Source organism: Bacteroides sp. 1001302B_160321_D4 (assembly GCF_015667765.1).
GTDB lineage: Bacteria > Bacteroidota > Bacteroidia > Bacteroidales > Bacteroidaceae > Bacteroides > Bacteroides xylanisolvens.
Window position 1 is genome coordinate 1 of record NZ_JADPLO010000023.1, and the last position, 57671, is coordinate 57671.

The window sequence follows — 57671 nt, forward strand, 5'->3', positions numbered from 1 at the left end:
TATTAAAATAATTCAAATCGCAATCAATGAAGCAATCTGGAGTAATCCAGCATATTTTTTTCTTATTCATATAAAACAGGGGATAGGTAAGTACTTACTATACAAAAAATTATTTTGCAATATTTATCGGCATAAATCACTCATACTTATTTAAATGCTTCAGAAAGAGCATAAACAAATGCCTTAAAAGAGATATTATATTTACAACGCCTAAACACCCATATAAATACTAATAGTTTAGAATTCTTAAGCGCATTTGACAAGTTATGTCCCAGTTTTTTTTGGAAATAGACATCAAGCTTTCTTACTAACTCTCTATAATATAAAATATCTTCTTGATTATTGGGAACTTGACACAAGAATTTCTTATACCATTCATATTCCTTTAGAATTGCTTCTAGCTTCAGCTCTACATTCCCCGTAGAACTGATTGTATACGGATTACGCCTATATTGAAATACAATACTTTGTGTATTAGCTACCCCATTCTTTGAAGCACCTATAAAAGCGGAAATATCATCAGCTCCCCAAGCTAAAGGTAGAAAATAAAACCCTCCCTGTTTGCGAAGCCATGCTGCCTCAAAGCAGAAATCCCCTATAAACTGTTGATTATAAACATGCCATCTATGCCAAATGAGCGAAATGACAGATTCATATTCACATCTATGAACTGTTTTTTGATAGGCTGTAGAATTCTCATCAATGATCTCCGTCCAACCATGAAGCAGTCCGATACCTGGATATTTTGCTATTAACCTGACATACTCTTCCAAACAATTAGGAAGGAACTTATCATCATCTCCCATACATATAGCATAATCCCCAGTGGCATAACCAAGACAAATATTCCAATTATCTACCACATTAGCTGCTCCACAGTTCTTTTCATTCCGATAATACTTGATGCGAGGGTCGGAATATAACGATACAATGGAATATAGATCTTCCGGTGACGCATCATCAACGATGATGAGTTCGAAACATTCATAAGTTTGTCGCAGTATGCTGTCTATACATTCCTGCAAATATGCTTTTTTATATGCGGGGATTAGAATACTAAACTTCATAAGTCATACTCTTTTCTTTTAAAATTCTTAAGCATCCACCTATTAATAACAATGTAGGAAATACACTATTTAATTCTCCTGTCATATTTGAGAATGTTAAATACACAATCAACAATGAGAAGTATAAAGAATACGCATATTTATCATATCTTCTCAATTTAAAAGCCCAGAACAACAATGTTCCATAAAAGACACACCAGAACAATACACCGACTATTCCTCTCTCTAGAAGTAAATTCATCAACACACTTTCCAGCCCGAGTAGATCTTTATCAATCAATGTTTTAATACCCTCTTCTCCAAAACCTAAATCAATAGAAAAAAAATCTTTTCCTCTACCAAATAATAGATGATCTTTTATATGATAAAGAACTGCGGTAAACTGAACGATACGCATTCCAATACTACTACCTCCTACTTCATTACCGTAGGCAATAGTAGATGTGTCAAAGGCTTTGACAAAAAGACTAGTATATTTATCAATATTAGGAATAAATGGAAGCGAAAGGAATATAACGATTAAAACGACCAAAGCTTTCCCCAACCATTTTTTTAAAGAAAAAGCATTACAAACAAATAATAGCAATCCTACGATATAGCATAAAACAACGGTTCTACAACCACATAATACAATACCAAATAAACAACAAAATTGAGCTATATAGAATTGCTTCTTTAATATGATTTTATTCAAATATCCATATAAAAAGAATAAAGACATTAAGATACATATATACCCATAATTAAATGGATTTTGAAACATTGCCTGTACCCTAAAACGATCAGCTTCCACAAATTTTCTACCTAAATCACCCAAAGTCCCCCCCTCTATACCTTGGTAATTTATATCAATCCATATAGCATATTTTGTAATTAGATTAATAATACCAAAAACGGTAAGAATGAGTAACGCAACATAAGCTGCTCTAAAAGACGGTTTGAATTGCCTGGGACTAGAAATAGCAATAAATGCATAACAGATAACAAAATATTTTGCCAGTAATTCAACGATTATTAATCTCAAAATCTGAACAAAACTTTGATAATGAGCACTATTAAATGCTAGCACAAATGTAGCCAGTATCATCATCAATACCAATGGGAATACTTTTTTCATCTTTAATAGTTTTATTCGTCTTTTGATACGAGGTAATTCTGAACCAATAAAGCACATTGACAAAAAGAACTTGGCACCACCAAAAGGAATAAATCTAATTATTGCAGCATCTAAACAAATTACAGAGAAGAAGAATATAGCAATCTTATATTCAAGCTTCAACTTGAACATTAATATGCCTAAGGACAGGACAAATAATTGAATAAATATCAACATTATGATTTAGTAACCTTCGTAAATAATAATGGCACAATTGTACCTATAATAAGATAGAGAATAAACCATCCCGTCCGCGAGTATTCCTCAATTACAGGGAACTCAGCTAATCGTTTAATGGGGAGATGATAATAAAATATAATGAATAAACTTACAAGCTTAAATGACAGAAAATGCCAAGTTAAAATTGTCAATGTATTATTGCCTATGTAAATCATGCATTGACTGAATATATTTTTTCTTGAGTTTATAGTCCCACTTAAATAAAACACAGCTAATAATCCAGCAATTGCCGAAATATAATAAGGTATCACTTGCCAACTATCAAATTTCAGAAGTGTTGCTTGCCAAAAGCTTTCTCCCAATGTAACCACAACGATTCCTATTAGGAAAATCCAATAACTCTGATGAATACAAAAACCACCTTTTTGGTAATAATATCCGGAAATAAAAAATAGTGCAGCAAAAAGTTCTCTTCCACCAATGCCTAAATAGGGTATATGAAGATGAAATACTGATGTAAGAATAGTAATACATAGCAACGCTACCCCCCCCCCCCCATTTAACATTTTTAACATTACGAATAATAAAGAAAGCAATCAATGATCCCCAAAACAAAGACTTGAGAAACCAATAGCCACCAAGAAGTTGTTCTGTGTCAGACATCCTTGTAACAATAGACACTGCTTTTTTAAGCATCTCTTGCCAAGTGTAAAGATGTTGTACAATTCCTCGAAATCCAAATTCGTCATTGTAAATGTTGAGATAGAAAAATAAATTATGCAAGACGAGAAATATCAAGCCCCATTTCACAAATGGTTTATATAACCCTTTGAACCTCTTTATGACAAAATCAGAAGGTATTTCAAGATATTTATCTTTAAAACAATATCCGGCAAAGAAAAAGAATAGTGGCATATGAAACATATTTATCCAATAGTTACCGTATTCCGAAAAACGCGTATGGGCTAAAACCATCAAAATAATGGCTATCCCTTTAGCTATTGAAACAGAATTGTCTTTCATTTCTTTAATTTCAGTATTGAGTATAGCATTTTTTTATCTTCTTTATTTAAAAACCTAAAGCAAACAATACTGTATATGATTGTAAAAAGGATGCCTTTTAGAAAAAAGGAAGAAACAATCTTTCCATCTAAGTTAATAAGGAGGTCAATCAGTACAGTCGCACCAACACCTATCATGACAAATGGGAAAAATGAATACAGAAATACTCTACCTGATTGAATGTTCATTTTCTTAGGCCAATAATATAGATAGTAAAATGACAATTGAACAATTATATAAATAGCAAATGCTATCACAACACCTCCTATCTCAAAATATGGTATCAAGAACCAAGCTACTATCAAACCGATAATGGAAGATATGGATGTATTGTAGGTTATCGCTCTGATATCTGAACCTGATAATATTAAACTTGAAATAGCTTGATTATGTACCCCCAATGTGCAAAGTAGCCAAATATTAAACCATGGAATTAAATATAAGAAGCTTTCTCCGACATACATAGTTATCACTTCACTCCCCACTGTCATCATGCCAAATGTGCAAAAACAAAGCACAATCGAAATATACTTTGTTCCATCATAGGCTACTTTATAGTAGGCTTCAGCATTCCCTTGAGCAACTATTTTTGAAGTAGAAGGCAATAACACTCCCATAAAGATTCCCCCAAACATCGAAACTATTCCTATAATTCCATTTAGTACACGATAGTCTGCCACCGAATCCAAACTTCCTTGCATTCCCAAAAAGACAGGACGTAGATTGTAAAATGAGAATTGAAAAATACTAAATGAGAATATATTTAAGCAATAGGGTAATATTTCTTTGAATGTTTCTTTATCAAATTTAGGTATGAAAGAGATAGTCGGTATCTCTTTTAATATCTTATTGACAGACAGGGGCAATATGGCAAACATCGAAAAGGTGGTAAGTGCGAAATACCAGAAGATATTCAATTTTGCATATATTGTTATAAACAGAACAATCACCTGCAAAACCTTGGGTAGCAAAGTCCTTTTCTGTATCCATGCTACATTCTCTGTTGCCTTTATCAGTTGATCAAAACAAGAAGAATACCAACTAATTATCGCACTGATAATCAATACATAAAAGAGAGTCTTTAAGATCTCATCCTGATCAGCATTGAGATGAAATATTTCTTTCGAAAATAAAGATATACCCAGCAATATGACTCCATTAAAAATACCAATAATTCCATAAAAGGCTAAACTCGTTTGAAAAAGTTTACTCGCCTTCTGAAAATTTTTCTTAACCAACCATACTGAAAAGAATCTAATATTGGTTGAGTTGAATCCCATGTCCATCAGTTGCATATAAACATTGACAGACATAGCTAGCCCAATGATTCCATATTCTGTTTTCCCGAAGTAATGAATCAGTATAGGAACAGATATAAATCCATAAACTGAATTTACTAGATTTACAATCAAGCTCCATAATACTCCACTGGTAATCTTACTCGCGCTACCCATGCTTCCTTAACTTCCTAAATCTTTTTATGGTTCCCACGAGTTCCCGTACAGCCTTTATTTTATTAGCCTTCATTGCCGCATGCAAATAACCTAATCCGGTATAACTTAGCAAACCTTGTGTCATGAATTGAATAGCCATGATTCTCCAGCCTACCAAATGTCGTCTATCAAACTGATATTTTTGAATATCATTTACTTTTTGGATATCTAAAGGCTCTATATCAATATAGCCCAATCGTTTTGCTTCCGCAAACAATTGCCGTCCTTTATCTGTGCGTACAAAACAAAAGTTTTTTCCATCTCCTTCTGTAAAATCCGGATAACCATCTTTGGTGTTCCATGAATCTCCCGAAGATATATCGGCTAACATACCTATGCCATCAGGGCAGATTTTACATCTGAAACCTAATTCTCTTCCCAATATTTTTCCCCAACTGTCGTTATATGTCATTCGGTCAGATTCTCCATTTGTATAAGTAGCTTTGAAATATCCCGGCCAGCCATCTCCGCGATAGCGCAATGATAAAGGCTCTTCATCTCTATGGAACGTAGAAAGTGCTTTCCTGGTCGCATGATAACTGGGCATACCGGCACAAAAAATGGCTAAATAGTAAGCTATCTTTTGCTTATATTCAGGATGGATTTTAGTGAAATTTTGCATAGCGGCTATATCACAAGGTTTTCCAATAAACGCATAAGTTTTTTCGGCTTCCAGCAATTCGATAATATTGTTAAATATTGCTGCTGGAGCATATCTGGATGCGTTTCTAGACAGTATATCTTCTTTTGTTGTACTCGCATATAGCCTGTTGTACAAGTAAGTTCCCTCCTCTACGCCAACATGAAGCACTGCGTCCACTTTCTTTGTTTCTAACAAAGAAATGGCTAGTGCAGATGTTACACCTCCTGAAGATGATGATTTTCTTATTTCAGAATCTGATGCCCAAGCATTTGCTACGATCTTAACATTTCCCCAAATGGATTGATTAGTAACTTGTGAATGAACAACGATACCTGGACATATTTTCGTAATAACTTTATGGTCTATTCGATGCTGATCTCTGAATATAGGTTCGTAAAAGCCTTCTTGATTGATTACCATCTTACAATTTTCCTTATCTAGTGCTTCACATAAACCACATCCAAGACATAAGCTATTCTTTATAATATCATGTACTGTATTCATTCCTTTTTTAACCCTTTCATTTACGTATCTCAAAAAAAATTGTTAAGTCATTCATTAACATATTCTTTTTTTCATACACGATATGATTCATTCTATCATCTATAAGTTCTTTCAATTGTAATCTCGAATGAAAAGATTCTCTTATAGTACTTATAATTTCTGCATGGTCTGATTCTCTCATATCACAAATATATGGATAATCCAAGGTGTCAATAAACAGCCCATTAAACTTTCTGCTGTAAGCCATTGGAACCACTGGAACTCCAGATGAGAAAGCTCCGATTGTGGCATGCATCCGGGCACCGACAAAGAAATCCATTCCGGCAATATAAGACTTAATTTCTACAGGACCAAGAGCTAAAGGAGCAAGTTTCAGCTTAGAATTATTATATTGTCTCCATAAGTCGTAGCTGACTCCATAATCATTTTCAATAGTTCTTTCTGCTCCGACAACGTGAGGTATTAAATGTACTTGCACATTCTCAATTCCTAAAAAATAATCAATAATTTCAGTAACCAAGTTTATATAATTACATTTTAACTCGAACTGGTTATTACGAGTATATCCGCCATGCCAAAGCAATGCGGAAATATTGATTCCAACATGTATAAAAGATGTATCTTGCTCTATCTTGTGGTATGGCAGGAAAAATGCTACATCGATGTATTCTTTAACAGACTTCAGAGAAGGTATCTTACCAACCACATAATCATAACTTTGTTTGTCACGCGCCATACAGTATAAAGCATTTGAGATACTTTTTATAGCACGATGCTCCACCTTATAATTTTTAAATGGTCCTATCGTTTGAGGTAATATACAATAAGGTATATGCAAAAAATGGGCAATTCGATGTATTCGGTCAATGCTATTGAATCGCGTAAATCCGTAAATATCACTAAATGAATCGCCTTGACCAATATCCAAAATATAATCGGCTTTGAAAAAAATATTTAAATCACTACCTTTGACTATATTTTTAATAATTGTTCCTATCGTATTCTTTAAAGATATGCCGATGGGATATCTACAATCTTTAAACTCTATTTTATGATCACCTATTAATATCTCATGTGTTTTTCGATCATCATATTGACTATCTGACAAATATAATTCGTAAGATAGTCCGGCTTTCTTCATGATTTCATCAATCATACAGGCTATAGTAATAGTTAATGCTACACATCCTCTATTCCCATTTTTAATTGGAGCATTTCCCAAGATTATTTTCATAGATATAATATCATTTATTATACATCTCTTCATAATACTTTTCGTATTCTCCAGATGTTATATTATCCATCCATTCCTGATTATCCAAGTACCATCTCACTGTCTCTTCTATTCCTTCTTCGAACTGTAAGCTAGGTTCCCAACCCAATTCGCTTTTCAGTTTAGTTGAATCTATGGCATAACGCAAATCATGTCCTTTGCGATCGGTCACATAAGTAATCAGATCTAAAGAATATCCTTCCGGATACCCAAGCAACTTATCCACCGTTTTGATTATTACCTTAATTATATCAATGTTTTTCCATTCATTGAAACCTCCAATATTGTAAGTGCTCGAAATCTTACCGTGATGGAAAATAACATCGATAGCTTGTGCATGATCTACTACATACAACCAGTCACGAACATTCTCTCCTTTGCCATATACAGGCAACGGTTTACGATGACGAATGTTATTGATAAATAGCGGAATCAATTTCTCGGGAAACTGATAAGGACCGTAATTATTGGAGCAGTTGGTCACCACAGTGGGCATTCCATAAGTGTCGTGAAATGCACGGACAAAATGATCACTACCGGCCTTCGACGCTGAATAAGGACTATGTGGATTATACTTAGTCGTTTCCTTAAAGAATTCATCACCGTAGACCTCATGCGCCGAGATGTCTGAATCGATTCCTTCGGGATGAGTTAATTCCAATGCACCATAAACTTCATCTGTTGAGATATGGTAGAAGCGTTTTCCACCATAACCTTCCGACAAGGATTCCCAATATATCTTTGCAGCCTGAAGCAAGGTAAGAGTACCCATTACGTTGGTTTGAGCAAAGGTGAACGGATCTTTAATACTTCTGTCCACATGGCTTTCCGCTGCCAGGTGAATAACTCCATCAATATGATACTGCTTGAAGATTTCCAACATTTTATCAAAGTCACAGATATCAGCCTTTACAAAGGTATAATTAGGTTGATTCTCGATATCTTTCAGGTTAGCCAGATTACCGGCATAAGTCAGTTTATCCAGATTGATAATATGATATTCAGGATATTTATTGACGAACAAACGTACAACGTGCGATCCGATGAAGCCTGCTCCACCTGTAATCAGTATATTTCGTGCAAAATTCATGTCTATTTTAATAATCAGATTGTTGTTTCAATTCATGTATACATTTCTGCAGAGAGTCTTTCCAATAAGGAACTGTGATTCCAAAAGTAGATTTTACCTTTGTTTTATCCAGTACAGAGAAATGAGGACGTTTTACCTTACTGGGAAATTCATCACTGTGACAAGGTTGAATATCACACACATTGCCACTCAAGTCACAGATTTCCTTCGCAAAGTCATACCATGAACACACACCTTCATTACTGAAATGGTAGATGCCTTCTTTATAGAGTTGATTCTCCTCAATCACTTGATAGATAACAGCTGCCAAATCTCCGGCATAAGTGGGAGTACCAACCTGATCAAAGACTACTTTCAGGGTATCTTTATCAGATGTGAGCTGTCGCATTGTTTTTACGAAGTTCTTCCCATAAGGGGAATAAAGCCAGGCGGTACGAAAGATAAGATAATGACAGCCGGTTTCCTGTATGCTATGCTCACCAGCCAGCTTCGTTTTACCATACACACCCAAAGGATTAGTTTCCCAATCTTCCCGACAAGGGACATTTCTGTCTCCCTGAAAAACATAATCAGTAGAGACATGTATTAAGGTAGCATCAGTTTCTTTAGCTACAACAGCCAGATTCTCCACTGCTTTATTATTCAATAAATCAGCAGTCGCGAAATCGTCTTCCGCCTTGTCTACATTGGTATAGGCAGCACAATTAACGATGACATGAATTTGGTTGTCATTGACCATTTTACGGATAGAATCACGACTGGTTATATCCAACTCTGCCACATCGGTAAAAATATATTGGTTGGAGCTGGTTGACGATACACGGCGCATCTCATTACCAAGCTGACCGTTAGCTCCTGTCACTAGAATATTCATTGAGCTTAATACAGATTTTCGTTATAATCAAATAGCCAGCTGGCTTCTTCCAGACATTCGTGATGTTGGTCTTTCCCGGAAAGGATTATTTTATCAGCAGGAACCTTCCAGTCGATTTTCAATGCGGGATCATCCCAAGCCAGGGCACCTTCGCATTGGGGAGCATAGAAGTTGTCACATTTATACTGAAAGATAACCTCTTCCGTCAGGACAACAAAGCCATGGGCAAATCCACGCGGAATAAAGAACTGACGGTGGTTTTCTTCAGTCAATTCCACTGCTACATGCTCTCCAAATGTTGGTGAGCCTTTACGGATATCGACAGCCACATCAAGGACAGAGCCTTTAATGACACGTACCAGTTTACTCTGGGCATAAGGTGGTTTCTGAAAATGAAGACCACGTAAAACACCATAGCTGGATTTACTTTCATTATCTTGGACAAAATCTACCTTACGGACCTTTTCTGCAAATTCACGTTGAGAAAAGGATTCGAAAAAGTAACCACGGTCATCTTTAAAAAGGCGGGGTTCAATGATGACAACGCCTTCCATAGTAGTTTTAATTATTTCCACTGTGATTAGTGTTCGTTAGTTATTTAAATTACCGAAAAGGAATATGGTATTATTCCAGTCCCAGTTCATTTATTACTTTTAAAAGGTACTGGCCATATTGGTTCTTTAGCATAGGCTTGGCCAGTTCACGCATTTTATCCGCTGTTATCCAGCCATGACGTAGGGCAATACCTTCAAGACACGCTACTTTCAATCCCTGACGTTTTTCAATCACTTCAATAAAAGTACTAGCTTCGGAAAGAGAATCGTGCGTGCCGGTATCAAGCCAAGCAAAACCACGGCCTAATAATTGAACCTTTAATTGGTGGTCATTGAGAAATTCCTGATTAACGGTAGTAATTTCTAACTCTCCACGGGGAGAAGGTTGTATATGTTTGGCTACATCCACCACTTTATTGGGGTAGAAATAGAGTCCCACTACAGCATAATTGGATTTTGGGTTTTCTGGCTTTTCTTCAATACTCAAAACATTTCCATCCTTGTCAAAGTCAGCAACTCCATAACGTTCGGGATCAGCAACCCAATAACCGAATACGGTTGCTTTCTGTTCCTCCTCGACTGTACGAACTGCTTCCTGTAACATACGAGTAAAGCTTTGACCATAGAAAATATTATCACCTAATACCAGGCAGACGGAATCATTCCCGATAAAATCTTCACCAATAATAAAGGCTTGTGCCAGACCGTCCGGAGAAGGTTGTTCGGCATATTCAAACCGTACTCCGTAGTCGGAGCCATCACCCAAAAGACGCTTGAAGCCCGGAAGATCATAAGGAGTGGAAATAATCAGGATCTCACGGATTCCAGCCAACATAAGGACTGAAATCGGATAATAAATCATAGGCTTGTCAAAGACAGGAAGCAACTGCTTACTCACTCCTTTGGTGATAGGATACAGACGAGTGCCTGAACCACCAGCTAAAACGATTCCTTTCATAAAAGCTTATTTCAATTTTAGAAAATAAGTAAACTGTTTTGAGATGGACACAAAGTAGCTTTTATTCTGTGTCTATTTAAATGGTTCCACATATCCAACCGGCATATCCGCACAAGCACACCCCAGCATATTCAACCGGACAGCAATCTTACTTCTGCCATCTATCATGACAAGTTCTCCTACAAGCCCTGTCAAAGGACCTTTAATGACACGCACTTTCTCACCACGTGCCAAAGGAGCACTATTCATACAAATTGCCTCTTCGGAATAGTCGAGCATAAAACGGAAACGAGCCATTTGTTCATCAGGAATGATAGTTGGACTGCTCTCACCGCGCATTACCATATACCGACTAACAGTGGAAAAGGAAAGAACCTCTTTACGTTCTTTGGGATCAGCGTGTACAAAAACCATCATAGGAAGCAATACGGATTCAACCACTTTACGGCGGTCACTCCATTGATGTACTTCTTGCTGGACTGGTACAAAATTTTCAATCCCCATTTTATCTAAACGCTCGGCTACTTTCTTTTCATGATGCATACGGACCAGAGCGACATACCAGCGTTTAGAGTGTGCTACGCCTTCCCCTGTCCCAATACTAGGCCCAGCACTTAAAGTTTCTTTCGTTAGAATCATACTTTTTTACCCCTTACTTTTCCGTTACTTCTTAGGTAACGGATAAGGTACTCATTCACAGAAAAACAGATGAAAACCCCAAAACATGGACAGGAACTGCCTACAAAGATGTTTTTCTAACCTACGCGAAGGGAAAAGCATCTCTAAAACAGAGTACAGGAATTTCAGGCATGATCAAACAGAATCATCATGTCCTGATATATTTTTGTTGCATATTTCAACAATTCAGAAAAAAAAGAAGATTTTACTTGTTTACTATTTGTATTTTTGCATATCTTTGCACCGAATAATTATCCGTTACCTAAGAAGTAACAGACATACTTATCCACTGATTTATAACACTTTATCGTCTATTATCCACCTAAACGATAGTTTCTAATGTAAGATAAATTCCCTTTATTTACCTCTGTACGTTCTTTGAGTTCAAAACCTTTTAAATAGATTTGTGTCGTTTTTATAGATTTATGCCCCAATGATTCACTGATCATTTCAATTGGCACTCCACGATACTTCGCTGTCGTTGCCCAAGAATGGCGCAGTGTATAAGAAGAAACCGGAGATTTCAACCGTAAAACTCTCGCCAAATCTTTCAAACGATTATTAAAATTCCGAAGAGCAGACTGATATTCACGATATGCCCTTTCATCTTTGCGTTTTTTGTTACTACAAAGTATATCAAACAGATAATCCGGACAATCGGGAATGGGTTCCTGATTACTCCAGAGTTGATTTATCATTCCCCTGGCGGTATCCAATACTTCGACGCTCATGGGAGTTTTCGTCTTGATTCGATTATAGCGCAACACGCTCTGATCTAAAGCTGATTTTTCCAAATGTGCCAAATCAGCAAATGACATTCCACAAAACTGAAACATCAGGGCGGCAATAATTTGTGTACGACGTAAACGTTCCGATTTGGGATCTTCATACAAAAGCTTATGTAATTCACCGGCAGACAAAGCTTTCTTTTGCCGGACATCCACACCTGTATAGACATCATGAAACAATCGAGGAACATAAGGGGCACTCCCCGCTTCCACTCCCCGATTGTAAATACTACGAAGCATACGCATATACGTAGAAATCGTATTGGGCTTCAAACCACACTCATAAAGATACTGACCATAACGTCGTAAACGTTCCTTGGTAACTTGCTTGAACGACACATTCAATGTACCACAATACCTCCCGAAAGAATAAAGGGCGTTCTTATAAACGTGCGCCGTAGAATAACGCCCTTCCTTTCGTAAACGATTGATGTAGTTCTCACCACATCGACTAAATCCATTTTTATTCATCATTTGCATCACTAGTTATTTTATATATATACTATTTGGCAAGCGACAAAAGAACAAATCTTTTTGCAGGTTCAATTTCACTTTCCAGATATTATTTTCAAATTAACATTCATTAATATTGCAAAAATTAACTAATTATGAGAAGCGAAAAATCTAAAAAAGGAAGTAAAAACAACAAAGCAAAGAGAAATGTTCAAACAGTGGAAAAAGCCCCAGGAAGACAGTCAAAGGAAGAAATCATCAGTGAAGAAGAGCTGGAAAACAGAATAGCAATCAGTGGAGATATCCGCCTTTATCTCACCATGCATTTGAGAATCTTTATCGATGGATATTTCCACCATCCTAAGAAAAAAAAGCTGATAAATCTGGCCCAATATATCTATGACCAAAAAGTATTATACATTCACAAGCATGGCGGCTATAAGTTAATGGAACTTAGCAGTATACATGCTGAATTGGCGGCATTGAAAAAGTCTGTGGAAGAAGAATATATGAAAGAGAAAAAGGAAAAAAGAGAACAGGCTGAAAAGCTTAAAAGCAAGTACTAAGAAAAAATAATGGGACAAGTGAAATATAAGGCCTACCTTCGCCGCCGTTTTCAACCGGTCGGAAAACAACAAGAATTTCTCTCAAAAAATAGTGACGGTATGCTGTTGTCATAGCGTCACTATAATGAAAGGATAGTAACGCTATGACAACAGCATACCGTCACTATCCGACAGGGAATATTTACGTTTAAATAAAAACTTAATTTTTCAATCAAAAAACAGAAGAAAATGAGACAAAAGATCAAGAAAGGCAAGTTGGAAGCTTGCAAATTAGTATGGAAAAAACGTATTACTGCCGAAAAGGGGATTTCAGATAAATGTGCGGATAGAATTGTACAGGAGTGCATTAAACTAATAGAACACATGTTGTATGGAAATGCAATGATAGCTTTTCATAAGCAGGATGGTACGTTCTGCCTGGAAAGAGGAACACTGGTGGGATATGAAAAATTCTTTCATAGAGAATTTAATATCACAGCACAACAAGAGTCTATTATCTATTGGAGTGAAGAACAAAAAGGATGGAGAAGATTCATGATCGGAAATCTGATGGAATGGAAAGCTATTGTATAGTTTATAATAAAAAATACTGAATAATGAATATGATTAATAAAGGGATACCTTACTTCCCGACACCGGCAAACTTTTTTGACGAAGAAGTGATGGAATTATTAGAAGCTAAATTCGGAGTGTTAGCTTCTTACATGGTCATGCGGTTACTTTGCAAAATCTATAAAGAGGGATATTACATCTCTTGGGGGAAAGAACAAAATCTAATTTTCGTCCGCAAAGTAGGTGGCGGGATCAAAGAGGACATGATGGAAAAGATTGTCGATCTGTTATTGGAAAAAGGATTTTTCCATAAAGAAACCTACGAGAAACACGGTATACTCACTTCGGAACAGATTCAAAGAGTGTGGTTCGAAGCTACGACACGAAGAAAAATAGATTTCTCACAACTACCTTATTTATTAGAGACCAAACAGAGAAAAAGGATACACAAGGATGAGTTGAACAAGGAAAATGCTAACATTTTTCCAACTCAAGAGGAGGTGAGTTCAGAAAATGCAGACATTTCTCGACAAACTAAACTAAAGGAAACTAAACTAAATACTGAAGAAGAAGAAATAAGCGATGCTTCGTTTGAAATTCCGGGGTATGCATACAATCAGGCCACACACAACATGAACGGACTGATAGAAAGTCTGGAACGCCACAAAGTGACTAATTTGAAGGAGAGGCAGACAATTCTCCGGTTATCAGACTATGGCAGGAAAGGCACCCAAGTATGGAAACTACTCTCCAATACGGCCTGGAGCAAAATCGGAGCACCGGGGAAATATATCATTGCAGCACTGGCCAGCGGACGGAAATAAACCGACTGATTAAAAGCTGATAAAAAAGGTACGAAAAATCTGTGCTTTTCACAAATTCTTCGTACCTTTACGCTCCGGTAAAACAAGTTCTATCCACATAAAAGATAACAAAATGGAAAACAGAAGTTTAGTAACCATTGCCGAACATTCTAAAGAAAAAATCCTCTACATGCTCGAAATGGCGAAGCAGTTTGAAATGAACCCCAATCGCCGGTTATTACAAGGAAAGGTAGTAGCAACCCTGTTCTTCGAACCTTCCACCCGTACCCGCTTGAGTTTTGAAACAGCTGCCAACCGTCTCGGTGCACGAGTAATCGGATTCTCTGACCCCAAGGCCACCAGCTCTTCCAAAGGGGAAACACTTAAAGACACGATCATGATGGTGAGTAACTATGCAGATATTATCGTCATGCGACATTATCTCGAAGGAGCTGCACGGTATGCCAGCGAAGTAGCCCCGGTGCCCATTGTCAATGCAGGTGACGGAGCTAACCAGCACCCGTCACAGACGATGCTCGATCTTTACTCTATCTACAAGACGCAAGGAACGCTGGAAAATCTGAATATTTTCCTGGTGGGTGACTTGAAATACGGCCGCACCGTACATTCCTTGCTGATGGCAATGCGACACTTTAATCCGACTTTCCATTTTATCGCTCCCGAAGAATTGAAAATGCCGGAAGAATACAAACTTTACTGCAAAACGCACCAAATAAAATACGTTGAACATACAGACTTTTCCGAAGAGATTATCGCCGACGCCGATATTCTGTATATGACCCGTGTACAACGCGAACGTTTCACCGACCTGATGGAATATGAACGGGTGAAGAATGTATATATTCTCCGTAACAAAATGTTGGAAAACACACGTCCGAACCTGCGTATCCTGCACCCGCTTCCCCGTGTCAACGAAATTGCTTACGATGTGGATGACAACCCGAAAGCATATTATTTCCAACAGGCACAAAACGGTCTGTATGCCCGCGAAGCAATCCTTTGCGATGTATTAGGTATCACATTAGAGGACGTTAAAAACGATATTTTATTATGAGCGAAAATAAACAAGCATTGCAAGTAGCTGCCCTGAAAAACGGAACAGTGATTGACCATATCCCATCTGAAAAGCTCTTCACCGTAGTGCAACTGCTCGGCGTAGAACAAATGACAAGCAATATCACGATCGGATTCAACCTCGACAGCAAAAAACTAGGCAAAAAAGGGATCATCAAAATTGCAGATAAATTCTTTTGTGACGAAGAAATCAACCGTATTTCGGTAGTAGCACCGCACGTCAAACTGAACATTATCCGCGATTACGAGGTAGTAGAAAAGAAAGAGGTAAAAATGCCGGATGAGCTTCGTGGCATCGTGAAATGTGCCAATCCGAAATGTATTACCAACAATGAACCGATGAGCACCATCTTTCATGTGATAGATAAGGATTATTGCATCGTGAAATGCCATTATTGCGAAAAAGAACAGAAACGAGAAGAGATAACAATCCTCTAACTTCAGCTCACCACAGATTACACGGATTCACACAGATTTTTATTTTATGGAATAATAATATCTATATCTGTGTTAATCTGTGTAATCTGTGGTGAAAAAAATGACAACTATGAAACAGGACTGGAAACCAGGAACGATGATTTATCCGCTGCCGGCTGTACTAGTCAGTTGCGGAAAAGAGGAAAGCGAATATAATATGTTCACAGTAGCATGGACGGGTACGATTTGCACGAATCCGCCCATGTGTTATATATCCGTACGTCCGGAACGCCATTCATACGATATAATCAAAAAGAACATGGAGTTTGTCATCAACCTGACAACCAAAGACATGGCTTTTGCCACCGACTGGTGCGGAGTTCGTTCGGGACGTGATTATCATAAATTCGAAGAGATGAAACTGACACCCGGACAGTGTACGGTAGTCAGTGCCCCGCTGATTGAAGAATCACCTCTTTGCATTGAATGTCGTGTAAAAGAAATCATCTCTCTTGGTTCACATGATATGTTTATTGCCGACGTGGTAAATGTGCGTGCCGACGAACGGAACCTGAACCCCGAAACCGGAAAGCTGGAACTGGCGGAAGCTAATCCGCTGGTATATGTGCACGGAGGATATTACAATTTGGGAGAGAAAATCGGTAAGTTCGGTTGGAGTGTAGAAAAGAAAAAATCATAAAAGGAACAATACTGTCATGGATATGCTGCGTAAATTCATTCTTCTTGGTTTATTAGTTGCAGCCGGCAGCCCGGTTGTCGGACAGAATTATAACGCAGACAGAGTAGACCGTCCCAACACAAAAAAAATAAATATCGGTATCAAAGCGGGCTTCAACTCTTCCATGTTCATGGTGTCTGAACTGAAAATTAAAGATGTAACTATCGATGAGGTGCAGAATAACTACAAGATAGGTTATTTTGGTGCTCTCTTCATGCGCATCAATATGAAAAAACATTTCATCCAGCCTGAAGTGTCGTATAATGTAAGCAAATGTGAGATTACTTTCGACAAACTCGGTTCCCAGCATCCTGCCATCGAGCCTGATTACGCTTCGGTGCAATCGGTGTTGCACAGTGTCGATTTTCCCGTTCTATATGGATATAACGTAGTGAAAAAAGGACCATACGGAATGTCTATCTTCGCAGGTCCCAAGCTTCGCTACCTATGGGGAAAGCACAATGAAATCACTTTTAAGAATTTCGACCAAAAGGGTATTCACGAAAAGTTGTATCCGTTCAATGTCAGCGCAGTGATTGGCGTAGGTGTCAACATCTCACGTATCTTCTTCGATTTCCGCTACGAACAAGGTATAGGAAACATCTCCAAGTCTATCATTTATGACAATATCAACTCCGACGGCAGTACGGGTGTGAGCAACATTATTTTCCGTCGCCGTGACAGCGCGTTAAGTTTTTCATTGGGATTCATTCTTTAAGAATAAAATATCATTAAATCCCGCTTTTTACTAACATTTTTCTTGCTGTTCCTTCATTCTTTATTTATTTTCATTAACTTTGTGCGCTTAAAATAGGTATCTCGAATTAGAAATTTAATCTTACTTATAAAAGAATGAAAAGAGACGACATCATTTTCGACATCATCGAAAAAGAGCATCAACGTCAGTTGAAAGGAATCGAGCTGATTGCATCAGAAAACTTTGTGAGTGACCAGGTAATGCAGGCAATGGGTTCTTGCCTGACTAACAAGTACGCAGAAGGTTATCCCGGCAAACGTTACTACGGAGGTTGCGAAGTAGTAGACCAAAGCGAACAAATCGCTATCGACCGCCTGAAAGAAATTTTCGGCGCTGAATGGGCAAACGTACAGCCACACTCGGGAGCACAAGCTAATGCTGCTGTTTTCCTTGCTGTTCTGAATCCGGGCGACAAATTCATGGGATTAAATCTGGCACACGGCGGACACCTGTCTCACGGTTCATTAGTGAACACTTCCGGTATCATCTATACTCCTTGCGAATATAACTTGAATCAGGAAACAGGACGCGTTGATTACGACCAGATGGAAGAAGTCGCTCTTCGTGAGAAACCAAAAATGATTATCGGTGGTGGTTCTGCATACTCTCGTGAATGGGATTACAAACGTATGCGTGAAATCGCTGACAAAGTAGGCGCTATCCTGATGATCGACATGGCTCATCCTGCTGGTCTGATCGCTGCCGGAGTGCTCGAAAATCCGGTTAAATATGCACATATCGTCACTTCTACTACACATAAAACACTTCGCGGACCTCGTGGTGGTGTCATCATGATGGGTAAAGACTTCCCCAATCCATGGGGTAAGAAAACTCCGAAAGGTGAGATCAAGATGATGTCTCAATTACTGGATTCTGCCGTTTTCCCGGGTATCCAAGGCGGACCGTTGGAACATGTAATTGCTGCTAAAGCAGTTGCTTTCGGTGAAATCCTGCAACCTGAATTTAAGGAATATGCTAAACAAGTACAGAAAAATGCTGCCGTACTTGCACAGGCTTTGATCGACCGTGGCTTTACCATCGTTTCCGGTGGTACAGACAACCACTCTATGTTGGTCGACCTGCGTAGCAAATATCCTGATCTGACAGGTAAAGTGGCAGAAAAAGCATTGGTTTCTGCTGATATTACCGTTAACAAGAACATGGTTCCGTTCGACAGCCGTTCGGCTTTCCAGACTTCCGGTATCCGTTTAGGTACTCCTGCTATCACAACTCGTGGTGCAAAAGAAGACTTGATGCTCGAAATTGCAGAAATGATCGAGACTGTATTGTCTAACGTAGAAAATGAGGAAGTTATTGCACAAGTACGTGCACGCGTCAATGAGACAATGAAAAAATATCCTCTTTTCGCTTACTAAAACACAATTTTAAAGCTAGTAATTGTAAACTGTTATTAGCTTAATTCCCATTTAAGGTCTGCTCTTTACGAAAGGAGCAGGCCTTTTTTTTATTTATTAACGGTCCCGTTCGAACCATCTTTTCGGAATTTCGTTTTTCTTACTATAAAAGAAATATATGATGTCATATATCACCCACAACAAGTACGAATTCAACCGTCCAGTGTGCATGAAGAGAAAAGAGAAGCACACTGGACTCTATATACAGTCATCCCCGTCTTTCCACATTCATTTTATAGGGAAAGACGGGGATTTATTTTTACCGGCATAGCGCCAGAACAAGTGTTCTTTAAGTGTATATCAGCTCAATCCTTCTATTTCTCCATCCACAATATCGATATGCAATGCTTGCGGTTCTTTAGGTAATCCCGGCATACGAAGAATTTCTCCGGCAATGGCTACAATCATTTCAGCTCCGTTATTGATTACAATATCTTTAATATGGAACTCGAAGTTGTTCACCGCACCATAAATCTTAGGGTCGGCAGAGAATGAATACTGTGTTTTAGCAATACAAACCGGGTAATGAGTGATGCCCATTTTCTCGATCAGTTTGATACGGTTGCGTGCAATACTGCTGTAAGTAATTACACTGGCTCCGTAAATATTAGTAGCCACCTTTTCAATCTTCTGCTGTATATTATCTTCTTCCTTATATGTATAACGCAAAGGTTCGGACGGATTATTTTCGATTGTATCTACCACCAGGCGGGCCATGTCTACTGCCCCCTCTCCTCCTTCACTGAACGCATTGTTGATAGCAAAACCGACTCCCAACAGTTCGCAATGCTCACGCAGCAATTCCATTTCTTCATCGGTGTCAGACGCAAACTTATTGAAAGCTACGATAACCGTCTGACCGAATGAACGAAGATTACGAACATGTTTGTCCAGATTACGCAATCCTTCTTTCAGTCCTTCCATATTCGGTTCTTTGATACGGTCGAGACTGACACCTCCGTGCATCTTCAATCCTTGTGCCGTAGCGACAATCACCGTGAGACGCGGTTGGAGTCCACTCTTGCGGCACTTGATATTGTAGAACTTCTCCGCACCAAGATCAGCACCAAATCCGGCTTCTGTGATTACATAATCGCCGAAAGACATTGCCAATTTAGTGGCCAGAATAGAGTTACAACCATGCGCAATATTAGCGAACGGACCGCCGTGTACAAAAGCAGCGGTTCCTTCGGTAGTTTGCACCAGATTAGGATGGATGGCATCTTTCAGCAACACAGTGATAGCTCCTGCCACTCCCAGATCTTTTACAGTAAAAGGCTGGTCATCATAAGTGAAGCCCAACAGGATGTTTTCGATACGACGACGCAAATCACTCACATCTTTGGAAAGGCAAAGGATCGCCATAATCTCCGAAGCTGGAGTTATATCGAAACCGGACTCTTGGGTAATCCCGTTGGATTTAGGTCCAAGACCGACAACGATGCTGCGCAACGAACGGTCATTCACATCAAGCACTCTCCGCCAAAGAATTTCTTTCAATCCGAAACCTTTTGCCTGGTTCTGATAAAGATAATTGTCGAGCAATGCCGAAATCATGTTATGGGCAGAGGTGATGGCGTGAAAATCCCCCGTAAAATGAAGGTTAATCTTATCCATCGGAAGCACTTGTGCATATCCTCCACCGGCCGCTCCTCCCTTCATTCCGAAACAAGGACCGAGAGACGGTTCGCGAAGAGCGACAATCGCATTCTTTCCAATTTTATTCAGTCCCAAAGCAAGACCGATAGATACGGTAGTTTTGCCAATGCCCGCTTTGGTTGCCGTGATAGCAGTGACCAGGATGAGATTGCTTTTCTTCACTTTCTCTTCATCAATCAGTTGTTCAGGGATCTTTGCGATGTAGCGGCCATAATTCTCCACTTCCTCGCGAGGAATTCCGACACCTTCGGCAACTTGCTTAATCTTCTTCAGCTCAATGCTGCGAGCAATTTCTATGTCTGATTTCATACAGAATATGATTAGTTTTATTTTTGAAAGAACAAAAGTATAACAAAAAAGCGAAATAGAGAAATTTAAAGTTCATCGGATATTTATATATCTATTTATCATAAACACTATAAACTCTTTTCACGCAATAACTGTTGTAAATGACATAACCTAAAACAACAACTTAATTATGGAATGGATTATTAATCAACTAAGGGTACACCCTGAACTTGCTATTTTCCTGACGCTCTTTGCCGGATTCTGGCTGGGCAGACTCAAAATAGGGAAATTCTCATTGGGGACAGTCACCAGTGTTCTGCTGGTCGGAGTGTTGGTCGGGCAACTGAATATCACTGTGGATGGCCCGATGAAAGCTGTGTTCTTTCTGCTTTTCCTGTTTGCCGTCGGCTATAAGGTAGGTCCGCAGTTTTTCCGCGGATTGAAAAAGGATGGGCTGCCACAGGTGGGATTCGCTGTACTGATGTGTATTGTCAGCCTGGTAGCACCGTGGATACTCGCCAAAATCATGGGATACCATGTAGGGGAAGCTGCCGGACTTTTGGCAGGCTCACAGACCATATCCGCCGTGATCGGCGTAGCAAGCGATACAATCAACCAATTGGGAATCAGCGACGCACAAAAAGCAACATTCATCAATGCGATTCCAGTAGCTTACGCTGTAACATATATCTTCGGTACAGCCGGTTCTGCATGGATTCTGGCTTCCCTCGGCCCTAAAATGCTGGGCGGACTGGATAAGGTGAAAGCCGACTGCAAAGAACTGGAGGCTCAAATGGGAACATCGGAAGCTGATGAACCCGGATTTTCCCCGGCTCTTCGTCCGGTGGTATTCCGTGCCTATAAAATCACCAATGAATGGTTCGGCAAAGGAAAGAAAGTCAGTGAACTCGAAACATATTTATGCAAGAATGATAAACGGCTGTTTGTAGAGCGGATTCGTCAAAGAGGAGTGGTGAAAGATGTTGATCCGAACCTGATTCTTCGCAAAAATGACGAAGTGGTACTAAGCGGACGCCGTGAGTTTGTAATCGGAGAAGAAGACTGGATCGGTCCGGAAGTGATCGACGCACAATTATTGGATTTTCCGGCGGAAACTCTTCCCGTAATGGTGACTCACCGGACGTTTGCCGGGGAAACGGTTGTCAAAATCCGGGCACAGAAATTTATGCACGGAGTCAGTATCCGTAACATCAAGCGTGCCGGAATCAATGTTCCGGTATTATCCAAAACAGTTGTGGATTCGGGAGATATTCTCGAGCTCACCGGTCTTAAACATGAAGTGGAAGGCGCTGCCAAACAAATGGGTTACATTGACCGTCCGACCAATCAGACGGATATGATTTTCGTCGGCCTGGGCATTTTGCTCGGTGGTCTTTTCGGTGCACTGGCTATCCATCTGGGAGGTGTTCCTATCAGTCTTTCTACCAGTGGCGGCGCATTGATTGCCGGACTTCTGTTCGGTTGGTTACGCAGCAAGCATCCTACTTTCGGAGGTATCCCCGAACCCTCTTTATGGGTATTGAATAATGTAGGGCTGAATATGTTTATCGCAGTGGTCGGCATTGCTGCAGGCCCCAGTTTTATAGCCGGATTCAAGGAAGTCGGAGTCAGTCTGTTTATTGTCGGTGCACTGGCAACTGCCATCCCTCTTCTCGCAGGATTGCTGATGGCGAGATACCTGTTCAAATTCCACCCTGCCCTTTCATTGGGATGCACGGCAGGAGCACGTACCACAACAGCGGCACTGGGAGCTATTCAGGATGCAGTGGAAAGTGATACACCTGCATTAGGGTATACAGTGACGTATGCAGTCGGCAATACGCTACTGATTATCTGGGGAGTCGTCATCGTGTTGCTTATGTAAAACTATATAAATAAATATCATTATGGAAAAGAAAACAAATAACCCTGCCATTACGAAAAGTTATGCCAAGAAAATGGAAACGATCAGCCCGTTCGAGCTGAAAAACAAACTGATCGATATGGCAGATGAAAGTATCAAGAAAATAGCACATACCATGCTGAATGCGGGAAGAGGTAATCCGAACTGGATTGCTACCGAACCACGCGAAGCATTTTTTCTGTTGGGACAATTCGGACTTTGCGAATGTCGCCATGCGTTTTCACTGGAAGAAGGAATAGCAGGTATTCCGCAAAAGGCTGGAATAGCCGCCCGTTTCGAGGCTTTCCTGAAAGAGAATGAAAAAGCTCCGGGGGCTAATCTGCTGAAAGAGGGCTACAATTATATGTTGATGGAGCATGCTGCCGATCCGGATACGCTGATTCACGAATGGGCGGAATCGGTCATCGGCGACCAGTATCCTGTGCCCGACCGTATTTTACATTTTACAGAGTTAATCGTGCAGGATTACTTGGCACAAGAGATGTGTGACCGCCGTCCACCGAAAGGGACTTTTGACCTTTTCGCCACCGAAGGAGGTACGGCAGCCATGTGTTATCTGTTCGATTCTTTGCAAGAGAATTTCCTGTTGAATCAGGGAGATGCCATTGCTTTGATGATTCCCGTGTTCACTCCTTATATAGAAATCCCGGAATTGCGACGCTATCAGTTTGACGTTACCGAAATTTCCGCCGACCAGATGACTCCTGACGGATTGCACACCTGGCAGTATAAGGATGAAGATATAGACAAGTTGAAAGACCCGCGGATCAAAGCGTTATTTATCACCAATCCGAGTAATCCGCCCAGTTACGCACTTAGCAGGGAGACTACCGAACGTATCATCAACATTGTGAAGAATGACAATCCGAACCTGATGATTATTACGGATGATGTGTATGGAACGTTTATCCCTCATTTCCGTTCATTGATGGCAGAATTGCCACACAATACGCTTTGCGTTTATTCGTTCTCCAAATATTTCGGAGCTACGGGATGGAGAACCGCAGTGATTGCTTTACACGAAGACAACATCTACGACAAAATGATTGCCCGCCTGTCGGAGGAGCAGAAATCAATATTGAACAAACGTTATTCCAGTCTTAGCCTGCAACCGGAAAAGATGAAATTTATCGACCGCATGGTGGCTGACAGCCGGCAGATTGCGCTGAATCATACCGCAGGGCTTTCTCTGCCCCAACAAATGCAAATGAGTTTGTTTGCCATCTTCTCGCTTCTGGATAAAGAAGACAGTTATAAAACCAAGATGCAGGAAATTATTCATCGCCGCCTGCATGCGTTGTGGGATAACACAGGGTTCACACTGGTAGAGGATCCGCTGCGTGCCGGGTATTATTCGGAGATTGATATGCTGGTATGGGCGAAGAAATTCTACGGAGATGACTTCGTTGCTTATCTGCAAAAGACATACAATCCGCTGGATGTGGTTTTCCGTCTGGCAAACGAAACTTCACTCGTACTGTTGAATGGCGGTGGCTTTGCCGGACCGAAATGGAGCGTGCGTGTGTCACTAGCTAATCTGAATGAAGCCGATTATGTGAAAATCGGGCAAAGCATCAAGTGTGTGTTGGAAGAATATGCCCAAACATGGAAAGCATCAAAATAATTAACTGATTAGACGATTTACGATCGTATGATTGAGGATAGTAACCTCAATCGTACATTGTAAATCGCCTAATCGTAAATAACTGAAAAGATAGTTTTTTTCTAAGAAAACATAACGGAAGCGAATAGTCAGGTTGAAAATCTCTATCTTTGTGGTAAATCAACCTTTACGAAGATGAAAAAACTGATTCTATTTCTTTCGCTGATATTATCGGTCGGTTTTGCATCCGCACAGTCGGAAATTCCTTCCGATAGTATTCGTCGTGCTCCATCCACCAATATTAAAGAGTTTGGTGGCTTTCTGCTGGATATGGGGTTAATGAATGTAGCGACTCCCGAACTTCCCAAGTTTAATTTAGAGATGCCTAATATGACGAAAGATTATAATCAGCTCTTTCGTTTAAATACAGACGTTACTTATTCGCAAGGATTCACTGACTCTTTTTCTTCGTCTTCTTTCTCTGGTTTTTCTGGCTTTGGCTACGGATATGGTTGGGGATTGTCCTCTTCTCCACAGTTTATACAGATGGGGTCTTTCAAACTGAAAAACGGAATGAGAATCAATACCTACGGAGATTATGATAAGGATGGCTGGCGGGTGCCTAACCGCAGCGCTATGCCTTGGGAAAGAAATAATTTCCGGGGAGCATTCGAACTGAAATCGGCAAATGGTAATTTCGGAATACGAATCGAAGTACAACAAGGACGAAACGCGCCTTATTAAATAAGGTACTTCAATATACAACCCCGGAAGTCTGAAATAAAACCAAGTAGTCCTATAGATTAGATCAGACAGTCCGGAATTAAATTAAGTAAGTTCGGCACAGAATTAGGAAAGCTCGAAGGCCTTATCTGCCGCACTTATTGCGTTGGCAATACGATCACACCATGAATCAAATTCCGGATCGGGTATTTGTGATTCCGGATGGGAAAGCATATAGTGTACGGCTTGTCGTAATCCGTCTGCCATGGAAGTATTGCATATAAAATCAGGAACCAACCGCTTTATCTTCGAGTTATCAAAGACTACCGTAGCTGCTTTATCTCCTAACAGTTCACCTCTGAAATCATAATGATCGCTATGCTTGGCAAGGAAATCGGAGGCTACGTGTAATGCATTCAGAGGTTTACCCAACGCGTCGGCAATGGTTTGATAAATCTGATTCCAGGTCATGCTTTCATCGATAGTGATATGAAAAGCGTTCCCAATGGCATGAGGGTTCGCCATCAGTCCTACATAACCTTTGGCAAAATCTTTAGAGTGAGTCAATGTCCACAAAGAAGAACCGTCGCCGGGGATAATAACAGGTTTACCTTCAAGGATTCGTTTTAGGATCTGCCAGTTTCCCTTATCGCCATGTACAGATACGGGAGGTTTTGTTCCGTTGTAGGTATGGCTGGGACGAACGATTGTAACGGGGAAACCGTTTGTGCGATAGGCTGCCATCAGCACTTCTTCCGCTTCTATCTTGTTACGGGAATACTGCCAATAGGGATTGACCAAAGGGGTGCTTTCGGTTATGCGGTAATCGGCCAATGGCTTTTGGTAGGCAGAGGCACTGCTGATAAAGATATATTGCCGCGTTTTATTCTGGAACAGGCGGATATCACGCTTCACGTCTTCTGCCGTATATCCGATGAACTGCGCAACCACATCGTAATGTTCGGACACGATGGCTTTTGCCACAGCTTCTTCATCATTAATATCCGCAATGATACTGTGAATTCCCTCCGGCATCTTTTTCGAACCACGATTTAGGAGAGTAATCTCCCACCCTTTTTGTTGCGCCAATGCCACTACATCTGTACTAATCGTACCTGTTCCTCCAATAAATAATGCTTTCATAAAACCTGTTTTTTATATTCTCCGGAACAAATATATCAATTCCATCACTTACTTCCAGCAATCATTGCCATTTATTTTTCTGCCCGAAAGTTTATGTAGTATACAGATTACTGATTCTTATACCCATATTACTGATTTGCTGAATGAAATTAAAAAGATACCTTCAAATGTTTTATCTTTGTATCAGATTAATAACAGAAGCATATGGATGAAATAACAAAAATTGAAACCGTCGATCAGTATGACCAATTGTTTGGACTGGAAACATTGCACCCTTTGGTGAATGTAATCGACTTCTCAAAAGCCACCAGGTCAGTTGAATATATCCGTATGAATATCGGATTCTACTGCTTGTTCCTGAAGGATGCAAAATGTGGCGACCTCACTTATGGACGTAAGAATTACGATTATCAGGAAGGAACGGTTGTTTGTATGGCACCGGGACAAGTGAGCGGAATAGACAACCGCAACAGGCCTGCTCCCCGCACCAAGTCAATCGGCGTTTTGTTTCATCCCGATTTAATCCGCGGAACTTCATTAGGACAGCATATCAAGAACTATACTTTTTTCTCTTACGAGGTAAATGAAGCATTGCATCTTTCAGACCAGGAAAGAGAAATCGTAACTGATTGCATACATAAAATCAGGATCGAGCTGGAACACCCTATCGACAAACACAGCAAGCAACTCATCGTGCGAAACATCGAACTGCTGCTGGATTACTGTATGCGTTTCTACGAACGGCAGTTTATTACACGTAATCAGGCGAACAAAGATATTATCGTAAAATTCGAGCAATTGCTGGACGAATACTTCCAGAATCAGGTGGCAATAACCGAAGGACTGCCATCCGTGAAATATTTTGCAGACAAGGCATGTCTCTCTCCTAATTATTTCGGAGACTTGATAAAGAAGGAAACAGGAAAAACTGCACAGGAATATATCCAGTGCCGGATTATCGAACTGGCAAAAGAAAGAATACTGGAAGGTGTTCAAACTGTCAGCCAGGTGGCTTATGAACTGGGATTTCAATATCCACAACACTTCAGCCGATTGTTTAAAAAGCATGTCGGTTGCACCCCGAACGAATATAAACAAAGAAACTAAGCATTTTTTAGCTACAGGAGTCTCAACATCATGGGAGATAAAGTACTCAAAATAGGAACCGTGCATCAATGCAATTGTTGTCTGGGAAGCAAAACACTACATCCACTAGTGAGTGTCATTGATCTCTCAAAGGCTGACTTGTCGCCTCATACGGACATCAAGTTCGACTTTTATACGATTCTATTGAGTGAGTGTAAATGTGAGGCCTATGTGTATGGTCACCAGTATTATGATTTCTCGGACGGTACTTTGATCTGCCTGACTCCCGGAGAGTCTATCAGCATGAAAGAAAAGAATAAAAGATTTCCTTCCAAAGGATGGATATTGGCTTTTCATCCCGATCTGATTTGTGGTACTCCGCTCGGGCTTAATATAGATAACTATACTTTCTTCTCTTATCAGCCTGAAGAGGCACTGCATATATCATTGCGCGAGAAACAGATCATTCTGGAATTTATGGACAGAATCAACCAGGAACTCGAACGTTGTATTGATCGCCACAGCAAAAAAATAGTTTCCAAATATATAGAGCTATTGCTGGATTACTGTGTACGTTTCTACGAACGCCAATTCATTACACGTAACGAAGTGAATAAAAAGATTATCAAGCAATTTGATAAAATCATAAATAACCATTTCGAAACGAAGCCGGTACCGGGTGTCGATGTGCTTTCAAATGAGTATTGCGCTAACGTGCTTCATTTATCTCCTGAATATTTCAACGACTTGCTGAAGCACGAAACGGGGAAATCTTTTAAAGAATACATCGAGTTCAAACGTTTCGAGATTGCCAAAGACTGGTTGCTGAATACTGATAAAACAGTTAATCAGATAACACGAGAACTGGGTTTCCAGAATCCGCAGTATTTCAGCCGGCTATTCAAGAAAGTTACCGGTTGCTCTCCGAATGATTTCAGAGTACCTAACTAGAAATGAAATCTAAAAGGATTGGAGGACGATAAAGCAACAAAAAAGTCTTAATAAAATTTGAATTGAAATATCCAATTCTTAATCTATGTTATGAAACATACTTTTTTGCTTGGATTATTTGCTAATTTCCCAAGAGTCCGTATCTTTGCAATGTGTTTTTCATAGTATTAGATTTAAGGTTAACAAAGGTTGGAGCAAGGCGTTGCTCCTTTTTTTATGTCCATACGTCAACTCTCCTCTTTAACTTCCTAAGTTACCATTTCCCGGACAGCTGTTCTTTCTTATGAATGACGGTATTGGAATTACGCTATTTTTCAGTAACTTTGCAAAGAGAGATGTATCAATTATGTCCCGGTAAAGCAAATCAAAAAGTTCTCTTTTTACGTTATATATAAAAAGAAAATTTAATCCTTAGTAGAATAATGGAAACAATGCAACAATATTATCGTCTGATGAAATCAATCCTCTTCGTATTATTTCTTTCTTTCGGCATGATTTCGTGTGAGAAAGAAGATCCGGTTTCTACATCTCCCAACACAAGGCAGACGGACAACACTGATCCGACAGATCCTGATCCTACCGACCCGGTGGTTCGTTCGGATAATGAACAAACTGTATTTATGTATCTGCCTTGGTCGACTGACCTGACTTCCTTTTTCTATCAAAATATTGCTGATCTGAAAAGTATTATCGGACAGAATATATTGAAAAACGAGCGGGTTCTCGTATTTATGTGCACAACGGCTACAAAAGCCACTCTCTATGAGCTTTCTTACGAAAAAGGCGCAGCTGTGCAGAAGGCTTTAAAAAGCTATAATTATCCGACTCCCAGCTATACAACGGCCGAGGGTATCACTTCTATCCTGAATGATGTACAGACCTACTCTCCCGCCAAACGATATGCAATGATTATCGGATGCCACGGGATGGGATGGATCCCCGTATCAAGAACGCAATCACGCAGTAGCCTGCAAACAGTTAAAAAACATTGGGAATATGGGAATACACCTATGACACGTCTCTTCGGAGGCAGAGAATCCAAGTATCAGACAGATATTACTACACTTGCCGAAGGAATATCGAGCGCAGGATTGAAAATGGAGTATATCCTTTTCGACGACTGCTATATGTCGACAGTAGAGGTTGCTTATGACCTTAAAAACGTAACAAGTCACCTGATAGCATCCACAAGTGAAATCATGGCTTATGGCATGCCATACGACAAGATCGGCCAGTACTTAATCGGAAACATAGATTATGAAAAGATTTGTGATGGTTTTTATTCTTTTTATTCAAATTATGTCACTCCCTGCGGAACAATCAGTGTCACAGATTGCTCGGAAGTGGATAATCTGGCGGCCATTATGAAAGAAATAAATCAACGTTATACGTTTAACGAAGAATTAATTTCTTCTTTGCAGAGTTTAGACGGATATAAACCTTCCATATTCTTTGATTGTGGTGATTATGTTGCAAAGCTATGCTCCGATCCTGATTTATTGGAGCAATTCAACGAACAACTGAAACGCACAGTTCCATATAAAAGGAATACGGAGTATTATTTTACAGCAATATCCTCCTATTATGGAGAACGAAAAAAAATCAATACTTTCTCCGGTATCACTATTTCTGATCCAAGCACTAGTGCAGCTGCTTTGAAAAAGAACGAAACAGCGTGGTATGTTGCCACTCATTAAGGCTACTAAAAGAAATAGTACGATAATGGAGCTTTACTCTTGTCTGTGATCGGTCAAATCTCTTAATAAAAATAGATTCGAGAATACAAATTCTTAATCAATGTTATAAAACATACTTTTTTTCTTGGATTATTTGCTAATTTCCCAAGAGTCCGTATCTTTGCAATGTGTTTTTCATAGTATTAGATTTAAGGTTAACAAAGGTTGGAGCAAGGCGTTGCTCCTTTTTTTATGCCTATACTCCAAATTGCCTTTGTTTTCCTCTTCTTGGTACATCTGTCGATCACCCTTTAATAACTGCCATTGGAGCAAGTTCCACCAATGGTTTCACCAAATCCCGCTCATTCGCTATCACTTGCGCAATATCTTTATAAGCTCCCGGCGCTTCATCCAGTTCATCCTGCGAACGGAGTCCGTGAATGATTCCTTGCTGGTTCATTCGCTCTTTCTCTTCATCCAGTGACAAACGGCGACAGGCATCTTTTCTTCCCATCAATCGGCCGGCACCATGCGAACAGCTTTTGAAGCTCTCCGGATTACCCAGTCCTTCAACGATATAGGATTTAGTACCCATAGATCCGGGGATAATACCAATCTCACCTTCATAGGCACGCGTAGCTCCTTTTCGGTGCACAATCACATCCTGATCGAAATGGTTCTCCCAGGCTGCATAGTTGTGGGCAATATTAATCATAGGCTCAAAGTCCGTTTCAGGTTTCACTGCCTGGATGGCTTCACAGATACGGGTCATCATCAACTGACGGTTGGCAAAGGCAAAGGCCACACAGTAATTCATTTCACGGAAATAATCCTTTGCCATCTGCGTCTCCATTGGCAGGTAAGCCAGTCCCGATACCATTTCAGAATACCATTTCTCATTCCAATATTGCGCAATCTTATTATAGTGATTGGCAACCTTCAAACCAATGTTACGGCTTCCGGAGTGAATCATCACCCACACATCAGACGTTTCGGTATCTTTCTGAATCTCAATAAAGTGGTTTCCTCCTCCCAAGGTTCCTATCTGCTTCAAACAAGCCTCGTACTGATTCTTCAATATAGGCATCTCCTCAAGGTCGAATCCTTGTGGAAGTAACTCCTGATCTTGCTTTTTAGTATGATGATCGAATCCCAAGGGAATGGCCGCACGAATCTTCGACATGATGGAAGTCAAATCCGTATAACTAAAATCTTCCGCTTTTCGATTGGTCTTAATCGCACACATTCCACAACCGATATCCACTCCCACAGCATTGGGAACAATCACACCCTTCGTAGCCAACACACCGCCAATTGGCATTCCTTTTCCCGCATGGGCATCAGGCATGATGGCAATATGTTTAAACGCAAAAGGAAGTGAAGTTAAATCCATAATCTGCGACATACAAGAGTCTTCTACTTCATTCAACCAAAGCTTAGCGGGCAAACGTGTTCCCATAATTACTTTTTCCATACTTCTTTTCTTTTATCCATTCATATAAATCTCGTTATCGGGAGCAAAGTAAGATGGGAAGTACGAAATCTATTTGCGCAATGGATATTATTTTCTATTTTTGTAGAAATATATGCAAAAAAGTCGTGTCTCCGCAATGATTGTATCATCAAAAAGTCCGGATATGGCGCCTTGATATCTATAACACTATATATAATAGAACCTAATGAAGAAGATATTGATTATCGGCGCCAATGGATTCACCGGACGCCAAATATTAAATGATTTGTCTGTTCATGCACAATATAAGGTAACGGGGTGCTCTCTGCATCCGGATATTTCTCCGAATGATGCAGGGAAATATCGTTTCATTGAAACAGATATACGGAATGAAGCGGACATTAAGCGTCTTTTTGAGGAGGTTCAGCCTGATGTGGTCATTAATTGTTCCGCCCTGTCCGTACCGGATTATTGCGAGACGCATCATGAAGAGGCTTATCTTACCAATGTGACCGCAGTGAGCCAACTGGCTGTTTTTTGCGAAGAATATAAAAGCCGGTTCATTCATCTATCGACGGATTTTGTTTTCGATGGAAAGATGTTTGTTTTCGATGAAAAGATAAATGAAGATGCCGGACTGTTGTACACAGAAGAAGACATCCCCGCTCCCGTCAACTATTACGGATATACCAAGTGGAAAGGAGAAGAGAAAGTGGCAGAAACTTGCAGCAGTTTTGCCATTGTCCGTGTAGCAATCGTTTATGGCAGAGCGCTGCCGGGACAACACGGTAATATCGTCCAGTTGGTAATGAACCGTTTGAAAGCCGGGCAAGAAATCCGTGTCGTATCCGATCAATGGAGGACACCGACTTATGTTGGAGACGTATCGGATGGTGTACAGCGTTTGATAGCACATACAACGAACGGTATCTTTCACATTTGCGGAGATGAGTGTATGAGCATTGCGGAGATTGCTTATCAGGTAGCAGATTATATGGGACTGGATCACTCTCTTATCCATCCTGTCACGACAGAGGAAATGAATGAAACCACTCCCCGTCCTCGTTTTAGCGGAATGAGTATCGATAAAGCACGAACAATGCTTGGATACGAGCCACAGAAGCTAAAAGAAGTTCTTGCGAACTGGGAACATTTATAAGGAAGAGGACAGATTACCAATTATTCAAGGATTATCCATCATTTTACGTAAACAGAAAACTACAAGAGGAATTCTGTGGTTTCTATTTATATAATAAGAGAGTCCTCAAATGGTGAACAGTGGCTATTTACACAAAATGCGGGATAGTGCCCAAATTGAAGACAGTGGTAGAATTGGAAACAATACTACTTTTTACAACAATCTATTTCATTCCGAATAATTCTTTCGCTTCATTTATTGCATATTTATTTTGAAAATATGCAATAAGTTATTATCTTTGCACCAAAATCAAAAAAGACCAATGATGAATCAAACATTACAACTACATAACGCTAATCTTTTTCTTGCAGGAATACCGACTTTCTGTAAGTCTTGCTGCGTGCATGTACATTGGTTCAGTGGATTCATCTAAATTACCCTATTATTTCTTAACAGGAACTATCTGCTGACTTGTTTCACTATTCACAGCAGTATTCCTTTCCGATTTTCAAGCAGATGTATCATCTTCTTTGAAAATTCTCTTGTGTGTTGTCAATAATCAGTTTAACCTAACCAAAAATATATACATTATGTTCTCTATTATATCTACTATGTTTTTAGGAATCGGCATCGGTTATGTATTGCGTAACTGGAGTATCTTGCAAAAAACAGAAAAGACAATTTCTCTTACAATATTCTTGTTGCTCTTCATTCTCGGTGTGTCTATCGGTTCTAATAGCCTGATTGTAAACAATCTCGGTAAATTCGGATGGCAGGCAGTTGTTCTTGCCGTGTCCGGTGTATTGGGAAGCCTGATCGCTGCCCGTCTGGTACTGCAATTGTTTTTTAGAAAAGGAGGCGAATAATAAAAAAGGAGTCTGATTTCTTTTAAGAGGAAAAAAGACGCGTTTATTCAAGAAGGAAGTGAACAATGAAAGGAAGTTTGATCGTTATATTATTCTTTTGTATAGGTTGTGTCATGGGAGCTTTCAATAAGTTCCAGTTTGATACGCACACTGTTTCGATGTATATACTTTATGCACTAATGCTGCAAGTGGGAATCAGTATCGGTTCTAATAAGAACCTGAAAGCGATTGTTTCACATTTGCATCCTAAAATGCTGTTGATTCCGTTGGGAACGATTATCGGTACGTTGCTGTTTTCTGCTTTAGCAAGCCTACTATTGCGCCAATGGAGCGTGTTCGACTGTATGGCAGTGGGAAGCGGATTCGCATACTATTCGCTCTCTTCTATCCTTATCACCCAGTTCAAAGAGCCTTCTATCGGGCTGCAACTGGCTACGGAATTAGGAACTATCGCACTACTGACTAATATTTTCCGTGAAATGATGGCACTTCTCGGTACTCCAATCATCAAGAAGTATTTCGGGAAACTGGCTCCTATTTCAGCGGCAGGAGTCAATTCGATGGATGTACTCCTGCCCTCCATCAGCAGATATTCGGGAAAAGAAATGATCCCCATCGCTATCTTACACGGTATTCTGATTGATATCAGTGTTCCTGTTTTCATTTCTTTTTTCTGTAATCTCTGATATTGCTTGCGATGGTTTGACAAGAGCAAGAATGAGCATTGTGAACGAAAGACAGAGATATTTTTATGTTTGGGGCTAGGTCCAGAGCTAATCAATTAATGCCCGGAAACAGCCAATACAAACTTTATATCAGCATAGGAGATATCGTCTCCTAATGCTGCTTTAATGGCAAATATTCCCATGTATTCATGTTCTTCCAGATGCTTACGAATCTTCGCCAGATTTTCAGCTTTCACTACTTTCTCCACTTCAATTTTTCCCAAACGGACATAATATTCCAGATGCCCGGCAATGGTTCCCGATACCAATTCGCGAGCTTTGGCTATTTCATCTATGCTCATTCCCTGGCAGAACATTTCATAGCTGACTAATTTTGTATCTTTTTTCTTCTCCTTCTCCGCTTCTTTTTTCTGTTTCTCTGCTTCCTTCTTCTGTTTTTCTTCCTCTTTCCGTTGCTTCTGTTCTTCTTTCCGTTGCTTCAGCTCTTCCCGTCGGCTTGCGGCTTCCCTATTATCAGAGATGAGCATATCCATTATTTCCGGTCTTTCCAATTGATTTTCCGCCATATACTTACGGACAATGCCTAATATTTCAAGCCCATACCTTTCCACCCCTTTTGCTCCGAAATAGGGTATCGCTTCCAGAGCTCTTGGATTATCCGGTAGCAGATTCACAATTCCCATCAACGCTTTCTGCTGCATAATAACATACGCAGGAAGATTCACCTCACGTGTTTTGGCTGTCCTCCATTCAGCCAGAGCACGATAAAGCCCCGGATGCAGAATATCCGTAGGCACTTCCACTTTCACCTTTTCAGCACCGCTACGTGTACGCTCTTTCCGTTCCTTCCGCTCTTTCTTTTCTTTCAACGCTTTCGAAGAACCGGAAGAAGAAGAATCATCCTCAAGACTCAACATTACTTTAGCCTTCAACTTCAAATAATCCGTAATAGCGAATCTCTCTCTTGCAGACACAGCCTCCAACAAAGACTCTTTAATCCACAACGCATCATCCAACGCCTGCATACGTTCCGCCAACAGCTTTCTCAACTCTTTATTATCAAGAGGCATATTAGTCTTATTATACAAAGCCCGAACCGGCGCCAACTCTTTATGAAAATATCTGGCCCCGGAACGAATCCGCTCCTGTAACTCCTGATTCGTCGCATAGTCTTCACTCTCATGTATCAACCGGGTATACTGGTTACGAAAACGCTGGGACACTTCCACTATTTTCTCTTTGATGCGAGGTTCCAATGCCTTATATTCTGCCAACTGCTTCGGAAAGAGCTTATACAAATCTTCATCTATCAAACGAAGCAATCGTTTATAAGCCTGATCGATCGAATAGAAATTAAACAAATCACTCAACAAATCAAAGAAATACGCCTTTTGCATATCGTTCAACTGCTGACTACCCGGCTTATTCTGCTCTACCGCTTTGGTGAAATTATCCACCATAGCATCACTAATAATGGCTTCCCTCCGCAAAGGAGACTCCAACACCATCCCTTCTAAAGTCTTGCAACGGCTCAACGCCACATAAGTCTGTCCGTGCGCAAAAGAGTTACGCGCATCAATAATGGCACGCTCAAACGTCAACCCCTGACTTTTATGTATCGTAATGGCCCATGCCAGACGGATAGGATATTGACGGAACGTTCCTTCTATCACTTCCGTGATTTCCTTTGTTTCCTCATTCAGTACGTACTTATAATTTCCCCACTCTTCCGGCAACAACTGAAATTCTGATTTATTCCCCTTCCCCCGCACGATAATACCTGCATCATTAACAGTGACCACCTCACCAATCATACCGTTATAATATCGTTTCTCGGACGATGGATCATTCTTCAGGAACATAATTTGTGCTCCTTCCTTTATTGTCAGGAGTTCATCCGCAGGATACGAATATTCGGGGAAGTCTCCTTCTATCTCGGCACGAAAATGATACGCCTTGCCGGACAAAGATGCCAATTCACGGTCATTTACTTTCTGTGCCTGATAATTATGTGTCGTCAGCCGAATATATCCTTCTTCTTTTTGTGGCTGGAAACCGGGCTGATAACGACGGTTCAGTTCATTCAGCACTTCATCATCAGCCTTATTTTCCCGGATTTTATTTAATAAAGACAGGAAGAATGTGTCACTCTGCCGGTAGACTTTTTTAAGTTCAATGGTCATATATACCGTTTCTTTCAACGCATGGCTCGCAAAGAAATAAGGGGTTTCGTAATGCTTCCTCAACAGTTCCCACTCATTATCTTTCACGACGGGAGCCAATTGCTGCAAATCTCCAATCATCAACAGTTGCACCCCGCCAAACGGTTTCTCTCTATCGCGATACCGCCGCAGAGTTGCATCCACCGCATCCAACAAATCGGCACGCACCATACTGATCTCATCAATAACGAGCAAATCCATGCTACGAATTATGTTCCGCTTTTCTTTACTGTAACGGTAATGTGTTTGGGAAGAATTAAAGGTAGTTTCCGGCACAAAAGGAGCAAAAGACAACTGAAAGAAAGAATGAATCGTTACGCCTCCCGCATTGATAGCTGCAATCCCTGTCGGAGCCAATACGACCATGCGTTTGGGCGTATGTTCTTTCAATCGTCTAAGAAATGTCGTTTTCCCGGTTCCGGCTTTTCCGGTAAGAAATAAATGTGTGCCTGTATTTTCTATGAACTGCCAAGCAAGTTGCAGTTCCGGGTTATTTTCCATGAAAGTTATATTGTTTTGTGCAAAGGTACAGAAAACTATATAGAGATTGAAATAAAAGTAGCAAACTTTTTCTGGTAGAGATGAGAAGCAATCGGATAAAAGAAAGTCCCGGTCGTTTTCATTAAATAACGACCGGGACGAGAGAACAATAAAAACACCAAATGTTGTGTTATATGCTTTGAGAGTTAATTTACATGATTGTTATACCAATCCGTATATTTTTCTCCTTTAGAATCTGCCCAAGCTTTAAAGTTAGGATATTCGGTATCAATACTCTTTTTTTCAGTTACTGAAATAAAGTTCAAGATAGGAATATCAATAGCAAACGGATAAGCTCCTTCTTTATCTATGTAATAAGCATCCTTTTGAGTACCTGCTAAAGACAAGTCCGCAAGAGATGTTGCCTCATGCTTAGGCAGATGCACTTCTGTACGACCTTTTTGCCCTTCGGCATACTTCACTATGATATAAGGATTATATGACTTTAAATCTTTCTTATTGAAAGAACCGCCTGTAAATTCACGGGTTATAGTATATACCTTTTGAATAGCTTGCTTCACATTCGGACAAACAATAATAGAAGATGTTGCAGATTCCGTATGTATCCCTTCCGTAGTAGCGGAAAAAGTCATTTTACCGAATTGTCCCTTATCTACCTGATAAGCAAAAGCATTCGCAAACACTGCACCATCATGTACAGGAGTAAATGTATCTACAATTTTAGTTACCTGGTTCTTTTTATCAAAAGATACGGCACGATTATATTCTACGATTACGTCATTCATATCATAATCTCCACCGCCAGGCCATATATCTTCAAAAGCTAATGTACCGGTCTTCGTTTCAGTTACATCCGGTTTTTCTGGTTCATTTCCATCATCCGGAGTTATAACAGGTCTGTCATTGGGTTCCTCAATAGTTTTTGATGCATTTACATAGAATAAAAGATCACAATAACTATTATTTGCCCCATCTTCTACTCCGATAATAACCTTGCCGCTTGTCTCGTCCTTTACAGATACAAAATTCTGTCGCTGCTGTCCCAACACCTGATTAGAAGCTAATAAATTAGAGAAACCTGATGCAACTTGTTTTGTTATATCAATTTCATTCTCACTCTGATTATATCCATCAGCATACATAAACCATCCTACCGTATAACCGGCTGGAAATTCCTCTTTAGCATTACCTTGTTCATCAAAATAGAGCAAACGTACTTTACTGCCACATTTCAAAATAGGCAACTGACCTCCATATACAGAGAAAGAAACATTTGGAAATATGATATACTTCTTCATATCTGACATTCCGCGCATATCAGGTTCCTTAGATGTTTTATAATAATAATACCCGAACGAATTATTATACATGGCATCCCGATTCAGGAAAATAACATCCAATGCAGTCCCATCTTGTGTTACCGTAATATTTGTAGTTCTGGATTGGGTAACTAAATTCATATTATCAACATTCGCTATTCCATCAGGATTAAAGAAATTCTTCAAACGTTGCGTCAAACTTCCAACCGTTTCATCACCAACGTTCTCTTCAAATGACATATATTTACTGTCAAGACTTCCTCCCTCTCCCCATTTACATAAGGAATACAGTTTATTATTTCCATTCAAGACATAAGGAACCGTCCCTTGAAAACCATAAGACCGTGTATTATTTTTTGCTTTTACAGTAGAAGCTCCTATATTTGACATATCAAAACTAACCATACCATCCTTTATTTCCAATGGCATACACCTTGGTAATCCCCAACTTTCCGTATATAGGTATATCGATTTTACAGAAGTAGGAATATTCATCTTTCCATTAAACTTTCCGCTTTCATCTGTGTAAATCTTGAATAAAGCTTCCACTCCTTGTTTTTTTACAGGTGTATTATCCACAATTTCCATCGGATCAATGTCATAGACTTCAATAAGAGCCGCAAATCCGGGTAATGCATAATTCACATCAAGCGACACATCTCCACGTGTTTCGAATCCAAAATATTCTTCAGGACCTTTTACAGGTTCTTTCCCATAATTAGGATCATACAAATCCTTTTCTGCACATCCTACTGCCATACCGATAAATACCGTTGCAACGAAAAAGTTCAATAAATGCTTAATTCTCATAATCTATATATATTTTTAAGTTTGTTTTGTCTAGGCATAAACCCATAATCAAGCCTAATTATGCCACAAATATATATACAAATATCCCATTTTTAAGGCTTATCTTAAAAATGGGATACCGAATCAAAAAATATTGTTATTAATCCTTGGAATCTATTTCATTGTCCCCCCTACAATATCCAGCAACTCATTCGTAATTGCTTGCTGACGACTCTTATTGTACTGCTTTGTCAAATCCTGAATCAGCTCGTTTGCATTGTCCGTAGCCACTTGCATAGCTAGGGTACGTGCAGCATGTTCCGATGCATTAGAGTCGACGGCAGCGGTAAAAATCTTCTGGCTCAATACTGTTGGTATTAAGCTGGCGATCAATTCTTCCGCGTTCGGTTCGATGATATAATCATTGGCAATTTCATGCTCCTCTACCTCCTCCTTATTCATGCTGTCCTCTTCACTTACCACATTCGTCATATCAATGGGGAGATACGTCTCCCGGAGAAGAATCTGTACCCCCATTGACTTGAAGTGATGATAGATTATTTCCACGCGGTCTACTTCTCCTGCCACATACATATCCATTAGTCGGTGAGCCAATTCGGCAGCCTCCTGATACGTCGGTTTGTCGGAGAGCGTCGGAGAAGTCTCCTGCGGTTTGAATCCCATTCGTTTGACCGCTTCATCCACCTTCTTGCCAATTGGGAATATCAAGATATTATCCTGTCCCAGGGTGCGGAACTCTCCGATCGTTTGCATCATCATTTTGATGACGTTGGCGTTGAAAGCACCACAAAGAGAAGTGTTTGAAGAAAAGACGACGATTGCTACACGTTTCACTTCACGCTCCTGCACATAAGGAGATTCGATGGGCAGGTCCGCGCTTAGGAAGTTAGTCAGAATCTTGTTCAACTTCTTCTGATAAGGCAGCATATTCTCAATGGCTCCTTGTGCCTTGTGTAATTTGGCAGAAGCCACCATCTTCATTGCTGAAGTGATTTTTCGGGTACTTTTTACCGAATTTATTCTGGTTTTTACTTCTTTCAGTGAAGCCATTTTTTTATTGGTTAGTGGTTAATTATTAATAGTTGGTGATAGTGATTAATAATTGGTGGTTAGTGGTTGGTGACAGTAAGCTAATCACTTATCACTAACCAACTAATCACTATTATAAGTACTGTTTCGCCACCATAGCGGCAGTCTCTTCGATAGCTTTAATCACGTTATCGTCGATCACGCCCGTTTTCAGTATGTCCAATACATCCTCCTGGTGGTTCAGTTGCAGAGATTCGATGAAACTGCGTTCAAAGTCTTGCACCTTATCCAATGGGACATCATGTAGAAGTCCGTGCGTACCACAGTAGAGGATAGCAATCTGCTGCTCTACGGGCATCGGGCTGTATTGCGGTTGAATCAATAATTGTCCGTTCTTACGTCCTTTATCAATAGTCAGGGCAGTAATCGGGTCCATGTCGCTGCTGAACTTAGAGAAGGCTTCCAACTCGCGATATTGCGCCTGGTCAATCTTCAATGTTCCGGCCACCTTCTTCATAGCCTTAATCTGCGCGTTACCACCTACACGGGATACGGAGATACCGACGTTGATAGCCGGACGCGTACCCTGGTTGAACAAGTCAGTCTCAAGGAATATCTGTCCGTCGGTGATAGAAATCACGTTCGTCGGGATATAAGCCGATACGTCACCTGCTTGCGTTTCGATGATAGGCAATGCTGTGAGCGAGCCGCCACCTTTCACAATCCCCTTCAGACTTTCCGGGAGATCGTTCATTTCGCGTGCCACTTCTTCCTGACTGATAATCTTGGCAGCACGTTCCAACAGACGGGAGTGCAGATAGAAGATATCACCCGGATAAGCCTCACGACCGGACGGACGGCGAAGAATCAGCGAAACCTCACGATAAGCCACCGCCTGTTTGGAAAGGTCATCATAAACCACCAACGCATGACGGCCGGTATCACGGAAATACTCGCCGATGGCAGCACCTGCAAACGGAGCGTAATACTGCAACGCAGCCGGGTCACCAGCCGTGGCAGCTACAACCACCGTGTAGTCCAGTGCTCCGTACTCACGAAGCGTATTAACGATAGAAGCAACGGTAGAACCCTTCTGACCGATAGCTACATAGATACAATATACAGGGTCGCCTGCCAGGAAGTTAATGCGCTGGTTGATAATCGTATCAATCGCAATGGCAGTCTTTCCTGTCTGGCGGTCACCGATAATCAACTCACGCTGTCCGCGACCGATAGGAATCATGGCGTCCACAGCCTTCAATCCGGTCTGCAACGGCTGGTTCACAGGCTGACGATAGATTACTCCCGGAGCTTTACGTTCCAAAGGCATATCATACAGTTCGCCGCCAATCAATCCTTTTCCGTCGAGCGGTTCGCCCAGCGGGTCGATCACACGTCCCAGCATGCCCTCTCCTACACGGATGGAGGCGATACGTTTGGTACGCTTCACGACGAATCCTTCTTTGATTTTGTCCGTCGGGCCCAACAGTACAGCACCCACGTTGTCCTCTTCGAGGTTCATCACGATTGCTTTGATACCATTGTCAAACTCCAGCAATTCATTGGCCTCGGCGTTCCGTAGTCCATAGATACGCACTACGCCGTCACTCACCTGGAGCACCGTACCGATTTCGTCAAGTTGCACATTGGCATTGATTCCTTCGAGCTGCTTGCGCAATATATCGGATACTTCGCTTACTCTTATATTCTCAGACATTATACAATTCTCCTATTCTTATCAATAAATTGTTGTTTCACTCGCTTCAACTGCGTGGCAACGCTTGCATCCAACCGATAGTCGTTGATATCAAAGATAAACCCACCTTCGATAGAAGGATCTATCACCGTTTCCAGCTCCATCTGAGCATGCAGGATATGTGCGGCAGCCGACCGGATCCGGTCTTCTGTTTCCTTATTGACAGGAACGGCTGTAATCAGCTTTCCTACGCCAATATGTTTCAACTTCCGGTAGAGATCCAGATACATCAGGCTGATAAATTGCAGATAGCCTTCACGCCTGTTTCGCAGTACCAAAGTGATAAATTGGACAAACTCTCTGGTCGATTTACCGTCACCATCGGCAGCTGTGCAGACTAACGCCAACTTTTCCTTGGTCGTGATGACGGGATTATCAAGCGCTTCGCGCAGACCGGGCTGTTCACAAAAGCTGTGCGACAGGGTCAGAAACTCCTGATACAACCTGTCTTCCAGACCTTTTTCCTGTGCGTATTCAATGATAGCTTTTGCATAACGCATTGAGAGTATTCCGACTTCCATCTTCCTTAGTTCTTATTCGGGGTTAGTACTTCATCCAGCATGCGGTCGATCATGCCCATCTGTACATCCTTGTCCTCAAGACTCTTGCGGAGCACTTTCTCGGCGATGTCAACAGAAAGCACGGCCACCTGGCGACGGATGTCGCGGATTGCTTCGTCTTTCTCCATCTGGATTTGTTGTTTCACCGCATCAAGTTCTTTTTGTGCGGCAATTTCGGCTTGTTTACGGGCCTCGTGAACAATCTTGTCACGTTCTTCCATTGCTTCCCTCAAGATGCGTCCTTGCTCTTTGTTGGCGGCTGCCACCAATGCGTCGCCTTCTTGTTTCAGTTTAGACAACTGGGCATTAGCTTCCCTCGCCACCTCCAAAGACTGGTCGATATAGGTCTTACGGCCTTCCACCATCTTGATGATGACGGGGAAGCCGTATTTCGCCAATATCACGAACACAATCCCGAATGAGAGAAACATCCAGAACAGCAGGCCACTATCAGGTAATAGTAATGACATAATCTTTATTTACGATTTTACGATTTACAATTTACGATTTCGCGGCTGCCCATTGCATGAGGATCTCCCCCATTTAGAAACAGGGTTTTACGCCTGCGAAATTCGCTTGTTATATACCTGATTAGAGGAAGAACACCAACAGACAAACTACTACCGCCAACAGGGCCACACCTTCAATCAAGGCGGCGGCGATAATCATGTTCATACGAATGTCTCCCGATGCTTCCGGCTGGCGTGCGATAGCTTCCATTGCCGAACCACCAATCTTACCAATACCCAAACCAGCTCCGATTACTGCAAGACCTGCACCGATAGCTGCACCTAATTTACTAACTCCTACTGCTGCTGCAGTGGCTTGTAACAATACTGATAGTAACATAATTTTCAGTTTTAAAATGGTTTATATTTTCTCTTGTTTTTATTATTTAATTCCTCATTCCGCGCGTTTATTCCGTATTCGTTCAGTCACGTTTTCACCGCGTTTCATTGATTATTCTTCTGTTTTCACTTTGGCTCCTTCCTGTGCCAGTCCGATAAACACTGCCGACAACATCGTAAATACGTAAGCCTGGATGAAAGCCACCAGCAGTTCAAGCGCATTCATAAAGATGTTGAACAATACGGAAGCCACCGTGAGCGTGCCGTTCAGCGCAGGCCCCATGCTTGCCGAGATAAAGATCAGGCAGGTGAGCACCAGCATCGCCATGTGTCCGGCCAGCATATTAGCAAAAAGACGGATCATCAAAGCAAACGGTTTCGTAAAGATTCCGAAGAACTCGATGAACGGCATCATCGGCACAGGCACTTTCAGCCACCAAGGTACATCGGGCCAGAAAATATCTTTCCAGTAATGTTTCGTACCGAAGATATTGACTGCAAGGAACGTGCAGACCGCCAGCACCATCGTGATAGCGATATTTCCCGTCACATTCGCGCCTCCGGGGAAGAACGGAATCAATCCCATCATGTTATTGATAAAGATGAAAAAGAACGCTGTCAGCAGATATGGCGCGAACTTCCGGTAGTTGGGTCCGACACAACTCTTGATGATGTCGTCGTTCACCATCATGATGAACATCTCCATGAATCCGATAAATCCTCCCGGTGCTTTGGCTCCTTGCGGACGCTTCCTGTACCAGTGTGCCACGCACAACACGATAACGAGCAACAATACGCTGTTGAACAACAAGGCAAACGTCACTTTCGTAATGGAGATATCCCAGGGGCGAACCTGTTCGCCTGCGGCGTCATACTCTACCAGTTTGCCTTCATACTTGCTTCCTGCGGGAGCGATGGAAAGTCCTTCATACGTACCTCCATTCTCTTCGAGACGGGAAGAAAGGAACGTGTGCCAACCTGAAGTGCTACTATAAACAATAATAGGTAACGGTATAGTAATATGCGTGTTACCCCATGTTGTAATATGCCATTCGTAGGAGTCGCCGATATGACCGAACACAATTTCTTTCACATCAACCGTGTTCTCCTGTTCCTCCTTCGGAGTAATTTCGTCCTGCGTCTGCTGCGCCACCGCTTCCCCCTCTTGCTCTTGCGCAAGAACCGGCAAACTGACCGCTGCCATCAGGCAGAACAGAATCAACGGAGCTACTATGTTATGCAACTGTTTCATGTTTCTTCTTATTTTTCTTTTTCCGTTTCTGGTTCATCTCAAAAGAGAAGAAAAACCAGGTTTCGAATATCAGATATATCAAATAGAACGAGATAAACGTCAGTAAAAAAGCTCTGGCTTCTTCGCGTACAGCAAGGCAATAAATCAAGACCAGAATCAGCGAAAGAATCATCTTTATCATCTTCATTGCCAAATACAACAGTAACAATCTCTGCGGAGCGTGCCGCCGGCAAGCGTCGAACATATAGATGCTGGCCAACCCGAAGAAGTAAAAATAAACCGGTATAAACGGATACCCTCCGAAATAATGCCCCGGCAGAGCGAAGTGTAGGATAACAGCTCCGAGCGCCGCACTAATCACTGCAAATAAGGTATGCCAACAGATAAAGTTCCGTTTAGTTTTACTAATATTCATCATGTTACTGTGTTTTTCTGTAAGGTTATTATCTCGTTTTTTTCAATCTTTAGATACTTGGTCTTTGTGCCGGAAGGCTTCCGTCAGGAAACACAGGCAGAAACCGTGCCGTCACTCATTTCAACAAAACCGCCCTGAATATCCATCGTGTGCTCTTCTCCCTCCATCGTCGTATAACTCAACGTTCCCGCTTTCAGCGACGATACAATGGGCGCATGCCCCGGCAGAATAGAAAACGAACCGATCATGCCCGGCAATGTGACAATCTTCACATCTCCGTCGAATATGCTCTTTTCGGGCGATACTATACTCAAATGCAGTTCTTTCATCACTCTATATTTTTATTTTTTCGCCTGTTCCAGCAATTTCTTACCTTTCTCTATTGCTTCCTCAATCGTACCGACATTCAGGAAAGCCTGTTCGGGAAGATAATCCACTTCTCCGTCCAGAATCATCTTGAATCCCTTGATGGTATCTTCAATACCCACCATCACACCCGGAACACCTGTAAACTGTTCGGCTACGGCAAACGGTTGCGAAAGGAAACGCTGCACACGGCGGGCGCGGTTCACTACCATCTTGTCTTCTTCCGAGAGTTCTTCCATACCGAGGATAGAGATAATATCCTGCAATTCCTTGTTACGCTGCAAGATTTGTTTTACGCGCTGCGCTATGTCGTAATGTTCCTGGCCTACAATGTGCGGGTCGAGGATACGTGACGTAGATGCCAACGGGTCGACAGCCGGATAGATACCCAGCTCGGTGATCTTACGGTCGAGTACGGTAGTTGCGTCCAAGTGGCTGAAAGTCGTTGCAGGAGCCGGGTCGGTCAAGTCATCGGCAGGCACATACACCGCTTGTACGGAGGTGATAGAACCTTTGCGGGTAGACGTGATACGTTCCTGCATCGCACCCATTTCCGTGGCCAGCGTAGGCTGGTAACCAACGGCGGAGGGCATACGTCCCAAAAGGGCGGACACTTCCGAACCTGCTTGCGTGAAACGGAAGATATTATCGATAAAGAACAGGATATCGCGTTTCTCACCTTCTTTACCGGCGTCGCGGAAAGATTCCGCTACCGTCAGTCCGGACAGTGCCACAGAAGCACGTGCGCCCGGAGGTTCGTTCATCTGACCGAAAATCAGCGACACTTGCGATTTCTCCAGTTCGTTATAATCTACTTTCGAAAGATCCCAGTGACCTTTCTCCATGCTTTCCTTGAATGCTTCGCCGTAGCGGATAACGCCGGATTCGATCATTTCGCGCAGCAAGTCGTTACCTTCACGGGTACGTTCACCTACTCCGGCAAATACGGAGAATCCGTTATGTTTCTTGGCGATATTATTGATAAGTTCCTGGATCAATACGGTTTTTCCCACACCGGCGCCGCCGAACAAACCGATTTTACCACCTTTGGCATACGGTTCGAGCAGGTCGATCACTTTGATACCCGTGAAAAGCACCTCTTGCACAGTTGTCAAATCCTCAAATTTAGGGGGGTCCCGGTGAATGGAATACGCACCGTCGCGGTTGAGTCCTTTCATACCGTCGATCGAATCACCGACTACGTTCATCAGTCGTCCTTTAATCTGTTCGCCTATCGGCATAGTGATCGGGCCTCCGGTGGGATACACTTTCATGCCTCTCTGAAGTCCGTCGGTACTATCCATCGCTACGGTACGCACCGTATTTTCGCCGATATGTTGCTGAACTTCTACAACCAGTATTTTGCCGTTTGGCCTCTTTATCTCCAGTGCGTCGTGGATGCTTGGCAGCACCAGTTCCGCATCCGTACCTTCAAAGTACACATCGACCACAGGGCCGATCACCTGCGAGATATGTCCGATAATCTGTGACATAAGCAATCTCTTTTATTTATATTATTCTTTTCTCTCCTTTTTGACCTTATAATATGATAAGGAATAAACATTTTCGCGTTTTACCTAATTTCAATATTATAATAAACAGTTGAATTAATTTTTTGTTCAACTATTTTCTATATCCTAGAAACTTCTACCACTAGAAATAGTTAAAGAAACAACTGCACAAATGTAGAAACAATTCCATATCGTTGTTACTCCTTTTTCATTATTTGTCGTTCGCTAACACTTATTAGACTAATAACAACTACAGATTGACCAATTTAGACGAATTTCGACTACAAATCAATAGCAAAATAGATTTTAACTATCAATAAACTAAATTTCCGTATCCAGTTTCCTTTCTCATTGTTTAAAATCAAGGATTTAGCCATGACACAAAATAGTAGCACAAACAACTAGTTTTGTGTTCGAGCACAACGAACATTGTTTTTCCACGCTTTCCTTAAGAAAGTTTAAAGCCATATTTCCTATTTTCTCACTATCCATTTCTCTATATTCCACGTTTACACACTAAAATTCACACCAATCTTTAAATATAATCAACGCATATACAATTATAATCTCGTTTTTTTGCTGTAATTTTGCACCACTAATATAAAACACTCAAAATGATGAAGAAAATACTGTTACTCGGTTCCGGAGAACTAGGAAAAGAATTTGTAATTTCAGCTCAACGTAAAGGTCAACACATCATTGCCTGCGACTCGTACGCGGGAGCACCTGCTATGCAAGTGGCTGATGAATTTGAAGTATTCGATATGCTGAACGGTGAAGAACTGGAGCGTGTCGTAAAGAAACACCAGCCGGACATTATCGTTCCGGAGATTGAAGCGATCCGCACAGAACGTTTGTATGACTTCGAAAAAGAAGGCATTCAGGTAGTGCCCAGCGCCCGTGCCGTGAACTTCACGATGAATCGTAAAGCTATCCGCGACCTTGCCGCCAAAGAGCTCGGACTGAAAACAGCCAGATACTTCTACGCCAAAACATTGGACGAACTGAAAGAAGCTGCCGCTAAAATCGGTTTCCCTTGTGTCGTTAAACCGTTGATGTCATCCTCCGGTAAAGGACAGTCGCTGGTGAAGAGTGCCGACGAACTTGAACACGCCTGGGAATACGGATGCAGCGGAAGCCGTGGCGATATCCGCGAGCTTATCATTGAAGAATTTATCAAATTCGACAGCGAAATCACCCTGCTCACCGTTACTCAAAAGAACGGCCCCACCCTGTTCTGCCCTCCTATCGGACACGTGCAGAAAGGTGGCGACTATCGCGAAAGTTTCCAGCCTGCACACATCGATCCTGCTCATTTGAAAGAAGCGGAAGAGATGGCAGAAAAAGTAACCCGCGCGCTGACAGGCGCAGGACTTTGGGGAGTTGAGTTCTTCCTAAGCCATGAAAACGGAGTCTATTTCTCCGAACTTTCTCCACGTCCGCACGATACCGGCATGGTAACTTTGGCAGGAACACAAAATCTGAATGAATTTGAATTGCACCTGCGTGCCGTGCTCGGTCTGCCTATTCCGGGCATCAAGCAAGAACGAATAGGCGCAAGTGCCGTCATCCTCTCTCCGATTGCCAGCCAGGAGCGCCCTCAATATCGTGGACTGGAAGAAGTGACCAAAGAAGAAGATACCTATCTACGTATATTCGGCAAACCGTTTACACGCGTCAACCGTCGTATGGGTGTGGTGCTTTGCTACGCTCCGCTCGATGCTGATTTGGATGCGTTGCGCGACAAGGCTAAGAGAATTGCAGAGAAAGTAGAAGTTTACTAAAAAAGAAATTTAGAGATAAGATGAATAGAATCCGCCAAGTAAACCTGTCTGACATTCCAGCACTACAAGAGCTATATCAGCATACAGTCCTGACTGTGAACCGAAAAGATTATACAGCCGAAGAAGTAGCAGACTGGGCTTCGTGCGGAGACGATACATCACATTGGGGTGAGCTTTTCGAAGAGCAACATTACGTGGTTGCAGAAAATGAAGAAGGTGTGATTGTAGGCTTCGGCTCTGTCAACGACGACGGATATATGCACACGCTGTTTGTCCATAAGGACTTTCAGCATCAAGGCATTGCGACATCTTTGTATAAATATCTCGAAGCATACGCACGAGAAAGAGGTGCGAAAAGATTAACATCGGAGGTTAGCATCACGGCAAAACCGTTTTTCGAGAAACAAGGTTTTCAGGTTGATGAAGAACAAAAACGGAAAGCTAATCAAATGTGTCTCACCAATTATAAAATGAGCAAGCAACTCTATTAATCTATATCGTTTCACATCTAAAATGCAAAGACATAGAATCAGTCTCACTTACTGACGAAGAGAAAACTTATTCTATTGATAAAAAACTCCAACCAATGCGACTTTATCCGCCACTTGGTTGGAGTTCTTTTTTAGCTTTATGAAATATTTTTCAGATACATAACAATGAAACTATCGTTTCTTACTCAAGAAACGTTTTGCCAAATATTTACGTATCGGTTCGTCATACAGTTTCAGGCACAGATAAGCAAGCACGATACTCAAGACAAAGACGCACACGGCTACGTGCCAAGTCTCGCCCAACGTATAGAGCTTATTCTCAATCAGCCATGCATAGAACAGATACATCAACGGATAATGGATCACATAAACCGGATAGGATATATCCCCCAGAAATTTGCATATCTTTGTCGATTGCACGTCCGTAGTGGTGCCCGACGCTCCTATCCAAAGAATGATAGGGAAAGCCACAATCACACAAAACGCTTCATAAACACCATTCATGCAAAGCGGCTCCATTCCTTCGAGATAAGGAACAGCGAACAGGGCAATCAATGCAACGGTACAGATCCAGAAAGCACCTCTCACCTTCATAGGCTTGAAGTTACGCGACATCAGCATACCCAGCGAAAAAGGGAAAAGCATACGTAGGGAGCCGCCCAGGAAGTTAACCCCGTCCAGCGTCCAGCCCACTCCTATGTTTCCATAAGTGGAGACATTGAAGACGGCAAACGCTGCCAATGCTACCCCCAGCAACACCACAAATACCGTCAGCGCCTTGTTGGACAAGCGACGGATGAACAACGCATACAGGATATTACCGATATACTCGAAAAATAACGACCAGCAAGGGCCGTTCAACGGAAACATCTCACCGTTGCCACGAACTTCATATCCCACCCCCGGCATGGCAGGAATGAAGAATATCGTGCAAAGAAGAGACAACATAATCATGGAGATGGCTACATGCGTTCCATCCCATTGCACACAACCCTGAATACAGAATGTGATAGCACCCAATACGGCACCCATAACGACCATCGGATGAAGACGTATCAAACGACGTTTAAAGAAATCTTTCATGGTGAGACTCTTGCCCCAACGGTCGTCATAAGCGTAACCGATCACGAAACCCGAAAGGATAAAGAAGAAATCCACGGCAAGATAACCGTGGTTGAGAGTCTCGATATTGCCACCACCGGCAAAAGCATATCCCTCGAATACATGATACCATATCACCATAAGAGCCGCTACACCGCGAAGTCCGTCAAGAAGATCATAATGTGCTTTGGTATCTGCAAAGGCTGAAGAAGAAATGTTCGACATCTGTTTTTCTATTAGTTAGTTAGTATTTTCAGATGGCAAAGATACGGTTTGCGAAACGAAGTTCTTTTGCTTAAAAGCAAAAAAGCCCTACCGAAAACTATTTTTTAGCACGTACCCGACTAAGCGTGTAGATGGAAATGCCCAAAAAGGCAGCCACATACTTCAGCTTCACCCGGTTTATCAGTCCGGGATAGCGACGGTTGAACTGCTCATACCGTTCTTTAGGCGAAAGCTGGAGCCGTTCCACAAACATGTGGCTAAGCTCTTTGTTGACATTCTGATGCAGGATGCGCCCCCAGTTGGCTATGTCGATATAGGTTTCGTAGAGCATATTCAGCTTGTCGATATGGATGACGTAGATTTTGCAATCGGAAAGCGTTTCAATGCTCTCCACCGACGGTTGCTGATAGTAGAGCGAATCCATGCCGAACGTAATGTCGCCTTCCAGCGTGAACCACGTAGTAGTGTCCTGTCCGTTGTGATGGAATACGGAACGGGCAATGCCCTCTTCAATGAAATAAACCAGGCGGTCTGTTACCCCCGACTGGACGATATAGGTATCTTTAGGATAATATCGCAGTTCCATATTCGCCTGAAGCGCCTGAAGCGCTTCATCGGATACCGGATAGATTTCTCTGATTTTTTGAATAATGTTTTCCATTTTGAGATTCCTTACTTGATATTCGACAGGCCACCGGACGGACATTTCTAATGACGCACCTTAGGATACTTATTATTGAAACGGAATCCCAAGCCGAGCATCAGATAATTAGGTGTCTGAAAGTTTTGGAGATTGTAACCGATGTGAAGGAAAGAGCTACGTGTCACGTCTATCTTCAACGCAAAGACCTGATACAGCCCCCGCAAATCGCCACGCCCCAGCACATTCGTTCCCAAACCGACATTGATGGTGAAAAACGGCATTACATACTCCGCCCGTCCCGAAAGTCCGAGAGCAAGCTGATGCTGAATGCCCGGCACAAGAAACCTGCGTCCGGAAGTGCCGCTGCCTCCATCGTAATCGTACTCCACAATCCGGTCTTCGGTGTACACATTGGCACTACCGTCATAAACACCGTCCAGCGAGACGCCGAATCGCAGCTTATAGTTGAGGTTGTACATCGGGGCAAAGTTGAATCCCGCCACGGGGTAACTGCCCGGCGAAGCTATCTGCTTCCCGCTTTCTACATACACGCCTTTTCGTCTCCACGAGCCGAACAACACAAGATCGTAACTGATATGACGGGGAAAACGGGGAATATACGGCTTGACCAAAGACTTGGTCAGGTCGGATTCTTCACGGTTGAAGTTGTACACCAGACCGATTTTCGCTCCGGTGGTGTTCACTCCTGCGTTGGGGAATTTGGTGTTGCCGTTGGAGAAATGCGTAAAATCTCCGCCGATGATAAAATCGAAATAACGGGAAAGCGACCAATTGAGGTAGATACCTGCATTGAGATACGCATTCACCCGTGAACCTACCGCTCCGTTGTAGGAGTTGTAATCGTTATCGTATGGTTTCCATCCGGCAGAAAGGCCGAAATTCCACTCGTAATTGAGCGAAAGACGGGGATTGAAACGGGCGATACGTGCGCCCTGAAAGACATAGAACGTCACCGGATCACCGAGTTGCTTACGGTCGCCAAAGGTGGTGACGGCCAAGCCGAAGCCTTGGTAGGCTCCGCCGTAGATACGGTCGGCACAGGTATTGGGACGAAACTTGAAGGAATATTTCAAATGAGCGGCAAAGGAACTTTGGATGGGCTTCCACCGTTCGTTCTCTCCTTGCAGGAAAGGATTGGTGGGGAACACGTATTGCGGCCGAGCTTCTATCCCCAACCGGTGAATGAACCGATGGGGAACGTAAGGAGCTACCGTGTCCATGCCACATTGCGGGAAACTGTTGCGCCGGAATCCATGAAGTTCTTCCTGCAATCGACGCACTTCTTCACGAAGTTCGCGGACGTCCTGCTGGAGTTGCTCCACGTCTTGCCTGACCTCTTTCACCTCCTGCCCCACTTCTTGCGCGCACAGCGAAGCAACGGGGAAAAGCAAGGCGGAACAGAATAGGATGATTTCCCGTCTGGGTATCTTTACTCTCATATCATAGTCTGGTTAGTCTTTTTCAGAACGAAGTTTATAAATGGAGCTTCTCGATAAACTGCGCTACATGATAGCCATCCATCAATCCATGATGGCAAGTGACGGAAACGGGCATCATCAGCCTTTCTCCTTCGCGGAAGTATTTACCGGTGGAGATTTTGGGAACGCTGTCGCCCGAACGCATATTGGTGGGATGCTTCATATCGGTGAAAGAGAGCCACGGCACGGCCGAATAATGAATGGCGTTGGGATGAAACGTACCTCCTTTGTTGAGTCCCGTAGTGGCTTGCAGGCGTTCCATCTCGGCTTTTGCCCGACGGATAAAGACGAGTTCGTCCGGATCGTATTCAAAAGCGGCAAAAGAAAAGGTGTGGTCGGCACGCCCCACAGTGGCTTCGGGCAGAAGACTGTCATAACACACCACTCGATCGCCTTCGATGCGGTAGCGGAACTCTTCCACGGCAGCCGCAGCAGTCACGATGCGGTGAAGGACGAGCAGGGAAAAGGAAACGCCTTTGTCTTTGGCTTCCTGATACGCGCGCGTACAATCTACATTGACCGTCACTCCAAAAAAAGGATCGTCAAAAGCACTGAAATGTTCGTAATGTTCTCTTCTGTTCCAAGTAGCAATATCGATGATCTTCTCTATCTGATTCATTCTAAACACTCTTTTTTAAGTTTCACCACAGAGGGCACAGAGGACACAGAGATTTTATAGAGTTTTTATAGAACTTTTTCACCGGATTAATGCAATTGATTCCATTGCTTCCGGTCTTACCTTACCGAAAAAACTCTGTGTCCTTTGTGTCCTCTGTGGTGAATAAATTACTGATGTTGCTCACGCAACAAGTCATTCACTGTCTTCACCGGGTTAAAGGTAGAAAGAGGAACTTCTACAAAGACGGTATTCCAGTCGCTCATCGCACCATTCCACAAGCCGGGAAGTTCGAGGGCTTTCAGGTCTTTACCGTTCTTCGATTTGTAGGAGATGAAGCCGGTGGCTTTATCTACATATTTCACCAGGTCGAATTTATGTCCTTTATAATCACGCACAGCGCATACGAGGTCTACCGGATTGAAGTGCGTACCCTTCTCGAACATTTCTTTCTTCTCCGGATCGTCCATGTCGATCTGCGAGCTTTCGAGAATTTGCAGGGAGATAGTTCCGTCGCTGTTGTAAGCAAGGAACGGACCGCCGCCGGGTTCGCCTACGTTCTTCACCATTCCGCAGACACGCATCGGGCGGTTGAACTTGTTTTTGAGGTAAATGGCCAGTACGGAGTCTTCGAGGTCTTTCGTTTCCGGGTTCTTGCAGAAGAGTTTCTTTTGCAGGAATTGAAGCATTTCCATCATCTGGTCGTGCGTATACTTGCCGCTGTCGAGCAGCGTGAGGTATTCGAATACTTGTTTTTGCAGGGTCACGAGCACTCCGGCAATCAGTTTCTTATACGTAACGGTGTCGGCTTTCAAACGGTCGGGCACTACGTTGTCGATGTTCTTGATGAAGATGATGTCTGCGTCCAAGTCGTTCAGGTTCTCAATCAGCGCGCCATGACCACCGGGACGGAACAGCAGTTTGCCGTTGTCGCGGAACGGTTGGTTGTCCATATCGGCAGCAATGGTGTCGGTACTTGGCTTCTGCTCGGAGAAGGTGATGTAATAGTCTACGCCGTAACGTTTGGCGAAGTCGTCCACTTTTTCCGTCACGAGCTTCTTGAAAAGTTCGCGGTGTTCGGTAGACACGGTGAAGTGTACGTTCACTTTGCCGCTCTTGCCGGCTGCATACAGAGCGCCTTCGGCAAGATGTTCCTCCATCGGAGTGCGGGAGCCTTCGGGATATTTATGGAATTTGAGCAGACCTTTCGGTAGTGCGCCATAGTTCAGTCCTGCAGTCTCCAGCAGGGCGGACACCACTGCTTTATAGTTGCCTTCTTCCATCAGTCCGGGAATGTCTTTTCCGGAGATACGCTGGCAGGCCACATTCAGATCGTCATAGAAAGCAAAATTCTTGATTCCGTCAAAGAAGGCCTGTTCGAACTTGGTAGTCGGCTGGTCATAATCGGCGGACAGAAACTCGAATAGATTCTTAAACATACGACTTGCAGCACCGGAGGCAGGCACGAACTTCACAACAGTCTTATCTGTGTTTGTATATGCATCCCAGGCGGCCAGATAAGCCTTCTGTTCTTCTGCGTCGGGAGCTAATATGCCCTTTTCGATGGAAGCTGCCGCATCCAGTTTTAAAAAGGGAAATCCCGTCTGGAAGCATGCTAATTGTTCTGCAATTTGCTCTTCCGTGATGCCTTTCTTGGCAAGCAACTCTTTGTCCTGTGTCGTTATCATAATATCTAATTTTATTAATTGATGCCCAAAAATACAAAATGTTATTTACTTCTTGCCGAATAACCGGAAAAAAAACTACTTTTACATCGAATTAACAAGATTGAATATGGACGACTTTTTTACATTGGAGGAAAAAAAGGAGCTTTTTTCACTCTATCGACATTTATTGCAGTCTGCCGGAGACAGTATTTTCTGGAGAGATTGCCAAAAGTTAAAGAAACATCTTATCAAAGCGGCCCAATGTAACGGTCTGCAACGCAATAACTTCGGGATGAATCCCGTCATCAGAGATTTACAAACAGCAGTGATCGTTGCCGAGGAAATCGGTATGAAAGGTTCGTGCCTGATCGGGATCATGTTGCACGAAATCGTGAAAGGTCATGTATTGTCTATCGACGAGGTGAACGCCGAATATGGTGAAGACGTGGCAAGTATCATCAAGGGATTAGTGAAGACGAACGAGCTGTATGCCAAAAGCCCTGCCATCGAGTCGGAGAATTTCCGTAATCTGCTGCTGTCGTTTGCGGAGGATATGCGCGTAATCCTGATTATGATTGCCGACCGCGTGAACGTGATGCGCAAAATAAAGGATACAGGCAACGAGGAGGACCGGATCAAGGTAGCAAACGAAGCAGCATATCTGTATGCTCCGCTGGCTCACAAGCTGGGATTGTATAAGCTGAAATCGGAACTGGAGGATTTGTCTCTCAAATATACGCAGAAAGAGACATATTATTTCATCAAGGATAAGCTGAACGAAACGAAGGCTTCCCGCGACAAGTATATCGCCGCTTTTATCGAACCGATCCAAAAGAAGGTGGCGGAAGCGGGACTGAAGTTCGACATCAAGGGACGCACGAAGTCGATTCATTCGATATGGAACAAGATTCAGAAGCAAAAGACTCCTTTTGAGGGGATTTATGACTTGTTCGCCATCCGTATCATACTGGATTCGGAACCGGACCCGGCGAAGGAGAAGCAGGAGTGCTGGCAGGTGTATTCGATTGTGACGGATATGTACCAGCCGAACCCGAAGCGTCTGCGCGACTGGCTTTCAATACCGAAGAGTAATGGTTACGAGTCGTTGCACATCACCGTGATGGGCCCGGAAGGGAAATGGGTGGAAGTGCAGATACGTACCCGACGGATGGACGAGATCGCGGAACGCGGACTGGCTGCGCACTGGAGATATAAAGGTATCAAAGGAGAAACGGGCTTGGACGAGTGGCTGACTTCCGTGCGGGAGGCATTGGAGAACGCGGACAACGACTCGATGAAGGTGATGGATCAGTTTAAGATGGATCTCTACGAGGATGAAGTGTTTGTCTTTACGCCCAAGGGGGATTTGTTCAAGCTGGCTAAAGGGGCTACGGTGCTCGATTTTGCTTTCCATATACATAGTAAGTTGGGATGCAAGTGTATCGGCGCGAAAGTGAACGGCAAGAATGTGCAGTTGAAGCAGAAGTTGAACAGCGGCGACCAGGTGGAAATCATGACTTCAAACACCCAGACTCCGAAACAGGACTGGCTGAACATCGTGACGACTTCCAAAGCACGCACCAAGATACGCCAGGCGCTCAAAGAGATGGTGGCACGCCAACATGCGTTTGCCAAAGAGACGCTGGAACGAAAATTCAAGAACCGCAAACTGGAGTATGATGAAGCAACCATGATGCGCCTCATCAAGCGTTTGGGATTCAAGAACGTGACGGAATTTTATCAACGGATTGCCGATGGCGGACTGGATGTGAACGAGATTCTGGATAAATACATCGAACAGCAGAAACGGGACAGCGATACGCACGATGAAATTGTTTATCGGAGTGCCGAAGGGTATAATTTGCAGACCGCACAGGAGGAAACGACATCTAAAGAGGACGTACTGGTGATTGACCAGAATCTGAAAGGACTGGAGTTTAAACTGGCTAAATGTTGTAACCCGATTTATGGCGATGATGTGTTCGGGTTCGTAACGGTGAGCGGCGGCATCAAGATACACCGGTCGGATTGTCCGAACGCGAACCAGATGCGCGAACGTTTCGGCTACCGGATTGTGAAGGCTCGCTGGGCGGGCAAGTCGGAAGGTACGCAATATCCGATCACGCTGCGCGTTGTAGGACATGATGATATTGGTATCGTGACAAATATTACTTCGATCATCTCGAAAGAGAATGGTATCACGCTACGTTCTATCGGTATTGATTCGAACGATGGGTTGTTCTCTGGCACACTGACAGTAATGGTGGGTGATACGGGGCGTTTGGAGGCTCTTATCAAAAAATTACGGACGGTGAAGGGAGTAAAACAGGTGAGCAGGAATTAAGATTAAGACAGAAGAACAAAAGAACATATTTTTGGATACGTATGATGAAAATCAAAAAACAATCATCACTCCTGAAATATGTTCTTTTGTTCTTCTGTCTATTTTATCTTACCTTCTTCTTTATATAATAAGGATAAGTAACCAATACGAAGAACAGCAAAGCGATAGAAGCTACCATCTGTCCGGTATGGAGCATCTTGTCTGTATCTAATTCCATGTAGCACGCAGTAGCGATACCCAGGGAGATACCGACTTCACTTGCCAATAAATGGGTAGTGTTGGCTGTTCCGCGTTGGCAATGATGGGATAGTTTCACAAATATCATCAGGAATTCCGGCATGGTTAAACCTAAACCCAATCCCAAGAGTACGGAAGAGATGCCTATCGAAAGGTCTGTGT

The 57671-nt window shown here is 42.1% G+C and carries 52 protein-coding genes (1 of these 52 running past the window's edge); 20 read left to right on the top strand and 32 right to left on the bottom strand.

Going from position 1 to position 57671, the window contains the following annotated elements:
• Positions 1-146: 146 nt before the first annotated feature.
• From KFO40_RS10865 to KFO40_RS10920, 12 genes are all read right to left on the bottom strand, one after another.
• Positions 147-1067: a glycosyltransferase family 2 protein gene (locus tag KFO40_RS10865; protein WP_211146349.1), complete on the bottom strand. Its 921-nt coding sequence runs from the start codon at positions 1065-1067 to the stop codon at positions 147-149.
• Positions 1057-2184 carry an O-antigen ligase family protein gene (locus KFO40_RS10870; RefSeq protein WP_211146350.1) on the bottom strand — a complete coding sequence of 376 codons (1128 nt, stop codon included), beginning with the start codon at positions 2182-2184 and terminating at the stop codon, positions 1057-1059. The genes KFO40_RS10865 and KFO40_RS10870 overlap by 11 nt, the downstream gene beginning before the upstream one ends.
• Before the next feature lie 540 nt (positions 2185-2724).
• Positions 2725-3426: an acyltransferase family protein gene (locus KFO40_RS10875; protein ID WP_211146351.1), complete on the bottom strand. Its 702-nt coding sequence runs from the start codon at positions 3424-3426 to the stop codon at positions 2725-2727.
• Positions 3423-4919, bottom strand: coding sequence for a lipopolysaccharide biosynthesis protein (locus KFO40_RS10880; protein ID WP_211146352.1), 1497 nt, complete (start codon positions 4917-4919; stop codon positions 3423-3425). The genes KFO40_RS10875 and KFO40_RS10880 overlap by 4 nt, the downstream gene beginning before the upstream one ends.
• A complete protein-coding gene (locus KFO40_RS10885) occupies positions 4912-6105 on the bottom strand; it encodes a Coenzyme F420 hydrogenase/dehydrogenase, beta subunit C-terminal domain (RefSeq protein ID WP_211146353.1) in 1194 nt (397 codons plus the stop codon). The genes KFO40_RS10880 and KFO40_RS10885 overlap by 8 nt, the downstream gene beginning before the upstream one ends.
• 16 nt (positions 6106-6121) lie before the next feature.
• Positions 6122-7339 (bottom strand): polysaccharide pyruvyl transferase family protein, encoded by a 1218-nt coding sequence (locus KFO40_RS10890; RefSeq protein ID WP_211146354.1) that lies wholly within the window; start codon positions 7337-7339, stop codon positions 6122-6124.
• A 10-nt stretch (positions 7340-7349) separates the two neighbouring features.
• A complete protein-coding gene (locus KFO40_RS10895) occupies positions 7350-8468 on the bottom strand; it encodes a dTDP-glucose 4,6-dehydratase (protein WP_157446483.1) in 1119 nt (372 codons plus the stop codon).
• 7 nt (positions 8469-8475) lie between these two features.
• The gene (gene rfbD, locus KFO40_RS10900) at positions 8476-9342 is read right to left on the bottom strand and encodes a dTDP-4-dehydrorhamnose reductase (protein ID WP_049702705.1); all 867 of its coding nucleotides are present in this window, start codon (positions 9340-9342) and stop codon (positions 8476-8478) included.
• A gap of 5 nt (positions 9343-9347) precedes the next feature.
• Entirely contained in the window at positions 9348-9917 is a 570-nt protein-coding gene (rfbC, locus tag KFO40_RS10905) for a dTDP-4-dehydrorhamnose 3,5-epimerase (RefSeq protein ID WP_211146355.1), read from the bottom strand.
• A gap of 49 nt (positions 9918-9966) precedes the next feature.
• Positions 9967-10854, bottom strand: coding sequence for a glucose-1-phosphate thymidylyltransferase RfbA (gene rfbA / locus KFO40_RS10910; protein WP_149943341.1), 888 nt, complete (start codon positions 10852-10854; stop codon positions 9967-9969).
• 72 nt (positions 10855-10926) lie between these two features.
• Positions 10927-11493, bottom strand: coding sequence for a UpxY family transcription antiterminator (locus KFO40_RS10915; RefSeq protein WP_178286168.1), 567 nt, complete (start codon positions 11491-11493; stop codon positions 10927-10929).
• Positions 11494-11846: 353 nt separating this feature from the next.
• On the bottom strand, positions 11847-12800 hold the full coding sequence (locus tag KFO40_RS10920; protein WP_004315278.1) for a tyrosine-type DNA invertase cluster 3b: 954 nt from the start codon (positions 12798-12800) through the stop codon (positions 11847-11849).
• Positions 12801-12928: 128 nt separating this feature from the next.
• Here KFO40_RS10920 and KFO40_RS10925 point away from each other — a divergent pair, with 128 nt between their 5' ends.
• The 8 genes from KFO40_RS10925 (at position 12929) to glyA (ending at position 19078) form a co-directional block, all read left to right on the top strand.
• A complete protein-coding gene (locus KFO40_RS10925; RefSeq protein WP_004315279.1) occupies positions 12929-13339 on the top strand; it encodes a DUF4119 family protein in 411 nt (136 codons plus the stop codon).
• Positions 13340-13567: 228 nt separating this feature from the next.
• Entirely contained in the window at positions 13568-13912 is a 345-nt protein-coding gene (locus KFO40_RS10930) for an SH3 beta-barrel fold-containing protein (RefSeq protein ID WP_151935176.1), read from the top strand.
• A 23-nt stretch (positions 13913-13935) separates the two neighbouring features.
• Complete coding sequence (locus tag KFO40_RS10935; protein WP_008022568.1) at positions 13936-14715, top strand: DUF4373 domain-containing protein; 780 nt, start codon at positions 13936-13938, stop codon at positions 14713-14715.
• 112 nt (positions 14716-14827) lie between these two features.
• Positions 14828-15769 (top strand): aspartate carbamoyltransferase, encoded by a 942-nt coding sequence (pyrB, locus tag KFO40_RS10940; RefSeq protein WP_009039538.1) that lies wholly within the window; start codon positions 14828-14830, stop codon positions 15767-15769.
• Complete coding sequence (pyrI, locus tag KFO40_RS10945) at positions 15766-16227, top strand: aspartate carbamoyltransferase regulatory subunit (RefSeq protein WP_211146356.1); 462 nt, start codon at positions 15766-15768, stop codon at positions 16225-16227. The genes pyrB and pyrI overlap by 4 nt, the downstream gene beginning before the upstream one ends.
• Before the next feature lie 109 nt (positions 16228-16336).
• Positions 16337-16906 (top strand): flavin reductase family protein, encoded by a 570-nt coding sequence (locus KFO40_RS10950; RefSeq protein ID WP_004303449.1) that lies wholly within the window; start codon positions 16337-16339, stop codon positions 16904-16906.
• A gap of 16 nt (positions 16907-16922) precedes the next feature.
• Positions 16923-17663 (top strand): porin family protein, encoded by a 741-nt coding sequence (locus KFO40_RS10955; RefSeq protein ID WP_087321158.1) that lies wholly within the window; start codon positions 16923-16925, stop codon positions 17661-17663.
• A 134-nt stretch (positions 17664-17797) separates the two neighbouring features.
• On the top strand, positions 17798-19078 hold the full coding sequence (glyA, locus tag KFO40_RS10960; protein ID WP_004303451.1) for a serine hydroxymethyltransferase: 1281 nt from the start codon (positions 17798-17800) through the stop codon (positions 19076-19078).
• A 339-nt stretch (positions 19079-19417) separates the two neighbouring features.
• Here the strand turns inward: glyA and KFO40_RS10965 are convergent, their stop codons facing one another.
• Positions 19418-21085: a formate--tetrahydrofolate ligase gene (locus tag KFO40_RS10965; RefSeq protein WP_087318111.1), complete on the bottom strand. Its 1668-nt coding sequence runs from the start codon at positions 21083-21085 to the stop codon at positions 19418-19420.
• Between the two features lie 169 nt (positions 21086-21254).
• Here KFO40_RS10965 and aspT point away from each other — a divergent pair, with 169 nt between their 5' ends.
• The 3 genes from aspT (at position 21255) to KFO40_RS10980 (ending at position 25335) form a co-directional block, all read left to right on the top strand.
• Positions 21255-22949, top strand: a complete 1695-nt coding sequence (gene aspT, locus KFO40_RS10970; protein ID WP_211146357.1) for an aspartate-alanine antiporter — start codon at positions 21255-21257, stop codon at positions 22947-22949.
• A 22-nt stretch (positions 22950-22971) separates the two neighbouring features.
• Positions 22972-24612 carry an aspartate 4-decarboxylase gene (gene aspD / locus KFO40_RS10975; RefSeq protein ID WP_008640015.1) on the top strand — a complete coding sequence of 547 codons (1641 nt, stop codon included), beginning with the start codon at positions 22972-22974 and terminating at the stop codon, positions 24610-24612.
• Positions 24613-24786: 174 nt separating this feature from the next.
• The gene (locus tag KFO40_RS10980) at positions 24787-25335 is read left to right on the top strand and encodes a hypothetical protein (RefSeq protein ID WP_008640013.1); all 549 of its coding nucleotides are present in this window, start codon (positions 24787-24789) and stop codon (positions 25333-25335) included.
• 105 nt (positions 25336-25440) lie between these two features.
• Here the strand turns inward: KFO40_RS10980 and KFO40_RS10985 are convergent, their stop codons facing one another.
• A complete protein-coding gene (locus KFO40_RS10985) occupies positions 25441-26457 on the bottom strand; it encodes an SDR family oxidoreductase (protein WP_087318113.1) in 1017 nt (338 codons plus the stop codon).
• Between the two features lie 204 nt (positions 26458-26661).
• Here KFO40_RS10985 and KFO40_RS10990 point away from each other — a divergent pair, with 204 nt between their 5' ends.
• The 3 genes from KFO40_RS10990 (at position 26662) to KFO40_RS11000 (ending at position 30191) form a co-directional block, all read left to right on the top strand.
• On the top strand, positions 26662-27564 hold the full coding sequence (locus KFO40_RS10990; RefSeq protein WP_008022585.1) for a helix-turn-helix domain-containing protein: 903 nt from the start codon (positions 26662-26664) through the stop codon (positions 27562-27564).
• A 30-nt stretch (positions 27565-27594) separates the two neighbouring features.
• Positions 27595-28494 carry a helix-turn-helix domain-containing protein gene (locus KFO40_RS10995; protein WP_008022588.1) on the top strand — a complete coding sequence of 300 codons (900 nt, stop codon included), beginning with the start codon at positions 27595-27597 and terminating at the stop codon, positions 28492-28494.
• A 422-nt stretch (positions 28495-28916) separates the two neighbouring features.
• Entirely contained in the window at positions 28917-30191 is a 1275-nt protein-coding gene (locus tag KFO40_RS11000) for a clostripain-related cysteine peptidase (RefSeq protein ID WP_211146358.1), read from the top strand.
• Between the two features lie 283 nt (positions 30192-30474).
• Here KFO40_RS11000 and KFO40_RS11005 read toward each other — a convergent pair whose 3' ends face one another.
• Positions 30475-31644 carry an RtcB family protein gene (locus KFO40_RS11005; RefSeq protein WP_008022591.1) on the bottom strand — a complete coding sequence of 390 codons (1170 nt, stop codon included), beginning with the start codon at positions 31642-31644 and terminating at the stop codon, positions 30475-30477.
• Positions 31645-31849: 205 nt separating this feature from the next.
• Between KFO40_RS11005 and KFO40_RS11010 the strand changes: the two genes are divergently transcribed.
• The 3 genes from KFO40_RS11010 to KFO40_RS11020 all read left to right on the top strand — a co-directional run bounded on the left by KFO40_RS11010 (position 31850) and on the right by KFO40_RS11020 (position 34313).
• The gene (locus tag KFO40_RS11010) at positions 31850-32782 is read left to right on the top strand and encodes an SDR family oxidoreductase (protein WP_211146359.1); all 933 of its coding nucleotides are present in this window, start codon (positions 31850-31852) and stop codon (positions 32780-32782) included.
• A 569-nt stretch (positions 32783-33351) separates the two neighbouring features.
• Positions 33352-33627, top strand: a complete 276-nt coding sequence (locus KFO40_RS11015; RefSeq protein ID WP_211146360.1) for a LysO family transporter — start codon at positions 33352-33354, stop codon at positions 33625-33627.
• Positions 33628-33692: 65 nt separating this feature from the next.
• On the top strand, positions 33693-34313 hold the full coding sequence (locus KFO40_RS11020; RefSeq protein ID WP_211146361.1) for a lysine exporter LysO family protein: 621 nt from the start codon (positions 33693-33695) through the stop codon (positions 34311-34313).
• Between the two features lie 95 nt (positions 34314-34408).
• On the opposite strand, the gene KFO40_RS11025 is transcribed toward KFO40_RS11020, so the two are convergent.
• The 11 genes from KFO40_RS11025 to atpD form a co-directional block, all read right to left on the bottom strand.
• On the bottom strand, positions 34409-37036 hold the full coding sequence (locus tag KFO40_RS11025) for a helix-turn-helix domain-containing protein (RefSeq protein WP_211146362.1): 2628 nt from the start codon (positions 37034-37036) through the stop codon (positions 34409-34411).
• 185 nt (positions 37037-37221) lie between these two features.
• Positions 37222-39165, bottom strand: coding sequence for an LruC domain-containing protein (locus KFO40_RS11030; protein WP_008022601.1), 1944 nt, complete (start codon positions 39163-39165; stop codon positions 37222-37224).
• A gap of 153 nt (positions 39166-39318) precedes the next feature.
• Entirely contained in the window at positions 39319-40215 is an 897-nt protein-coding gene (locus tag KFO40_RS11035; RefSeq protein ID WP_087321164.1) for a F0F1 ATP synthase subunit gamma, read from the bottom strand.
• 112 nt (positions 40216-40327) lie between these two features.
• The gene (gene atpA / locus KFO40_RS11040; protein ID WP_211146363.1) at positions 40328-41911 is read right to left on the bottom strand and encodes a F0F1 ATP synthase subunit alpha; all 1584 of its coding nucleotides are present in this window, start codon (positions 41909-41911) and stop codon (positions 40328-40330) included.
• Positions 41911-42471, bottom strand: a complete 561-nt coding sequence (locus KFO40_RS11045) for a F0F1 ATP synthase subunit delta (protein ID WP_008022606.1) — start codon at positions 42469-42471, stop codon at positions 41911-41913. The genes atpA and KFO40_RS11045 overlap by 1 nt, the downstream gene beginning before the upstream one ends.
• 5 nt (positions 42472-42476) lie before the next feature.
• A complete protein-coding gene (gene atpF / locus KFO40_RS11050; RefSeq protein WP_087321168.1) occupies positions 42477-42980 on the bottom strand; it encodes a F0F1 ATP synthase subunit B in 504 nt (167 codons plus the stop codon).
• A gap of 121 nt (positions 42981-43101) precedes the next feature.
• Entirely contained in the window at positions 43102-43359 is a 258-nt protein-coding gene (atpE, locus tag KFO40_RS11055) for an ATP synthase F0 subunit C (protein ID WP_004295758.1), read from the bottom strand.
• A 111-nt stretch (positions 43360-43470) separates the two neighbouring features.
• Positions 43471-44610, bottom strand: coding sequence for a F0F1 ATP synthase subunit A (gene atpB / locus KFO40_RS11060; RefSeq protein ID WP_117683836.1), 1140 nt, complete (start codon positions 44608-44610; stop codon positions 43471-43473).
• Positions 44594-45028 (bottom strand): hypothetical protein, encoded by a 435-nt coding sequence (locus KFO40_RS11065; RefSeq protein WP_008022610.1) that lies wholly within the window; start codon positions 45026-45028, stop codon positions 44594-44596. Before KFO40_RS11065 ends, atpB begins: the two co-directional genes overlap by 17 nt.
• Positions 45029-45108: 80 nt before the next feature.
• Positions 45109-45354, bottom strand: coding sequence for an ATP synthase F1 subunit epsilon (gene atpC, locus KFO40_RS11070; RefSeq protein ID WP_004315304.1), 246 nt, complete (start codon positions 45352-45354; stop codon positions 45109-45111).
• Between the two features lie 12 nt (positions 45355-45366).
• Positions 45367-46884 (bottom strand): F0F1 ATP synthase subunit beta, encoded by a 1518-nt coding sequence (gene atpD / locus KFO40_RS11075; RefSeq protein WP_004315305.1) that lies wholly within the window; start codon positions 46882-46884, stop codon positions 45367-45369.
• Between the two features lie 635 nt (positions 46885-47519).
• Between atpD and purT the strand changes: the two genes are divergently transcribed.
• Both purT and KFO40_RS11085 read left to right on the top strand, forming a co-directional pair.
• Complete coding sequence (purT, locus tag KFO40_RS11080; RefSeq protein WP_121960521.1) at positions 47520-48686, top strand: formate-dependent phosphoribosylglycinamide formyltransferase; 1167 nt, start codon at positions 47520-47522, stop codon at positions 48684-48686.
• 20 nt (positions 48687-48706) lie between these two features.
• Positions 48707-49177, top strand: a complete 471-nt coding sequence (locus tag KFO40_RS11085; RefSeq protein WP_008639984.1) for a GNAT family N-acetyltransferase — start codon at positions 48707-48709, stop codon at positions 49175-49177.
• Between the two features lie 171 nt (positions 49178-49348).
• On the opposite strand, the gene KFO40_RS11090 is transcribed toward KFO40_RS11085, so the two are convergent.
• The 5 genes from KFO40_RS11090 to KFO40_RS11110 form a co-directional block, all read right to left on the bottom strand.
• Positions 49349-50503 carry an acyltransferase family protein gene (locus KFO40_RS11090; RefSeq protein WP_004315308.1) on the bottom strand — a complete coding sequence of 385 codons (1155 nt, stop codon included), beginning with the start codon at positions 50501-50503 and terminating at the stop codon, positions 49349-49351.
• A 97-nt stretch (positions 50504-50600) separates the two neighbouring features.
• Positions 50601-51164: a Crp/Fnr family transcriptional regulator gene (locus KFO40_RS11095; protein WP_004315309.1), complete on the bottom strand. Its 564-nt coding sequence runs from the start codon at positions 51162-51164 to the stop codon at positions 50601-50603.
• Between the two features lie 47 nt (positions 51165-51211).
• Positions 51212-52606 carry an acyloxyacyl hydrolase gene (locus tag KFO40_RS11100; RefSeq protein WP_008639981.1) on the bottom strand — a complete coding sequence of 465 codons (1395 nt, stop codon included), beginning with the start codon at positions 52604-52606 and terminating at the stop codon, positions 51212-51214.
• A gap of 34 nt (positions 52607-52640) precedes the next feature.
• Positions 52641-53264 (bottom strand): chloramphenicol acetyltransferase, encoded by a 624-nt coding sequence (locus KFO40_RS11105; protein WP_049702678.1) that lies wholly within the window; start codon positions 53262-53264, stop codon positions 52641-52643.
• Positions 53265-53431: 167 nt separating this feature from the next.
• Positions 53432-54949 carry a DUF4301 family protein gene (locus KFO40_RS11110; protein WP_015531024.1) on the bottom strand — a complete coding sequence of 506 codons (1518 nt, stop codon included), beginning with the start codon at positions 54947-54949 and terminating at the stop codon, positions 53432-53434.
• Between the two features lie 106 nt (positions 54950-55055).
• Here KFO40_RS11110 and KFO40_RS11115 point away from each other — a divergent pair, with 106 nt between their 5' ends.
• Positions 55056-57272: a RelA/SpoT family protein gene (locus KFO40_RS11115; RefSeq protein WP_004316962.1), complete on the top strand. Its 2217-nt coding sequence runs from the start codon at positions 55056-55058 to the stop codon at positions 57270-57272.
• Positions 57273-57375: 103 nt separating this feature from the next.
• On the opposite strand, the gene KFO40_RS11120 is transcribed toward KFO40_RS11115, so the two are convergent.
• A protein-coding gene (locus tag KFO40_RS11120) for an MFS transporter (protein WP_117683476.1) crosses the window boundary here: on the bottom strand, positions 57376-57671 show its 3' portion. It continues 862 nt past the right edge of the window; only the last 296 of its 1158 coding nucleotides appear in the window; the start codon falls outside the window, past its right edge; the stop codon is at positions 57376-57378.

Coding starts and splice junctions, on each gene's coding strand:
- KFO40_RS10865 (WP_211146349.1), bottom strand. CDS start 1,067: ATGAAGTTTAGTATTCTAATCCCCGCATATAAAAAAGCATATTTGCAG.
- KFO40_RS10870 (WP_211146350.1), bottom strand. CDS start 2,184: ATGAAAAAAGTATTCCCATTGGTATTGATGATGATACTGGCTACATTT.
- KFO40_RS10875 (WP_211146351.1), bottom strand. CDS start 3,426: ATGAAAGACAATTCTGTTTCAATAGCTAAAGGGATAGCCATTATTTTG.
- KFO40_RS10880 (WP_211146352.1), bottom strand. CDS start 4,919: ATGGGTAGCGCGAGTAAGATTACCAGTGGAGTATTATGGAGCTTGATT.
- KFO40_RS10885 (WP_211146353.1), bottom strand. CDS start 6,105: ATGAATACAGTACATGATATTATAAAGAATAGCTTATGTCTTGGATGT.
- KFO40_RS10890 (WP_211146354.1), bottom strand. CDS start 7,339: ATGAAAATAATCTTGGGAAATGCTCCAATTAAAAATGGGAATAGAGGA.
- KFO40_RS10895 (WP_157446483.1), bottom strand. CDS start 8,468: ATGAATTTTGCACGAAATATACTGATTACAGGTGGAGCAGGCTTCATC.
- rfbD (WP_049702705.1), bottom strand. CDS start 9,342: ATGAATATTCTAGTGACAGGAGCTAACGGTCAGCTTGGTAATGAGATG.
- rfbA (WP_149943341.1), bottom strand. CDS start 10,854: ATGAAAGGAATCGTTTTAGCTGGTGGTTCAGGCACTCGTCTGTATCCT.
- KFO40_RS10915 (WP_178286168.1), bottom strand. CDS start 11,493: ATGATTCTAACGAAAGAAACTTTAAGTGCTGGGCCTAGTATTGGGACA.
- KFO40_RS10920 (WP_004315278.1), bottom strand. CDS start 12,800: ATGCAAATGATGAATAAAAATGGATTTAGTCGATGTGGTGAGAACTAC.
- KFO40_RS10925 (WP_004315279.1), top strand. CDS start 12,929: ATGAGAAGCGAAAAATCTAAAAAAGGAAGTAAAAACAACAAAGCAAAG.
- KFO40_RS10930 (WP_151935176.1), top strand. CDS start 13,568: ATGAGACAAAAGATCAAGAAAGGCAAGTTGGAAGCTTGCAAATTAGTA.
- KFO40_RS10935 (WP_008022568.1), top strand. CDS start 13,936: ATGAATATGATTAATAAAGGGATACCTTACTTCCCGACACCGGCAAAC.
- pyrB (WP_009039538.1), top strand. CDS start 14,828: ATGGAAAACAGAAGTTTAGTAACCATTGCCGAACATTCTAAAGAAAAA.
- pyrI (WP_211146356.1), top strand. CDS start 15,766: ATGAGCGAAAATAAACAAGCATTGCAAGTAGCTGCCCTGAAAAACGGA.
- KFO40_RS10950 (WP_004303449.1), top strand. CDS start 16,337: ATGAAACAGGACTGGAAACCAGGAACGATGATTTATCCGCTGCCGGCT.
- KFO40_RS10955 (WP_087321158.1), top strand. CDS start 16,923: ATGGATATGCTGCGTAAATTCATTCTTCTTGGTTTATTAGTTGCAGCC.
- glyA (WP_004303451.1), top strand. CDS start 17,798: ATGAAAAGAGACGACATCATTTTCGACATCATCGAAAAAGAGCATCAA.
- KFO40_RS10965 (WP_087318111.1), bottom strand. CDS start 21,085: ATGAAATCAGACATAGAAATTGCTCGCAGCATTGAGCTGAAGAAGATT.
- aspT (WP_211146357.1), top strand. CDS start 21,255: ATGGAATGGATTATTAATCAACTAAGGGTACACCCTGAACTTGCTATT.
- aspD (WP_008640015.1), top strand. CDS start 22,972: ATGGAAAAGAAAACAAATAACCCTGCCATTACGAAAAGTTATGCCAAG.
- KFO40_RS10980 (WP_008640013.1), top strand. CDS start 24,787: ATGAAAAAACTGATTCTATTTCTTTCGCTGATATTATCGGTCGGTTTT.
- KFO40_RS10985 (WP_087318113.1), bottom strand. CDS start 26,457: ATGAAAGCATTATTTATTGGAGGAACAGGTACGATTAGTACAGATGTA.
- KFO40_RS10990 (WP_008022585.1), top strand. CDS start 26,662: ATGGATGAAATAACAAAAATTGAAACCGTCGATCAGTATGACCAATTG.
- KFO40_RS10995 (WP_008022588.1), top strand. CDS start 27,595: ATGGGAGATAAAGTACTCAAAATAGGAACCGTGCATCAATGCAATTGT.
- KFO40_RS11000 (WP_211146358.1), top strand. CDS start 28,917: ATGGAAACAATGCAACAATATTATCGTCTGATGAAATCAATCCTCTTC.
- KFO40_RS11005 (WP_008022591.1), bottom strand. CDS start 31,644: ATGGAAAAAGTAATTATGGGAACACGTTTGCCCGCTAAGCTTTGGTTG.
- KFO40_RS11010 (WP_211146359.1), top strand. CDS start 31,850: ATGAAGAAGATATTGATTATCGGCGCCAATGGATTCACCGGACGCCAA.
- KFO40_RS11015 (WP_211146360.1), top strand. CDS start 33,352: ATGTTCTCTATTATATCTACTATGTTTTTAGGAATCGGCATCGGTTAT.
- KFO40_RS11020 (WP_211146361.1), top strand. CDS start 33,693: ATGAAAGGAAGTTTGATCGTTATATTATTCTTTTGTATAGGTTGTGTC.
- KFO40_RS11025 (WP_211146362.1), bottom strand. CDS start 37,036: ATGGAAAATAACCCGGAACTGCAACTTGCTTGGCAGTTCATAGAAAAT.
- KFO40_RS11030 (WP_008022601.1), bottom strand. CDS start 39,165: ATGAGAATTAAGCATTTATTGAACTTTTTCGTTGCAACGGTATTTATC.
- KFO40_RS11035 (WP_087321164.1), bottom strand. CDS start 40,215: ATGGCTTCACTGAAAGAAGTAAAAACCAGAATAAATTCGGTAAAAAGT.
- atpA (WP_211146363.1), bottom strand. CDS start 41,911: ATGTCTGAGAATATAAGAGTAAGCGAAGTATCCGATATATTGCGCAAG.
- KFO40_RS11045 (WP_008022606.1), bottom strand. CDS start 42,471: ATGGAAGTCGGAATACTCTCAATGCGTTATGCAAAAGCTATCATTGAA.
- atpF (WP_087321168.1), bottom strand. CDS start 42,980: ATGTCATTACTATTACCTGATAGTGGCCTGCTGTTCTGGATGTTTCTC.
- atpE (WP_004295758.1), bottom strand. CDS start 43,359: ATGTTACTATCAGTATTGTTACAAGCCACTGCAGCAGCAGTAGGAGTT.
- atpB (WP_117683836.1), bottom strand. CDS start 44,610: ATGAAACAGTTGCATAACATAGTAGCTCCGTTGATTCTGTTCTGCCTG.
- KFO40_RS11065 (WP_008022610.1), bottom strand. CDS start 45,028: ATGATGAATATTAGTAAAACTAAACGGAACTTTATCTGTTGGCATACC.
- atpC (WP_004315304.1), bottom strand. CDS start 45,354: ATGAAAGAACTGCATTTGAGTATAGTATCGCCCGAAAAGAGCATATTC.
- atpD (WP_004315305.1), bottom strand. CDS start 46,884: ATGTCACAGATTATCGGACATATCTCGCAGGTGATCGGCCCTGTGGTC.
- purT (WP_121960521.1), top strand. CDS start 47,520: ATGAAGAAAATACTGTTACTCGGTTCCGGAGAACTAGGAAAAGAATTT.
- KFO40_RS11085 (WP_008639984.1), top strand. CDS start 48,707: ATGAATAGAATCCGCCAAGTAAACCTGTCTGACATTCCAGCACTACAA.
- KFO40_RS11090 (WP_004315308.1), bottom strand. CDS start 50,503: ATGTCGAACATTTCTTCTTCAGCCTTTGCAGATACCAAAGCACATTAT.
- KFO40_RS11095 (WP_004315309.1), bottom strand. CDS start 51,164: ATGGAAAACATTATTCAAAAAATCAGAGAAATCTATCCGGTATCCGAT.
- KFO40_RS11100 (WP_008639981.1), bottom strand. CDS start 52,606: ATGAGAGTAAAGATACCCAGACGGGAAATCATCCTATTCTGTTCCGCC.
- KFO40_RS11105 (WP_049702678.1), bottom strand. CDS start 53,264: ATGAATCAGATAGAGAAGATCATCGATATTGCTACTTGGAACAGAAGA.
- KFO40_RS11110 (WP_015531024.1), bottom strand. CDS start 54,949: ATGATAACGACACAGGACAAAGAGTTGCTTGCCAAGAAAGGCATCACG.
- KFO40_RS11115 (WP_004316962.1), top strand. CDS start 55,056: ATGGACGACTTTTTTACATTGGAGGAAAAAAAGGAGCTTTTTTCACTC.